This is a genomic window from Pseudomonas sp. UBA6315, from assembly GCF_002438125.1.
GTDB lineage: Bacteria > Pseudomonadota > Gammaproteobacteria > Pseudomonadales > Pseudomonadaceae > Aquipseudomonas > Aquipseudomonas faucium.
In genome coordinates, this window is the sequence record NZ_DJTF01000065.1 from 1 (window position 1) to 47,602 (window position 47,602).

Annotated in this window: 51 protein-coding genes, 1 tRNA gene and 1 pseudogene; 25 read left to right on the forward strand and 28 right to left on the reverse strand. The window is 65.2% G+C overall.

The annotated features are described in order from the left end of the window. Positions 1 to 141: 141 nt before the first annotated feature. Positions 142 to 1,143: an NADP-dependent oxidoreductase gene (locus B3E94_RS08050; RefSeq protein ID WP_236236135.1), complete on the reverse strand. Its 1,002-nt coding sequence runs from the start codon at positions 1,141 to 1,143 to the stop codon at positions 142 to 144. 305 nt (positions 1,144 to 1,448) lie between these two features. Here B3E94_RS08050 and B3E94_RS08055 point away from each other — a divergent pair, with 305 nt between their 5' ends. Continuing rightward, entirely contained in the window at positions 1,449 to 2,210 is a 762-nt protein-coding gene (locus B3E94_RS08055) for an SDR family oxidoreductase (protein ID WP_286913018.1), read from the forward strand. Here the strand turns inward: B3E94_RS08055 and B3E94_RS08060 are convergent. Further along, positions 2,197 to 3,360: an MFS transporter gene (locus B3E94_RS08060; protein WP_286913019.1), complete on the reverse strand. Its 1,164-nt coding sequence runs from the start codon at positions 3,358 to 3,360 to the stop codon at positions 2,197 to 2,199. The genes B3E94_RS08055 and B3E94_RS08060 overlap by 14 nt on opposite strands. Before the next feature lie 226 nt (positions 3,361 to 3,586). On the opposite strand from B3E94_RS08060, the gene B3E94_RS08065 reads away from it, so the two are divergent. The 3 genes and pseudogenes from B3E94_RS08065 to B3E94_RS25520 all read left to right on the forward strand — a co-directional run bounded on the left by B3E94_RS08065 (position 3,587) and on the right by B3E94_RS25520 (position 7,041). Further along, positions 3,587 to 4,984 carry a PLP-dependent aminotransferase family protein gene (locus B3E94_RS08065; protein ID WP_286913020.1) on the forward strand — a complete coding sequence of 466 codons (1,398 nt, stop codon included), beginning with the start codon at positions 3,587 to 3,589 and terminating at the stop codon, positions 4,982 to 4,984. A gap of 971 nt (positions 4,985 to 5,955) precedes the next feature. Further along, positions 5,956 to 6,132, forward strand: a pseudogene (locus B3E94_RS25515) (hypothetical protein); the annotation flags it as partial. A 204-nt stretch (positions 6,133 to 6,336) separates the two neighbouring features. Beyond that, positions 6,337 to 7,041 carry a methyl-accepting chemotaxis protein gene (locus tag B3E94_RS25520; protein ID WP_414708139.1) on the forward strand — a complete coding sequence of 235 codons (705 nt, stop codon included), beginning with the start codon at positions 6,337 to 6,339 and terminating at the stop codon, positions 7,039 to 7,041. A 105-nt stretch (positions 7,042 to 7,146) separates the two neighbouring features. On the opposite strand, the gene B3E94_RS08075 is transcribed toward B3E94_RS25520, so the two are convergent. Then, on the reverse strand, positions 7,147 to 8,337 hold the full coding sequence (locus B3E94_RS08075; RefSeq protein ID WP_176518171.1) for a benzoate/H(+) symporter BenE family transporter: 1,191 nt from the start codon (positions 8,335 to 8,337) through the stop codon (positions 7,147 to 7,149). A 145-nt stretch (positions 8,338 to 8,482) separates the two neighbouring features. Between B3E94_RS08075 and B3E94_RS08080 the strand changes: the two genes are divergently transcribed. Next, the gene (locus B3E94_RS08080; RefSeq protein WP_236236141.1) at positions 8,483 to 9,085 is read left to right on the forward strand and encodes a glutathione S-transferase family protein; all 603 of its coding nucleotides are present in this window, start codon (positions 8,483 to 8,485) and stop codon (positions 9,083 to 9,085) included. Between the two features lie 118 nt (positions 9,086 to 9,203). On the opposite strand, the gene B3E94_RS08085 is transcribed toward B3E94_RS08080, so the two are convergent. The 5 genes from B3E94_RS08085 to B3E94_RS08105 form a co-directional block, all read right to left on the reverse strand. After that, entirely contained in the window at positions 9,204 to 9,569 is a 366-nt protein-coding gene (locus B3E94_RS08085; protein ID WP_286913023.1) for a glutaredoxin, read from the reverse strand. 59 nt (positions 9,570 to 9,628) lie between these two features. Next, positions 9,629 to 10,174 (reverse strand): GTP cyclohydrolase I FolE, encoded by a 546-nt coding sequence (gene folE, locus B3E94_RS08090; protein ID WP_008093613.1) that lies wholly within the window; start codon positions 10,172 to 10,174, stop codon positions 9,629 to 9,631. 70 nt (positions 10,175 to 10,244) lie between these two features. After that, positions 10,245 to 10,805: a Smr/MutS family protein gene (locus B3E94_RS08095; RefSeq protein ID WP_176512013.1), complete on the reverse strand. Its 561-nt coding sequence runs from the start codon at positions 10,803 to 10,805 to the stop codon at positions 10,245 to 10,247. 142 nt (positions 10,806 to 10,947) lie between these two features. Next, positions 10,948 to 11,268, reverse strand: coding sequence for a hypothetical protein (locus B3E94_RS08100; RefSeq protein WP_176512014.1), 321 nt, complete (start codon positions 11,266 to 11,268; stop codon positions 10,948 to 10,950). A gap of 72 nt (positions 11,269 to 11,340) precedes the next feature. Then, positions 11,341 to 11,931 (reverse strand): cysteine hydrolase family protein, encoded by a 591-nt coding sequence (locus B3E94_RS08105; protein WP_176512015.1) that lies wholly within the window; start codon positions 11,929 to 11,931, stop codon positions 11,341 to 11,343. A 179-nt stretch (positions 11,932 to 12,110) separates the two neighbouring features. Here B3E94_RS08105 and prmB point away from each other — a divergent pair, with 179 nt between their 5' ends. Then, a complete protein-coding gene (gene prmB / locus B3E94_RS08110) occupies positions 12,111 to 13,019 on the forward strand; it encodes a 50S ribosomal protein L3 N(5)-glutamine methyltransferase (protein WP_176512016.1) in 909 nt (302 codons plus the stop codon). A gap of 115 nt (positions 13,020 to 13,134) precedes the next feature. On the opposite strand, the gene B3E94_RS08115 is transcribed toward prmB, so the two are convergent. Next, complete coding sequence (locus B3E94_RS08115; protein WP_286913025.1) at positions 13,135 to 13,923, reverse strand: hypothetical protein; 789 nt, start codon at positions 13,921 to 13,923, stop codon at positions 13,135 to 13,137. Positions 13,924 to 14,004: 81 nt separating this feature from the next. Next, a complete protein-coding gene (locus B3E94_RS08120) occupies positions 14,005 to 14,967 on the reverse strand; it encodes an alpha/beta hydrolase (RefSeq protein ID WP_286913026.1) in 963 nt (320 codons plus the stop codon). Positions 14,968 to 15,100: 133 nt separating this feature from the next. Between B3E94_RS08120 and aroC the strand changes: the two genes are divergently transcribed. The 3 genes from aroC (at position 15,101) to B3E94_RS08135 (ending at position 18,015) form a co-directional block, all read left to right on the forward strand. Next, complete coding sequence (gene aroC, locus B3E94_RS08125) at positions 15,101 to 16,192, forward strand: chorismate synthase (RefSeq protein WP_176512019.1); 1,092 nt, start codon at positions 15,101 to 15,103, stop codon at positions 16,190 to 16,192. Positions 16,193 to 16,324: 132 nt separating this feature from the next. After that, positions 16,325 to 17,479: an MFS transporter gene (locus B3E94_RS08130; RefSeq protein WP_286913027.1), complete on the forward strand. Its 1,155-nt coding sequence runs from the start codon at positions 16,325 to 16,327 to the stop codon at positions 17,477 to 17,479. Continuing rightward, positions 17,479 to 18,015 (forward strand): oxidase, encoded by a 537-nt coding sequence (locus B3E94_RS08135; protein ID WP_286913029.1) that lies wholly within the window; start codon positions 17,479 to 17,481, stop codon positions 18,013 to 18,015. The genes B3E94_RS08130 and B3E94_RS08135 overlap by 1 nt, the downstream gene beginning before the upstream one ends. A 126-nt stretch (positions 18,016 to 18,141) precedes the next feature. Here B3E94_RS08135 and B3E94_RS08140 read toward each other — a convergent pair whose 3' ends face one another. Next, positions 18,142 to 18,414 (reverse strand): DUF3509 domain-containing protein, encoded by a 273-nt coding sequence (locus B3E94_RS08140; RefSeq protein WP_176512022.1) that lies wholly within the window; start codon positions 18,412 to 18,414, stop codon positions 18,142 to 18,144. Positions 18,415 to 18,681: 267 nt separating this feature from the next. On the opposite strand from B3E94_RS08140, the gene B3E94_RS08145 reads away from it, so the two are divergent. Both B3E94_RS08145 and B3E94_RS08150 read left to right on the forward strand, forming a co-directional pair. Continuing rightward, positions 18,682 to 19,206, forward strand: coding sequence for an ankyrin repeat domain-containing protein (locus tag B3E94_RS08145; RefSeq protein WP_286913030.1), 525 nt, complete (start codon positions 18,682 to 18,684; stop codon positions 19,204 to 19,206). 60 nt (positions 19,207 to 19,266) lie between these two features. After that, positions 19,267 to 19,797: a hypothetical protein gene (locus tag B3E94_RS08150; protein ID WP_286913031.1), complete on the forward strand. Its 531-nt coding sequence runs from the start codon at positions 19,267 to 19,269 to the stop codon at positions 19,795 to 19,797. 120 nt (positions 19,798 to 19,917) lie between these two features. Here the strand turns inward: B3E94_RS08150 and B3E94_RS08155 are convergent, their stop codons facing one another. Continuing rightward, on the reverse strand, positions 19,918 to 20,856 hold the full coding sequence (locus B3E94_RS08155) for a ZIP family metal transporter (RefSeq protein ID WP_286913033.1): 939 nt from the start codon (positions 20,854 to 20,856) through the stop codon (positions 19,918 to 19,920). A 127-nt stretch (positions 20,857 to 20,983) separates the two neighbouring features. Here B3E94_RS08155 and B3E94_RS08160 point away from each other — a divergent pair, with 127 nt between their 5' ends. The 4 genes from B3E94_RS08160 (at position 20,984) to B3E94_RS08175 (ending at position 24,246) form a co-directional block, all read left to right on the forward strand. Beyond that, complete coding sequence (locus tag B3E94_RS08160; protein WP_176512026.1) at positions 20,984 to 21,175, forward strand: PLDc N-terminal domain-containing protein; 192 nt, start codon at positions 20,984 to 20,986, stop codon at positions 21,173 to 21,175. Positions 21,176 to 21,336: 161 nt separating this feature from the next. Next, on the forward strand, positions 21,337 to 23,391 hold the full coding sequence (locus tag B3E94_RS08165; protein ID WP_286913034.1) for an LTA synthase family protein: 2,055 nt from the start codon (positions 21,337 to 21,339) through the stop codon (positions 23,389 to 23,391). A 108-nt stretch (positions 23,392 to 23,499) separates the two neighbouring features. After that, complete coding sequence (locus B3E94_RS08170) at positions 23,500 to 23,736, forward strand: hypothetical protein (RefSeq protein WP_176512028.1); 237 nt, start codon at positions 23,500 to 23,502, stop codon at positions 23,734 to 23,736. Between the two features lie 174 nt (positions 23,737 to 23,910). Further along, positions 23,911 to 24,246: a ribonuclease E inhibitor RraB gene (locus tag B3E94_RS08175; protein WP_176512029.1), complete on the forward strand. Its 336-nt coding sequence runs from the start codon at positions 23,911 to 23,913 to the stop codon at positions 24,244 to 24,246. A gap of 115 nt (positions 24,247 to 24,361) precedes the next feature. On the opposite strand, the gene B3E94_RS08180 is transcribed toward B3E94_RS08175, so the two are convergent. After that, positions 24,362 to 25,162, reverse strand: coding sequence for a cytochrome c (locus B3E94_RS08180; RefSeq protein ID WP_286913035.1), 801 nt, complete (start codon positions 25,160 to 25,162; stop codon positions 24,362 to 24,364). 66 nt (positions 25,163 to 25,228) lie between these two features. Next, entirely contained in the window at positions 25,229 to 25,408 is a 180-nt protein-coding gene (locus tag B3E94_RS08185; RefSeq protein WP_286913053.1) for a hypothetical protein, read from the reverse strand. Positions 25,409 to 25,688: 280 nt separating this feature from the next. Here B3E94_RS08185 and B3E94_RS08190 point away from each other — a divergent pair, with 280 nt between their 5' ends. Continuing rightward, a complete protein-coding gene (locus tag B3E94_RS08190) occupies positions 25,689 to 26,423 on the forward strand; it encodes an amidotransferase (RefSeq protein WP_176512031.1) in 735 nt (244 codons plus the stop codon). A 63-nt stretch (positions 26,424 to 26,486) separates the two neighbouring features. Here the strand turns inward: B3E94_RS08190 and B3E94_RS08195 are convergent, their stop codons facing one another. From B3E94_RS08195 to B3E94_RS08205, 3 genes are all read right to left on the reverse strand, one after another. Beyond that, positions 26,487 to 27,458, reverse strand: a complete 972-nt coding sequence (locus B3E94_RS08195) for a magnesium and cobalt transport protein CorA (protein WP_176512032.1) — start codon at positions 27,456 to 27,458, stop codon at positions 26,487 to 26,489. Positions 27,459 to 27,521: 63 nt separating this feature from the next. Further along, positions 27,522 to 28,241: a lysophospholipid acyltransferase family protein gene (locus B3E94_RS08200; protein ID WP_176512033.1), complete on the reverse strand. Its 720-nt coding sequence runs from the start codon at positions 28,239 to 28,241 to the stop codon at positions 27,522 to 27,524. Positions 28,242 to 28,408: 167 nt separating this feature from the next. Continuing rightward, positions 28,409 to 29,098: a crotonase/enoyl-CoA hydratase family protein gene (locus B3E94_RS08205; RefSeq protein ID WP_286913037.1), complete on the reverse strand. Its 690-nt coding sequence runs from the start codon at positions 29,096 to 29,098 to the stop codon at positions 28,409 to 28,411. Positions 29,099 to 29,387: 289 nt separating this feature from the next. Between B3E94_RS08205 and B3E94_RS08210 the strand changes: the two genes are divergently transcribed. Continuing rightward, positions 29,388 to 29,477 (forward strand) — tRNA-Ser (locus B3E94_RS08210). 197 nt (positions 29,478 to 29,674) lie between these two features. Here the strand turns inward: B3E94_RS08210 and B3E94_RS08215 are convergent. The 3 genes from B3E94_RS08215 to B3E94_RS08225 form a co-directional block, all read right to left on the reverse strand. Further along, positions 29,675 to 31,819 carry a TonB-dependent siderophore receptor gene (locus tag B3E94_RS08215; RefSeq protein ID WP_286913038.1) on the reverse strand — a complete coding sequence of 715 codons (2,145 nt, stop codon included), beginning with the start codon at positions 31,817 to 31,819 and terminating at the stop codon, positions 29,675 to 29,677. Positions 31,820 to 31,906: 87 nt separating this feature from the next. Then, positions 31,907 to 32,287: a hypothetical protein gene (locus tag B3E94_RS08220; RefSeq protein ID WP_176512042.1), complete on the reverse strand. Its 381-nt coding sequence runs from the start codon at positions 32,285 to 32,287 to the stop codon at positions 31,907 to 31,909. Positions 32,288 to 32,383: 96 nt separating this feature from the next. Then, entirely contained in the window at positions 32,384 to 33,577 is a 1,194-nt protein-coding gene (locus B3E94_RS08225; RefSeq protein ID WP_236236159.1) for an MFS transporter, read from the reverse strand. A 107-nt stretch (positions 33,578 to 33,684) separates the two neighbouring features. Here B3E94_RS08225 and B3E94_RS08230 point away from each other — a divergent pair, with 107 nt between their 5' ends. Next, entirely contained in the window at positions 33,685 to 34,563 is an 879-nt protein-coding gene (locus tag B3E94_RS08230; protein WP_286913039.1) for a LysR family transcriptional regulator, read from the forward strand. 40 nt (positions 34,564 to 34,603) lie between these two features. On the opposite strand, the gene B3E94_RS08235 is transcribed toward B3E94_RS08230, so the two are convergent. Further along, entirely contained in the window at positions 34,604 to 35,353 is a 750-nt protein-coding gene (locus tag B3E94_RS08235; RefSeq protein ID WP_286913040.1) for a 3-oxoacyl-ACP reductase family protein, read from the reverse strand. Between the two features lie 117 nt (positions 35,354 to 35,470). Here B3E94_RS08235 and B3E94_RS08240 point away from each other — a divergent pair, with 117 nt between their 5' ends. Next, the gene (locus tag B3E94_RS08240; protein WP_286913042.1) at positions 35,471 to 36,409 is read left to right on the forward strand and encodes a LysR family transcriptional regulator; all 939 of its coding nucleotides are present in this window, start codon (positions 35,471 to 35,473) and stop codon (positions 36,407 to 36,409) included. Between the two features lie 107 nt (positions 36,410 to 36,516). On the opposite strand, the gene B3E94_RS08245 is transcribed toward B3E94_RS08240, so the two are convergent. Together B3E94_RS08245 and B3E94_RS08250 are read right to left on the reverse strand one after the other, a co-directional pair. Next, complete coding sequence (locus B3E94_RS08245; protein WP_176512047.1) at positions 36,517 to 36,987, reverse strand: GreA/GreB family elongation factor; 471 nt, start codon at positions 36,985 to 36,987, stop codon at positions 36,517 to 36,519. 2 nt (positions 36,988 to 36,989) lie between these two features. Continuing rightward, on the reverse strand, positions 36,990 to 37,382 hold the full coding sequence (locus B3E94_RS08250) for a hypothetical protein (RefSeq protein WP_286913043.1): 393 nt from the start codon (positions 37,380 to 37,382) through the stop codon (positions 36,990 to 36,992). Positions 37,383 to 37,515: 133 nt separating this feature from the next. Between B3E94_RS08250 and earP the strand changes: the two genes are divergently transcribed. Beyond that, entirely contained in the window at positions 37,516 to 38,649 is a 1,134-nt protein-coding gene (gene earP, locus B3E94_RS08255; protein ID WP_286913044.1) for an elongation factor P maturation arginine rhamnosyltransferase EarP, read from the forward strand. 48 nt (positions 38,650 to 38,697) lie between these two features. After that, positions 38,698 to 39,267 carry an elongation factor P gene (gene efp / locus B3E94_RS08260; RefSeq protein WP_011532839.1) on the forward strand — a complete coding sequence of 190 codons (570 nt, stop codon included), beginning with the start codon at positions 38,698 to 38,700 and terminating at the stop codon, positions 39,265 to 39,267. Positions 39,268 to 39,326: 59 nt separating this feature from the next. Here efp and B3E94_RS08265 read toward each other — a convergent pair whose 3' ends face one another. The 3 genes from B3E94_RS08265 to B3E94_RS08275 form a co-directional block, all read right to left on the reverse strand. After that, the gene (locus B3E94_RS08265) at positions 39,327 to 39,755 is read right to left on the reverse strand and encodes an organic hydroperoxide resistance protein (RefSeq protein ID WP_176512050.1); all 429 of its coding nucleotides are present in this window, start codon (positions 39,753 to 39,755) and stop codon (positions 39,327 to 39,329) included. Positions 39,756 to 39,896: 141 nt separating this feature from the next. Continuing rightward, a complete protein-coding gene (locus B3E94_RS08270) occupies positions 39,897 to 40,352 on the reverse strand; it encodes a MarR family winged helix-turn-helix transcriptional regulator (RefSeq protein WP_176512051.1) in 456 nt (151 codons plus the stop codon). A 55-nt stretch (positions 40,353 to 40,407) separates the two neighbouring features. Further along, positions 40,408 to 41,364 carry a LysR family transcriptional regulator gene (locus B3E94_RS08275; protein ID WP_286913046.1) on the reverse strand — a complete coding sequence of 319 codons (957 nt, stop codon included), beginning with the start codon at positions 41,362 to 41,364 and terminating at the stop codon, positions 40,408 to 40,410. A 114-nt stretch (positions 41,365 to 41,478) separates the two neighbouring features. Between B3E94_RS08275 and B3E94_RS08280 the strand changes: the two genes are divergently transcribed. Beyond that, positions 41,479 to 42,228, forward strand: a complete 750-nt coding sequence (locus B3E94_RS08280; RefSeq protein WP_286913047.1) for a sulfite exporter TauE/SafE family protein — start codon at positions 41,479 to 41,481, stop codon at positions 42,226 to 42,228. Positions 42,229 to 42,310: 82 nt separating this feature from the next. Here B3E94_RS08280 and B3E94_RS08285 read toward each other — a convergent pair whose 3' ends face one another. Continuing rightward, complete coding sequence (locus B3E94_RS08285) at positions 42,311 to 43,162, reverse strand: LysR substrate-binding domain-containing protein (protein ID WP_176512054.1); 852 nt, start codon at positions 43,160 to 43,162, stop codon at positions 42,311 to 42,313. A 96-nt stretch (positions 43,163 to 43,258) separates the two neighbouring features. Here B3E94_RS08285 and B3E94_RS08290 point away from each other — a divergent pair, with 96 nt between their 5' ends. Next, positions 43,259 to 43,477, forward strand: coding sequence for a DUF1127 domain-containing protein (locus tag B3E94_RS08290; RefSeq protein WP_286913049.1), 219 nt, complete (start codon positions 43,259 to 43,261; stop codon positions 43,475 to 43,477). Positions 43,478 to 43,622: 145 nt separating this feature from the next. Then, positions 43,623 to 44,843 (forward strand): winged helix-turn-helix domain-containing protein, encoded by a 1,221-nt coding sequence (locus tag B3E94_RS08295; RefSeq protein ID WP_286913050.1) that lies wholly within the window; start codon positions 43,623 to 43,625, stop codon positions 44,841 to 44,843. On the opposite strand, the gene B3E94_RS08300 is transcribed toward B3E94_RS08295, so the two are convergent. Beyond that, complete coding sequence (locus tag B3E94_RS08300) at positions 44,824 to 46,170, reverse strand: class II 3-deoxy-7-phosphoheptulonate synthase (RefSeq protein ID WP_286913051.1); 1,347 nt, start codon at positions 46,168 to 46,170, stop codon at positions 44,824 to 44,826. The two genes, B3E94_RS08295 and B3E94_RS08300, sit on opposite strands and share 20 nt — an antisense overlap. A gap of 117 nt (positions 46,171 to 46,287) precedes the next feature. Here B3E94_RS08300 and B3E94_RS08305 point away from each other — a divergent pair, with 117 nt between their 5' ends. Continuing rightward, the gene (locus tag B3E94_RS08305; RefSeq protein ID WP_236236170.1) at positions 46,288 to 47,043 is read left to right on the forward strand and encodes a spermidine synthase; all 756 of its coding nucleotides are present in this window, start codon (positions 46,288 to 46,290) and stop codon (positions 47,041 to 47,043) included. The last annotated feature ends 559 nt before the right edge of the window (positions 47,044 to 47,602 follow it).

The following is a 47,602-nucleotide window of genomic DNA, read 5'->3' on the forward strand; positions in this document are numbered from 1 at the left end:
TTGGAGCACTCGATGGTTGGGGTGATCTTGATCATGTTGTTTCTCTGCAAATCCCAGGCACTGGTTTCAGTGGCGATGGGGGATCTTACAAGATCTGGGTGAGCCTTGCCTGCGAAAGGGCGGGCAAGGCGTGCCTGAAACTCAGACCTTCAGCACCAGCTTGCCGAAATTCTCCCCGCTGAACAGCTTGAGCAGCGTCTCCGGGAACGTCTCCAGCCCCTCCACCACATCTTCCTTGCTCTTGACCTTGCCACTGGCCAGCCACCCGGCCATCTCCTGCGCCGCCTTGCCGTACTCCTTGGCATGGTCGGTGACCACGAAGCCTTCCATGCGCGCGCGGTTCACCAGCAGCGCCAGGTAGTTGGCCGGGCCTTTGACCGCTTCCTTGTTGTTGTACTGGCTGATCGCCCCGCAGATGACGATGCGGGCCTTGAAGTTGATGCGGGTGAGCACCGCGTCGAGGATCTCGCCTCCGACGTTGTCGAAATACACGTCCACGCCCTTGGGGCATTCGCGCTTGAGGCCGGCGAGCACGTCCTCGGCCTTGTAGTCGATGACGCCGTCGAAGCCCAGCTCATCCTTGAGGTACTGGCACTTCTGCGCGCCACCGGCGATGCCGACCACGTGGCAGCCCTTGAGCTTGGCGATCTGGCCAACGATGCTGCCCACCGCGCCGGCTGCACCGGAGATGACCACGGTATCGCCGGCCTTGGGCTGGCCAACTTCGAGCAGGGCGAAGTAGGCGGTCATGCCGGTCATGCCCAGGGCCGAGAGGTAGCGCGGCAGCGGGGCAAGCCTGGGGTCGATCTTGTACAGGCCCTGGGGTTGGCCGGTGAAGTAGTCCTGCACGCCGAGGGCGCCGCTGACGTGGTCGCCGGGCTTGTAGTCGGGGTGGTTGGAGGCCACCACTTCGCCCACGCCCAGGGCGCGCATCACCTCGCCGAGGGCCACGGGTGGGATGTACGACTTGCCTTCGTTCATCCAGCCGCGCATGGCCGGGTCCAGCGACAGGTACAGGTTGCGCACCTGGATCTGCCCCGCGCCCGGCGCCTGGGCGGGCACCGTCTCGAAGGTGAAGTCGTCGCGGCGCACGGCGCCGACCGGGCGTTTGGCTAGCAGGAAGCGGCGGTTGCTCTGGCTCATGGCGGGGTCCTTGTGGGCAGGGGTACAAGAAGGCAATTTAACCGGGTGATGCTCATTGGTCTGCAAAATCACTGGTAAGCATGGTAGCCCAACCGTTGCCCTGATGATGCTGCCCAGCCAGGCGGTGGGCTGACTAGACTCTGCCCGCTACGGCGCTATCTCTTGTAGGAGCGGCCTTGTGTCGCGAAAGGGGCGCGAAGCGGCCCCAGCTTCTTGATTCGCTGCAAAACCGCTGGTGCTGCTGCGCAGCCCTTTCGCGACACAAGGCCGCTCCTACAAAAACCGCATATCTACAGGAGCAGACGATGAGCATGACCTTTTCCGGCCAGGTAGCCCTGGTCACCGGCGGCGCGGCCGGTATCGGCCGCGCCACGGCACTGGCCTTTGCCCGCGAGGGGCTGAAGGTGGTGGTGGCCGACCTGGACCCTGTGGGCGGTGAGGCCACGGTGGCGCAGATTCGCGAGGCTGGCGGCCAGGCGTTGTTCGTGGCCTGTGATGTGACCAAGGACGCCGAAGTGCGCCACTTGCATGAGCAGGCCATTCAGGCCTACGGCCGCCTGGACTACGCCTACAACAACGCCGGCATCGAGATCGAGCAGAGCCGCCTGGCCGAGGGCAGCGAAGCCGAGTTCGACGCCATCATGGGGGTCAACGTCAAGGGCGTGTGGCTGTGCATGAAGTACCAGCTGCCGCTGCTGCTGGCCCAAGGCGGCGGCGCAATCGTCAACACCGCCTCGGTGGCCGGGCTGGGTGCGGCGCCGAAGATGAGCATCTACAGCGCCTCCAAGCATGCGGTGATCGGCCTGACCAAGTCGGCGGCCATCGAGTATGCCAAGAAGGGCATCCGGGTGAATACCGTGTGCCCGGCGGTGATCGATACCGACATGTTCCGCCGCGCCTACGAGGCCGACCCGCGCAAGGCCGAGTTCGCCGCCGCCATGCACCCGGTCGGGCGCATCGGCAAGGTCGAGGAAATTGCCAGCGCGGTGCTGTACCTGTGCAGCGATGGGGCGGCGTTCACCACCGGCCACAGCCTGACCGTGGACGGCGGCGCTACTGCAATCTGAGTGGCTCGGCGCGGGCGCTGTCGCGGGCACTCCACAGCAAGGCGACAGCAACGGCGGCGCACCCCAGCACCAGCACCGCGCCAAACACCAGCAGGGCCACCCGCGACCCCAGCCGGTCACTCAGCACCCCGGTGAAGATCACCGGCAAGCTGAAGCCCAGGTAGGCCAGCAGGAAGAACCCGGCACTGGCCCGGGTCTTCTCGCGGCCGGCCAGCTGGTTCACCGCTGCCAGCCCGCCCAGGTAGATGAACCCGTAGCACGCGCTGCTCGCTGCCACCGCGCCCAACAGCACGGCGCTCAGTTGCCCGCGGTCTGCGCCCCAGGCCAGCAGCGCGTAGCTGCACGGCAGGATGGCCAGGCCCAGCAGGGTGGCCTTGGCATTGGCCAGGCGCCGCGCCAGCGGCTGGAACAGCAGGCCGCAGCTGATCACGCAGAAGGTCGAAAAGCCCGACCAGTGACTCAGGCCGTGCTGGCGCAGGATGCCTGGAAGCAGGGCGATGACCAGGCCCACGCACGCCCAGGCCAGCAGGATGGCCAGGCCATATACCACGCTGCCGGCCGGGTAGAGGGGCAGGCGCAGCATGGCGCTGCGTTGCTTGGGGCTGGGATCGGGCAGGCGCCAGACCAGCACCAGGGCAATGGCCGCGAGCATGATTTGCAGGTGGAAGCTGCCGGGCGTGAGGCTCGGGCCGCGCAGCAGAAACAGGCTGGTCAGCGCCGCGCCAAGGCCAAAGCCCAGCGAGGTGCTGGCGGTGACCCAGTTGGCAGCGCGGGCGCTGCTATCGGCACCCATCAGCTCGCCCATGTAAGCGGTGGCGGTGGCCGAGGCCAGGCCAGTACCGAGCCCCAGGCACAGGCGCGCCAGGCCCAGGGTCTGCAGGCTGGGGGCGAGCAGCATGAGCAGGGTGGCGAGCATCGACAGCAGCAGGGCCGCCAGCACCAGTGGCCGGCGCCCGACCCGGTCGGCCAGGCCCCCCAGGGCCAGCAGCACGGGCAGCACGCCCAGCACATAGCCGGAGAAGGCCACGGCGGTGGCGCCGGCGCCTTGGCCAGAGAGGTCGGCGTAGGTGATGTAGAGCGGGGCCTGCAGGTTCACTGCCAGGGTGATCAGGCAGAGGGCGAAGGCCAGCAGGGCAGGGTTGGAGGGCATGGGGCTGATCCTGGTTTGGGGTTGTCTTTGCCGGCCCTTTCGCGGGGCAAGCCCGCTCCCACAGGTACTGCACAGCTTTTCAATCCTGTGGTGTACCTGTGGGAGCGGGCTTGCCCGCGATAGGGCCGGTACTGACACCTTGCTATCCGGCCACCCCCCCCAGCAAGGCACACACATCCCCCATTTATGTTTAACTGTTCGCTCAAAACAGCCGAACACTCAAGCCATGCACTTGCCCCTCGACCGCCAAAGCCAAACCCCCCTGGTGCAGCAACTCACTGACCACCTGCAAACCTGGATCGAGCAGCAGCGCTTGCGCCCCGGCACCCGTCTGCCGTCGATTCGCACCCTGGCCCGCACCCAGGCCGTGAGCGCCTCCTGCGTGATCGAAGCCTACGATCGCCTGGTCGCCGGCGGCTGGCTGGAGGCGCGCCACGGCACGGGTTTTTTCGTCGCCGAGCGCAAGCTGGGGCAGGCCCTGGAGGACCTGCCGGTCTGGGGTGAAGCCGGGGACGGCAGCTGGCGCCAGTTCCGTGAGGGCCACGAGCAACTGCTCAAGCTCGGCTGCGGCTGGCTGCCCACCGCCTGGCGCGCGGACGCCGAGCTGGCCCAGGCGATCCGCCAGGTAAGCCGCGGCAACGCCCAGGAGCTGTTCGACTATTGCCCGCCGCTGGGCCTGGCCAACCTGCGCCTGCAACTGCACAAGCGCCTGGCGCGCCTGGACATCAACGCAGGGCCTGAACGCATCCTCACCACCCAGGGCGCAAGCCATGCCCTGGACCTGCTGGTGCGCACCCTGCTGCGCCCCGGCGACACGGTGCTGGTGGAAAACCCCGGCTACTACAACCTCTACAACCTGTTGCGCCAGCACCAGGTGCACATGCTGCCGGTGCCGCGCACGGCGGTCGGCCCGGACCTGGCAGTGCTCGAACGGCTGCTGGCCGAACACCGCCCGCGCTGCCTGTTCATCAACAGCCTGTACCAGAACCCGACCGGCACCAGCCTCACGCCCAAGGTGGCCTACCGACTGCTGGAGCTGGCGCGCGAGCACGACCTGCGCATCGTCGAGGACGATATCTATGCCGACTTCCAGGAAGGCCCGGCCACTCGCCTGGCCACCTTGGACAGTGAACAGCGGGTGATCTACATGGGCAGTTTTTCCAAGACCTTGAGCAGTTCGCTGCGCGTCGGCTACCTGGTGGCCGACCCGCCACTGCTGGCGCGCCTGGCCGAGCTGAAGATGGTCACCGGCATCGGCACTTCGCGCTTCGCCGAGCAGGTGGTGGGGCAGATGCTGGCCACGGGCAGCTACCGCAAGAGCGTGCAGCGTCTGCGCCTGCGCCTGGGGCAGCACATGGCCAAGCTGCTGGGGCAACTGGAGCAATACGGCTGGGAGGTGTTCTGCGAGCCATTGGGCGGCATGTTCGTCTGGGCGCGGGTGCCTGGGCGCGATTTCGCCAGCCTGGAGCGGCTGGCGGGCGAACAGGCAGTGCTGCTCACCCCCGGCAGCGCCTTCGATTACCACGGCCAGCCCAGCGACTGGCTGCGGATCAATGTCGCCTATGGGCAGGACTCGCGCGCCCAAGCCTTCCTTCAGCACGCAGGGCGACCTCCAGCACGCTGAAAACGACACGCACATAGCCATTTGACACTATTGTGACCTCAAGCGCTTGTGCGTGGGCTGGCAAGGTTGCCACGCTTGGCCCTCGGGAAAACCTGACAAAGTGAAGGGGATCGGCGATGGCGGCGAGCAGGCACGGTGTTCTGGCCAACCTGGGCATGGCCCGCAAGATGGGCCTGGGCTTTGCCCTGGTGTTGCTGCTGACCCTGGCGGTGGCGGGTATCGGCATCGCGGCCTTGCACAGTGTCGGCCAGCGCTTCGACAGCCTGCGCGAGCTGGGCCAGTTCAACACCGACCTGCTGCGCCTGCGCCAGCACGAGCAGGCTTTTGCCCTGCGCTCCGACAGCGAGCAGGCCGAGGCCTTGCGCAGCGGCTTGCGCAACCTGAGCGAACGCGCCCGCGGTTTGCCGGCGCTGGCGGCCGCCGAAGCGGACCTTGCGGCCTATGGCCAGGCGTTCGACGCCTTCGTCGAGGTGGTGCAGGCCAAGGAGCTGGCGCTGGACATGGCCAGCTGGTCGGTGTCCAGCGTGGCCAACAACCTCGATGTGATGCAGGCGGGGTTGGCCGACGATGGCGCTTACACCCTCAAGCAGTCCCAGGGCCAGCAAGGCAGTGAATTCCTCGAGCAATCGGCGCAGGTGTCGCAGGTGCCGCGGCTGATGCTGCAGGCCATGGACCAGGCCCGGGTGCGCCTGGAGCAGAGCCGCAAGGGCGATGCGGACGCCAGCCAAGGGCGTATCGCCCAGACGCTCGAGGCAGCGGCGTTGGTCGAGCAGCTCAAGGCGGCGGTGGCCGATGCCGGTTACCAGGGCGTGCTGGGCGAAGTGGCCGGCCACATCGCCAGCTTCTCCGACAAGCTCAACGAGTACACCGACCTGCTGGGCAAGGAGCAGGGCCTGAAGGTGCAGTTGCAGGCCAGCGCCGAGCAGGTGACCGGGCGGGTCGAGCAGGCCTATGTGGGCGAAGAACAGGCGATGCAGGGTGAGCTGGCGCGCAATGCCGTGGCCATTGCGGCAGCCACCGGCCTGGCGCTGCTGGTGGGCGTGCTGGCCGCCTGGTTGATCACCCGCGCGGTGGTCGGCCCGCTCAAGCGGGTGATCGCCCGCGCCCAGCGCATTGCCGCCGGTGAGCTGGGCCTGGAGCCGGAAGCGCCGCGCAACGATGAAGTCGGCCAGCTGCTGCAAGCCATGCAGCATATGGCCGCTGGGTTGTCGGGCATTGTCAGTGGCTTGCAGCAGGGCATCGAGCAATTGGCCGGCAGCGCCCAGGCGCTTTCGGCCGTCACCGAACAGACCAACCGCGAAGTGGGCAGCCAGAAGGAAGAAACCGAGCAGGTGGCCACCGCCATGCAGCAGATGACCGCCACCGTGCACGATGTGGCGCGCAATGCCGAAGAGGCGGCGCTGGCCGCCCAGGCTGCCGATGCCAAGGTCGATTCCGGGCAGCAGGTGGTGCGCCAGAGTATGCAGCGCATCGAGCAGCTGGCAGCGGCGGCGGAAACCGCCAGTGTCGGCATCGACAGCCTGAGCGCCGAGATCCATACCATTGGCGATGTGCTGGCAGTGATCAAGAGCGTGGCCGAGCAGACCAACCTGCTGGCGCTCAATGCCGCGATCGAGGCGGCGCGGGCGGGCGAGCAGGGGCGCGGCTTCGCGGTGGTGGCCGATGAGGTGCGCGCCTTGGCCCGGCGTACCCGGCAATCGACCGAGGAGATCGAGCGCCTGGTCGCCAGCCTGCGCGGCAACGCCCAGCAGTCGGTGGCGCAGATCCGCGGCAGTACCGAGCTGGTGCGCCTGGCCGTGGCCGATGCGCTGCATACGGAAAGTGCGTTGGGCAGCATCGCCGGGGCGGTGTCGTTGATCCAGCAGATGAACCAGCAGATTGCGGCGGCGGCCGAGCAGCAGAGTTCGGTGGCCGAGGAGATCAGCCGCAGCGTCACGCAGATTCGCGAGAGTGCCGATCAGGCGGCGCTGGCGATGCAGGGCAATGCCCAGTCCAGTGTCGAGTTGGCGCAGCTGGGCAGTGACTTGAAGGGGATGGTGGGGCATTTCCGTTTGTGAATGCCTGGCCCTATCGCCGGCAAGCCGGCTCCCACAGGTAACGCGCAATGCTCAATGTGGGAGCCGGCTTGCCGGCGATAGGGCCGGTACAGGCGATACAAACCTTCAGCCCTTGCGCGGGCTCAGGATCAGCAAGGTCAGCACCCCGGCAACGATCCCCCAGAACGCCGAGCCGATCGAGAACAAGGTGAACCCCGACGCCGTCACCATGAAGGTAATCAGCGCCGCCTCACGTTCGCGCGCCTCGCCCATGGCCACGGTCAGCCCGTTCATGATCGAGCCGAACAACGCCAGTGCCGCGATCGACAGCACCAGCTCCTTGGGCAGCGCCGCGAACAACGCCGCCAGCGTGGCGCCGAACACCCCGGCAATGCCGTAGAAGATCCCGCACCACACCGCCGCGGTGTAGCGCTTGCTCGGGTCTTCATGGGCATGTGGCCCGGTGCAGATGGCCGCACTGATCGCCGCCAGGTTGACCCCATGCGAGCCGAACGGTGCCAGCAGCAGCGAGGCAAAGCCGGTGGCCGAAATCAGCGGCGAGGCCGGCACCTGGTAGCCATCGGCGCGCAGCACGGCCACGCCGGGCATGTTCTGTGAGGTCATGGCCACCACGAACAGCGGAATGCCGATGCTGATGGTGGCGGCCAGCGAGAAGCTCGGCGTGGTCCACACCGGGGTGGCCACCTCCAGCTTGAAACCGCTGAAGTCCAGCAGGCCCAGGGCACCGGACAACGCAGTGCCGACCAGCAACGCGGCCAGCACGCAGTAACGGGGCGACAGGCGCTTGACCAGCAGGTAGCTGAAGAACATACCCAGCACCAGCAGCGTGCGGTGTTGCGCGGCGACGAAGATCTCGCTGCCGATCTTGAACAGGATGCCGGCGAGCAAGGCTGACGCCAGCGAGGCGGGGATGCGTTTGACCAGGCGCTCGAAGCTGCCGGTCAGGCCGCAGATGAGCACCAGCACCGCACAGGTGATGTAGGCGCCGATCGCTTCGGGGTAGCTGACCCCGCCCAGGCTGGTGATCAGCAGCGCCGCGCCCGGTGTCGACCAGGCGATGGTGATGGGCGTGCGGTAGCGCAGCGACAGGCCGATGCTGCACACCGCCATGCCGATCGACAGGGCCCAGATCCAGGAGGAGATTTGCGCGCTGGTCAGGCCCGCCGCCTGGCCGGCCTGGAACATCAGCACCAGCGAGCTGGTGTAGCCGGTGAGCATGGCGATGAAGCCGGCGACCACCGCCGACGGGGAGCTGTCTGCCAGGGGCCGCAGGCGTGCGGAGGTGGCATCGGTCATGGGAGAGGTCCTTGTCCATGTGTAAGCAGTTTTTTCAGACTAACGCGGGCCTGCTTGACCCTTGTCATACAGCGGGCATTGCTTTTAGCCGTACAGTCGCGAACTATTGGGCCCTGACGCGCAACTGCATGGGAGGGGAGGGGCGATGTACAAGGTCTATGGCGACTACCAGTCGGGCAACTGCTACAAGGTCAAGCTGATGCTGAGCCTGCTCGATCGGCCGTATCAGTGGCACCCGGTGGATATCCTCAAGGGCGAGACCGAAACGCCCGAATTCCTGGCCATGAACCCCAACGGCAAGGTGCCGGTGCTGCAGCTCGAGGATGGCACCTGCCTGTGGGAGTCCAACGCGATTCTCAACTTCCTGGCCGACGGCAGCGAGTTCCTGCCCAGCGAGCCGCGCTTGCGCACCCAGGTGCTGCAGTGGCAGTTCTTCGAGCAGTACAGCCATGAGCCGTACATTGCCGTGGCGCGGTTCATCCAGTTCTACCTGGGCCTGCCGGACGAGCGTGTGGAGGAATACCGCAAGCTGCACAAGGGTGGCTACAAGGCGCTGCGGGTGATGGAGCGGCAGTTGCAGATGACGCCGTACCTGGTCGGTGACCAGTACTCGATTGCCGACGTGGCGCTGTATGCGTACACCCATGTGGCCCATCAGGGTGGCTTCGAGCTGGCCGATTACCCGGCGGTGCGAGCCTGGCTGGAGCGGGTGGCCGCGCATCCTCGGCATGTGCCGATGGTCGACTGAGGCTTTACTGGCCCTATCGCCGGCAAGCCGGCTCCCACCGGTAGCCCACAATGCTCGAACTTTGTGGGCTGCCTGTGGGAGCCGGCTTGCCGGCGATAGGGCCTACGCGCTTTATCGATCAGGCGAAGCGCTCGTCCAGGTAGGCAATGATGGCCTTGGACTCGTACATCCAGGTCACCTGGCCTGCCTCCTCGATACGCAGGCAAGGCACTTTCACCCGTCCACCGCCTTCGAGCAGCGCCTGGCGGTGCACTTCATCGTTCTTCGCATCGCGCAGCGCCACCGGCACGTTCAGCCGGTGCAGCGTGCGGCGGGTCTTGACGCAGAACGGGCAGGCATGGAACTGGTACAGCGCAAGGCCCTTGGCCTGCTGCTCGACCTGCGCCTGGGCCGCGGCATCGCGCTTGCGCTTGGCCGGGCGGCTGATCCAGTCGCCGAACACGATGAGCTGGCCGAGGCCGACCCGCAAGGCTTTGACGATCATGTAGCAACTCCTGAAATGAAAAAGCCGACCCCACAGGGCCGGCTCGGGTCACGCGCCGATCACTTGATCAGGCTGAGGAACTCGCTGCGGGTGGCGGCATTTTCGCGGAACTCGCCGAGCATCACCGAGGTGAGCATGGTCGAATTCTGCTTCTCGACACCGCGCATCATCATGCACATGTGCTTGGCTTCGATGACCACGGCCACGCCGGCGGCGCCGGTGACCTGCTGTACCGCCTCGGCGATCTGGCGGCTGAGGTTTTCCTGGATCTGCAGGCGGCGGGCGTACATGTCGACGATCCGCGCGACCTTGGACAGGCCCAGCACCTTGCCCTTGGGCAGGTAGGCCACGTGGGCCTTGCCGATGAAGGGCAGCATGTGGTGTTCGCACATCGAGTACAGCTCGATGTCCCGGACCAGCACCATCTCGCTGTTATCGGAGGTGAACAGGGCGCCGTTGGTGACTTCTTCCAGCGTCTGCTCATAACCGCGGCAAAGGTACTTCATGGCCTTTGCAGCCCGCTTGGGCGTGTCGAGCAGGCCCTCACGGGAGACGTCCTCGCCGATTTGGCTGAGGATCTCGGTATAGTTCTGTTCCAGGGACATGGATCTACCTGTGGGAAAAAATCGCAAAAACGAAGGTTACGGCGGCAAAGCCTACGCTGCAAGCGTGGCGTTACTCGTCGCGGCCTTCCATCATGGTTCGCTTGAGCATTACATACACCGCCCCGGTGCCGCCGTGGCGGGCCTGGCAGGAGGTGAAGCCGAGCACTTGCGGGTGCTGGCGCAGCCAGGTGTTGACGTGGCTCTTGATCATTGGCCGCTTGCCGTCCAGGCGCGCCGCCTTGCCGTGGGTCACGCGCACGCAGCGCACTTCCAGCTTGGTGGCTTCGGCGATGAAGTCCCACAGGGTTTCGCGGGCTTTTTCCACGCTCATGCCGTGCAGGTCGAGGCTGCCTTCGAAGGCGATCTGGCCCAGCTTGAGCTTGCGGATCTGGGTTTCCTGCACGCCGTCGCGGCGCCACATCAGCTCGTCTTCGGCGCCGACGTCGATGACGAACTGGTCGGACAGCCCGTCGATCACCAGCGGCTGGTCACTGCGCACGGTCGCGGCCTGGCGCAGGCCGGCCAGCTGCTTGCGGTCGGCCTTGGGTTTGCCGATATCGGCGCGGTCGTGCTTGATCGGCTTGACGCCGCGCACCTCGGCGCTGAACAGGGAAAAATCGTCGTCTTGCATGCTGCCTCCACGTGGGCGGCGTAGTTTACGCCATCAGCCTGGTGGCGTCAGTAGCGGCCCTATCGCCGGCAAGCCGGCTCCCACAGGCTTGGCCACACACCTGTGGGAGCCGGCTTGCCGGCGATAGGGCCTGAGAAACTGTTCAGTCGTGCTTTTTCATCAGGTGCGGCGACAGGTTCAGCTCCCGCCCCCGACGCAAGCGAATACGGCTGCGCCGCCAGAACCGCACGCCGAGATACAGCAACAGCAACCCGGCCACGGTGATCACCGCGGCCAGCGGCCGGTTGGCATTGAGTTCGGCCAGCGCCGAGTAGTTGCCAAGCAGCCCGGCGAAGCCGGCCATGGCCAGCAGTACGCCGAGCGTGGCAAGCAGGGCCGACAAGCCAGCCGCCAGGCGCGCACCCCAGTTACGCGGTTGCCGTGGGCGCAGGCGCTTGGCGTCGAAACTGCCTTTTAGCTTCATTCCGATTTCCTCTGTGGACATCCGGAATTGGACCGGTCGCCTGCGTTCGGGTTCCGCCTGGCTGCCGGGCGGTCAGATCAGGCTGGCGGTAGGCGCGACACAGGCAAAGTTGTCGGCCATCACGGCCATTTCACATTCGTGGATCTGCGCAGCCGGAATCACGCGGTCCTTGAGCGCCAGGTCGCGGGTGGCCGAGGCATCTTCCACCAGGGTGCAACGATAACCATAGTCCTTGGCTCGGCGCACGGTGGTGCTGACGCTGGAATGGCTCATGAAACCGCAGACGATCAGGTCCAGGTGCCCCAGGGCCTGCAGGGTCTCGTGCAGCTTGGTGTTCTTGAAAGCGTTGGGCATGCGTTTTTCGATGACGATTTCACCCTCGCGCGGCTCGAGGCCCGGGATGAACTCGCCGGCCGGGCCTTGCGGGTCGAAACGCCCGCCTACGGTACCGAGGTGGCGTACATGGATGATCGGGCGGCCAGCCTTGCGGGCGGCGTCGAGCAACCTGGCGATGTTGGCCACGGCCTCGTCCATGCCCGACAGCGCGAGAGGGCCACTGAGGTACTCTTTTTGCGCATCGATGATGATCAGGCTGGCTTGGCTCAGCTTGGCCGGCGGGTAGTCGCGGCCAGTGAGGCGGAACATCGTGGTTGGAACGGACATCAAGGGCTCCTTGGGTAGGGCTTTTGTATACCTATTCTCCCTTGCCTTGGCGTCAATGGGAATGGTTGACATCGCAAGCGGCGTGGTTACTGGCCTGTGGCTAGCTGCGGGGCGATCCGCGGCAACAAATGTGCGGGTAGGGCTGTTAGACTTTTGTCCGGTCTGAATAGGAGTACCCCGTGATCACATCTCGTCTGCGCACGTTGCGCGACCATATCCGCTGGGCGGTCAGCCGCTTCCATGAGCACGAGCTGTTTTTCGGCCACGGTGCCGACAATGCCTGGGACGAAGCGCGCCTGCTGGTGCTCGGTGCCGTGCACCTGCCGTGGGAGGTGGCCGACGCCTACCTCGATTGCCAGCTCGAGGACGATGAGCGGGTACGCCTGCAGCACCTGCTCAAGCGCCGCATCGAAGAGCGCGTGCCCACCGCCTACCTGCTGGGTGAGGCGTGGTTCTGCGGTATGTCGTTCATCGTCGACGAGCGCGTGCTGGTGCCCCGTTCGCCGATCGGCGAGCTGATCGAGAAGCGCTTCGAGCCGTGGCTGGCCGCCGAGCCTGCGCGCATCCTCGACCTGTGCACCGGCTCCGGCTGCATCGGCATCGTTGCTGCAGAAGTGTTCCCCGAGGCTGAAGTGGTGCTGGCCGACCTGTCCTTCGAAGCGCTCGAAGTGGCCAACCAGAACATCGAGCGCCATGGCCTGGAAGCGCGCGTGTACACCGTGCAGGGCGATGGCTTCGACGGCCTGCCGGGGCAACGTTTCGACCTGATCCTGTCGAACCCGCCCTACGTGGATGCCGAGGACTTCGGCGACATGCCGGCGGAGTATCACCACGAGCCGGAGATGGGCCTGGCCTGCGGCAACGACGGCCTGGACCTGGTGCGGCGGATGCTCGCCGAGGCCGCCGAGCACCTGAGCGAGAAGGGTTTGCTGATCGTCGAGGTGGGCAACAGCCAGGTGCACGTCGAGGCGCTGTACCCCGAAGTGGACTTTGCCTGGCTGGAATTCGAGCGGGGCGGGCATGGGGTGTTCATGCTCACTGCCGAGCAGTGCAGGCAGCATCAGGAGCTGTTCAAGGCTCGGGTCTGATCGGTTGGGGCTGCTTTGCAGCCCTTTCGCGACACAAGGCCGCTCCTACACATGAACGCCGTCCCTGTAGGAGCGGCCTTGTGTCGCGAAAGGGCCGCAGAGCGGCCCCCAAGTCCTAACGCGTAGCAATCCAGATCAACAACCCCGCCTGAAACACCGCGAACGCCACCAGGCAGGTGATGGTAAAGCGCAGCCCACTGTCCTCGCGCCGGTACTTGGTCACCCGCTCATCGCGCTCGCGCAGCTGCGCTTCCTTCTCCAGCAACTGCTGCTCGGCCTGCTGCAGCATCCCGGCGGCTTCCAGCATGTCCACGCGCTGCACCTTCTCGGTATTCCAGCCATTCTTCAACTGGCTGACGGTAGCCTCCACCGTGCGGCCCTTGAGGTGCTGCGGGTCGGCGTATTCCACCTCGATACCGGTGGCGCCGAGGAAGCGGTCGCGGCGCAGGCGGGTGTCTTCGTTCAGCGCATCCTTGTTCGGCAGCGCCATCCCTTCGACCTGGTAGTTCGGCCACCGGCGCTGCAGCCATTGCACCGCCTGGCCCATCATGAAACGCCCAAGGCCACGGTTCAGCGGCTCCAGTTGCAGGCCGCTGTCGCTGCCGATGCGCACCAGCCGCTCGGCATGGTCGACGCGCACATCCAGCTGGTTCTGCTCCTTGCGCACCTTCTGCCCGGGCAGGCGGATCTCCATGCGCAGCAGGCTGTGGGCCTTGTCGTGGCGCTCGGCGTGGCCGAACTCGACGAAACGCAGCGGCCGCGCGCCGCTGTTGCGGTCGGTGGGCAGCGGCGCCAGGCGCAGCAGCTGGAAGTGTTCGACGGCAAGGTCGGCCCAGGGCAGCGGGGCGCTTTCCGGGGCTTGCGGCTCTTCGGCCGGCTCTACGGCAGCGGGGGCATCGGTCATCAGGGTGTTCTCGGATACAGGCCAATACCGAGCTTATCGGCCGTATCGCCCAGGACCTGAGGCCATTGTGCGGCGATCTCCTCAGGCCGATGGCAGCTGATGAATGAATGTCACCACGCGCTCACCGAGCTCGCGCGCCAGGGGCAGTTCCGGGTTGAGGTAGCTGTCGCGCTGCAGGCGCATTTCCTTGGGGCTGATGCGCAGCATGTGGTTCATGCCGTCGATCAGCACCAGCTGGGCGTCCGGCTTGGCCGCCTTGAGGCGTTCGGCGTCGAGCACGTCCACCTGCACATCGTTGCGGCCCTGCACGATCAGGGCGGGCATGGGCAGGCGAGCGAAGGCTTGCGCCGGGTCCTGGCGGAACAGGGTGATCAGGTAGGGCTGCACGCTGGGGCGGAACACCTGGCGCAGGGGCGCGGGCACGTCCAGGCTGGTCTGCCCGGCCTGCAGGCGGTCGAGCAGGGCGCTGCTGCGGGCCAGTTGCGCCGGCGGCAGGCGCCGCGCCAACTGCTCGCGCACCACATCGGCCATCGGCCGGCCGCTGCCGGCCAGGGTGATCACCGCGCTGGCGCCGGCCTGTTCGGCGGCCAGGCTCGCAATCAGCGCACCTTCGCTGTGGCCCAGCAGGATCAGCTGGCCGAAGCGTGGGTCGGCCTTGAGCTTGTGGCTCCAGGCGACCACATCGGCAACGTAGCGCTCGACGCTGAGGTCGCGCTCGTCGGGCGTGGCCGGCTGGCTGGCGGCCACGCCGCGCTTGTCGAAGCGCACGCTGGCGATGTGTTCGTTGGCCAGCAGCAGGGCCAGGCGCTTGAGGTTGTCGATGCGCCCCGAGGCCGGGTTGTTGCCATCGCGGTCGGTGGGGCCGGAGCCGGCGATGATCAGCACCACCGGCGGCGGCGTGGCCTGTTGCGGCAGCAGCAGGCTGCCGTGCAGCACGCCCTGGCCGGTGTCCAGGTCGATCGGCCGTTGCAGCACGGTGGGGGAGGCGGCCTGGGCAAGGCTTGCGCAGAACACGAAGAACAGGGCAACGAGGCGCGACATCATGGGGTACTACATGAGGAGATGGCAGTTTGACCCCGTCTTTGCGGGAAGGTTCGCCAGCCGGGATGCCACGGACGGCCCATCCATCTGTATACTGCCGCTCTCGTTCACATTCAGGCAGATTCGCGGAGCGTCCATGTCCGGCAATACCTACGGCAAGCTGTTCACTGTCACCACCGCAGGCGAAAGCCATGGCCCGGCGTTGGTCGCCATTGTCGATGGCTGCCCCCCGGGCCTGGAGATTTCCCTCGCCGACCTGCAACACGACCTCGACCGGCGCAAGCCCGGCACCAGCCGGCACACCACCCAGCGCCAGGAAGCCGACGAAGTGGAGATCCTTTCCGGGGTGTTCGAAGGCCGTACCACCGGCTGCTCGATCGGCCTGCTGATCCGCAACACCGACCAGAAGTCCAAGGACTACTCGGCGATCAAGGACCTGTTCCGCCCGGCCCACGCCGACTACACCTACCACCACAAGTACGGCACCCGCGACTACCGCGGCGGTGGCCGCAGTTCGGCGCGCGAAACCGCCATGCGCGTGGCCGCCGGCGCCATCGCCAAGAAGTACCTGGCCACCCAGGGCATCCAGGTGCGCGGCTACATGAGCCAGCTGGGCCCGATCGAAATCCCGTTCAAGGGCTGGGAATCGGTGGAAAACAACGCCTTCTTCTGCCCCGACCCGGACAAGGTGCCGGAGCTGGAGGCCTACATGGACCAGCTGCGCCGTGACCAGGACTCGGTCGGGGCGAAGATCACCGTGGTCGCCGAAGGCGTGATGCCGGGCCTGGGCGAGCCGATCTTCGATCGCCTCGACGCCGAGCTTGCCCATGCGCTGATGAGCATCAACGCGGTCAAGGGCGTGGAAATCGGCGCCGGCTTCGCCAGCGTTGCCCAGCGCGGCACCGAGCACCGTGACGAGATGACCCCGCAGGGCTTTCTCAGCAACAACGCCGGCGGCATTCTCGGCGGGATCAGCTCCGGCCAGCCGATCGTCGCCCACCTGGCGCTGAAGCCGACTTCCAGCATCACCGTGCCGGGGCGCTCCATCGATGTCGACGGCAACCCGGTCGAGGTGATCACCAAAGGCCGCCATGACCCGTGCGTGGGCATCCGCGCCACGCCGATCGCCGAGGCGATGATGGCCATCGTGCTGATGGATCACCTGCTGCGTCACCGCGGGCAGAATGCCGAGGTGAAGGTCGCTACTCCGGTATTGGGCCAGCTCTGATTCGCTTTTGCCGGCCCTGTCGTCGGCAAGCCGGCTCCCACAGCATCCCCTGAAATCCATGGGATACCCTGTGGGAGCCGGCTCGCCGGCGATAGGGCCGGTACAGGCAACAACCCTTCACACTGAGTTCCGATGACTCCAATCCCCTACTGGCGCCTGTCCAGCTTCTACCTTTTCTACTTCGCCCTGCTGGGCTCGACGGCCCCATTCCTGGCCCTGTACTTCGACCACTTAGGCTTCTCCCCGGCACGCATCGGCGAGCTGGTGGCGATCCCCATGCTGATGCGCTGCATCGCCCCCAACCTCTGGGGCTGGCTGGGCGATCGCACGGGCCAGCGCCTGCTGATCGTGCGCCTGGGCGCGTTGTCGACCCTGGCCACCTTCTCGCTGATCTTCTTCGGCAAGAGCTACGCCTGGCTGGCGCTGGTGATGGCCCTGCATGCGTTCTTCTGGCACGCGGTGCTGCCGCAGTTCGAAGTCATCACCCTGGCCCACCTGCATGGCCAGACCTCGCGCTACAGCCAGGTGCGGCTGTGGGGCTCGATCGGTTTCATCCTCACCGTGGTGGGCCTGGGGCGGTTGTTCGAATGGCTGAGCCTGGACATCTACCCGGTCGCCCTGGTGACGATCATGGCCGGCATCGTCGCCGCCAGCCTGTGGGTGCCCAACGCCCGGCCGGCGGAGCAGGGCGAGCGCCCGGGGGCGGGCGGCTTCCTGGCCCAACTGATGGCGCCTGGGGTGGTCGCCTTCTATGCCTGCGTAGCGCTGATGCAGCTCAGCCACGGGCCTTACTACACCTTCCTCACCCTGCACCTGGAACACCTGGGCTACAGCCGCGGCGCCATCGGCCTGCTGTGGGCGCTGGGGGTGGTGGCCGAAGTGCTGATGTTCATGGCCATGAGCCGGATCTTCGCGCGCTTCAGCATCCAGCAGGTGTTGCTGGTGAGCTTCCTGCTGGCGGCCTTGCGCTGGCTGCTTTTGGGCAACCTGGCGGCTGAGCCTGCAGTGCTGATTTTTGCCCAGGTGTTGCATGCGGCGACCTTCGGCTGCTTCCACGCGGCCTCGATCGCCTTCGTGCAGGCCAGTTTCGGCCCGCGCCAGCAAGGCCAGGGCCAGGCCCTGTACGCCGCGCTGTCGGGCACCGGCGGTGCGTTGGGCGCGCTGTATTCGGGCTATAGCTGGAAATGGCTGGGGCCGACCTTCACCTTTGGTATGGCCAGCGCCGCAGCACTGGCGGCAGCCGTTATCATTGCCACTCGTTTGAACTCGACCAGGACACGCCGCTGATGAGCATCCTCTGTGTATTCCACCCCTCTAGCCCAGACTTGCCGAACAAGGTGCTGACCCACCACGACGACATCGCCGCGACGCTGGCCGAACAGGGCGTGCGTTTTGCCCACCAGCCACTGGCGCTGCGCGTGCGCCCGGGCGCCGGTGAGCAGGCGGTGCTGGGCGAGTGCCGCGAGTTGCTCGACCAGCTGATGACCGCGCACGGCAGCATGGCCTACCGCGTGCTGGATCGCGATGGCGCGCAGCCGGCGCAGGCCGACCTTCGTGATGAACATGTGCATGACGCCGAGGAGGTGTTCGCGGTGGTGAGCGGCCGTGCCCAGGTCGGCATGCGCCTGGGTGACAACGTGTATGCGGTGCTGTGCGAGAAGGGCGACCAGCTGGTGGTGCCGGCCAAGACCCGGCGCTGGGTGGAGTTGGGGGATAACCCGTTCTGCGTGGCGCTGCGGCTGTTTGCCAGCGAGCAGGGTGGGGAGCCGCGGTTTACCGGGGATGAAACGGCGCGGGCGTTTCTTGGGATCGATGAGCTGTAGTGTCTGACCCGGCCTCGTCGCGGATCAATCCGCTCCTGCAACAACGGTGCCCCGCCATCCCTATGGGCAATGCAGCAACCGTGTGCAGGCGCGGATTCAGCCGCGAGAGACCGGTACAGACAAACCTTATCGATAAGTCGGCAGAGCAAACCGCTGCTGACTCTGCAGCATCGAAATGACGGGCAGTTCGCTGGCCTGTTCAGCCAGGTCGCGGCGAATGGCGCTGATGGCCCAGGACAGCTGCTCGGCACTGTGCATTTGCGCGTAGGTCAGCACACGGCGGGTCACTTTGCCGTCAGCGGCGCGAAGGGTCAGCAGGATGCCACCATCGGGGCGAGGCTGGGTGGCGACCTGGTAGGCCGAGAACACCGAGACGAACTTTTCCTGGATGAGGTCCATATCAACTCCTGACTGTTAGATGGGCAGACGTGAGCTGATTGTTGCAGTGACCGTGCCAGAAAAGTCTCTTTGAAAAATTCCTTTAAATTCAGTGGCTTAAGGCGTTTTTTCTAGGGCGACATCGTGCAGGCTGCATGGTCGTGCATTTTGCACAGTGCATTTTGCACGAGCCCGGCCATCCCTATCGGCCCCATAGATTCTGAACCTTTGACCCCTTGGCCTTGCCTGACAAACACTTGGGCAATCTTTTCTGCCAGGAGGTTCCAGATGTCCGATCAACTCGCCCCCGCCGTCATGACCGATGACGAAACCGCAGCCTTTGCCGAGCAGGTGTTCGAACGCGCCCGCCAGGGCGATGCCGCGATGCTCGAGCGGCTGTTGGCCAGCGGCCTGCCAGCCAACCTGCGCAACCACAAGGGTGACACGCTGCTGATGCTGGCCAGCTATCACGGCCATCATGACGCGGTGCAGGTATTGCTGGCCCATGGCGCCGATCCGCTGATCGCCAACGACAATGGCCAGCTGCCGATTGCCGGCGCTGCGTTCAAAGGTGACCTGGCGATGATCCGCGTGCTGCTCGAGCACGGCGTGCCGGTGGACGCCGCCGCCCAGGACGGGCGCACGGCGCTGATGCTGGCGGCCATGTTCAACCGCGGCGACATCCTCGAGTACCTGCTGGCCCAAGGCGCCGACCCGGCGCACCAGGATGCCCGTGGCGTCACCGCGCTGATGGCGGCGCAGACCATGGGCGCGGTGGAGGCTGCGGCGCGCTTGCAAGCGCTGGCCGACTAACCGTTCGGGGGCGTTTGCGGCTATCCTTGGCGACTTTTCACCCGTCGCAGGCCCCCGTTCATGAAAAACCAGTTGCTCGAATTCATCCAACTCATCGCTGCCGGCTGCATGCGCGATGAAGACATCGAGCGCATCGCCGACGAGGCCGCCCAGGCCTACGCCGACCCGGCCGCCTTCCTGGCTGCCAACCCCGACATCAATTACGACGACAGCTTCCCGATCCCGCTGGGCGAATGGGTGGTGCTCGGCAGCCTGCCGGATACCGTGGTGTTCCAGGCCGACAGCTACCAGGAGCTGTTCCAGCACATCAGCGACTCGTTCGACAAGAGCGTGCCGTTCACCCTCAAGCCCAAGCAGCTGGCGCGTACCGAGCCGCTGACCGCGCTCAACCGCATCCAGGTGCAGATGGGGGCGCTGAACAAGGAGGCGGGCGGCTATGTGCTGCTCAACTTCAGCCAGTTGCTCGATGACGAGCTGCAGATGGTGATGGTGGGCCAGCACGACCTGGCGCGGGTGCTGGAGTTGGGCGCTGCGGTGGGAATCAAGGTGGAGCCGGCCTTGGAGGCGTTGAAGGTTGCCGTTCACGTTTGAGTGGATGGGGTGATTGCACTGGCCCTATCGCCGGCAAGCCGGCTCCCACAGGAAACAGCTGTGCAGTACCTGTGGGAGCCGGCTTGCCGGCGATAGGGCCGCAATGCCCAACCCAGAACCTCAACCCAGCGCGGTATCCAGAAACATCATCACCGCAAACCCGCCCATCAATCCCAGAGTCGCCGAGGTCTGGTGCCCATTGCGATGGGTTTCGGGAATCACCTCGTGGGACACCACGAAGATCATCGCCCCCGCCGCCAGCCCCATGCTGATCGGGTAGGCCAGGGCAAAGCCGGTGGAGATGCCCAGGCCGATCACCGCCCCCAGCGGCTCCATCAGCCCCGAACCAATCGCCACCAGCGCCGCCTTGAAGTTCGACAGCCCCGTAGCGCGCAAAGCCAGGGCCACGGCCAGGCCCTCGGGGATGTCCTGGATGGCGATGGCGCTGGTCAACGGCAGGCCGATGTTCATGTCGCCATTGGCGAAGCTCACGCCAATCGCCATGCCCTCGGGCAGGTTGTGCAAGGTGATCGCCAGCACGAACAGCCACACCCGGCTGATGCGCTCCGCCTCGGGGCCGCAGGGGCCGGTGCTCTCGTGTTCATGGGGGGTGAAGCGGTCCAGGCCGAGCATCAGCAGCACGCCAAGGCCCATGCCCAGCACCACGGTAAAGGCAGCCGCCGGGCCGTTGCCGGTGATTTCACGGGCGGCATCCAGGCCCGGCAGAATCAACGAGAAAGAGCTGGCTGCCAGCATCATGCCGGCGGCAAAGCCGAGCATCACATCCTGGCTGCGGGTGCTGACGTCGCGCAGCACCACCGCCAGCACCGCGCCCAGCGCCGTGGCGCCGAACCCGGAAAGGCCCCCCAGCAGCGCCAGGTGCAGGTTGTCGGCATGGTCGCCATTGATCGCATTCCAGAAGCTGGCCGCCAGCAGCACGATCACCGCCAGCAGGCTCACGCCCAGGCCAGCGCTGAGCCAGGGGGTGTTGATCACCTGTTGCCGCCAGGCACTGAACAATGAGGCAGGGGCGGCGCTTTGGGTGTGGGCAGGGGGCATGGGCACCTCGAACTGATGGATACAAGCAGTCTATCCAGTGACCGGCGCAGGCGGCCAAGGATTCCCTTCTATCGCCCTGATAGCTGACTATGCTCAGCCTCGTGAACGTTCAAAGGGAGTGACCGACATGGGTTCGACATTCAATGGCCTGGTTGGCCTGATCATCCTGGCCCTGGATATCTGGGCAATTCTCAATGTGATCAAGAGTAACCGCGAGATAGGCGTCAAGGTGCTGTGGATTCTGCTGATCGCCTTGCTGCCGGTGATCGGGCTAGTGATCTGGGCGATTGCCGGGCCCAGGGGCGATGTGCGCATCTGAGCACAGCGGCGTGCCCGTGACAGGGCCGCCGCAGACAAAAACAGCAACAGAGCCGTGACAAAATTTTCACATTGGTTTAAACAGAATCCGCACCCGCACAATGCTGCGTTGGTATAGCCAGCGCCATCTCCGCAACCCGCAATCCTAGGACTTCCACATTCATGGCTAACACGGATGCCTTGAAGCAACAGGGCGCGCGATCTTTCACGCCGACCTTGAAATCGCACCTGGCCTACACGCTGCTCAGCGGCCTGGTAATCATGGTGATGCTCAGCCTGGTACGCCTGGCGCTGCTGGTCTACAACAGCGACATGATTGGCGACACCCCCTACTCGACAGTCGCCGAAGGCTTCTTCAACGGCCTGCGCTTCGACCTGCGTGTGGTGGTGTACCTGAGCATCCCGCTGTTGCTGGCGATGCTCAGCCCCTGGGCGATGGCCCAGCGTGGCCTGTTCCGCTTCTGGCTGACGCTCTCCTCGAGCGTGGTGATGTTCCTCGGCCTGATGGAGATGGACTTCTACCGCGAGTTCCACCAGCGCCTCAACGGCCTGGTCTTCCAGTACATCAAGGAAGACCCGAAAACCGTGCTGAGCATGCTCTGGTACGGCTTCCCGGTGGTTCGCTACATCCTAGCCTGGCTGTTCGGCACCTGGCTGCTGAGCCTGCTGTTCAAGGGCATCGACCGCCTGACCCGGGGCAATGGCCAGCAGCGCGTGGCGCCCTGGTACAACCGCCTGGCGGTGTTCATGGTGATTTTGCTGGTGGCCGTGGTCGCCGCCCGTGGCACCCTGCGCCAGGGCCCGCCCATGCGCTGGGGTGATGCCTTCACCACCGACTCCAACTTCGTCAACCAGCTGGGCCTGAACGGCACCCTGACCCTGATCGACGCCGCCAAGAGCCGCTTCGGCGAAGACCGCGCCAATATCTGGAAGCCGGTGCTGGAGCAGAAACTGGCTACCCAGACCGTGCGCGAGCACTTGCTGACCCCTTACGACACCCTGGTCGATGCCGACGAGGCTGCAGTGCGCCGTGACTTCGTGCCGCCGGCCGAGCGCACCCTGCCGATCAAGAACGTCGTGGTGATCTTGATGGAAAGCTTCGCCGGCCATTCGGTCGGTGCCCTGGGCAGCCCGAACAACATCACCCCGTACTTCGACAAGCTGGCGAAGGAGGGTCTGCTGTTCGACCGCTTCTTCTCCAACGGCACCCATACCCACCAGGGCATGTTCGCCACCATGGCCTGCTTCCCCAACTTGCCAGGCTTCGAATACCTGATGCAGACCCCGGAGGGTGGCCACAAGCTGTCTGGCCTGCCGGCCCTGCTCAGCGCCCGTGACTACGACGATGTGTACGTCTACAACGGCGACTTCGCCTGGGACAACCAGTCCGGTTTCTTCGGCAACCAGGGCATGACCACCTTCATCGGCCGTAACGACTTCGTCAACCCGGTGTTCTCCGACCCGACCTGGGGCGTGTCCGACCAGGACATGTTCGACCGCGGCAACGAGGAGCTGGCCAAGCACGACGGTAAAAAGCCGATCTACGCGCTGCTGCAGACGCTGTCCAACCACACCCCGTATGCGCTGCCAAAAGACCTGCCGGTGGAGCCGGTGACCGGCCAGGGCCGCCTGGACGAGCACCTGACCGCCATGCGCTACTCCGACTGGGCGCTGGGCCAGTTCTTCGAGAAGGCGCGCAAGGAGCCGTACTTCAAGGACACCCTGTTCGTCATCGTCGGCGACCACGGCTTCGGCAACCAGCAGCAGGTCACCGAGCTGGACCTGGGCCGCTTCAACGTGCCGCTGTTGCTGATCGCTCCGGGCATCCAGGAGAAGTTCGGCGCGGTCAACCACACCGTCGGTACCCAGGTCGACATCGTGCCGACCATCATGGGCCGCCTCGGTGGCGAGACGCGCCAACAGTGCTGGGGCCGCGACCTGCTCAACCTGCCTGAGGGCGACCAGGGCGTGGGCATGATCAAACCGTCGGGCAGCGAGCAGATCGTCGGCCTGGTGCAGGGTGACCGCATCCTCATCGAGTCCAAGGACATGAGCCCGCGCATGTACCGCTACCAGCTGGGCCGCGAGTTCAAGGCCGAACTGATCGAGAGCCCGGACCAGCCGGAAATGCTCAAGAAGCTCGAAGCGTACATCCAGACCGCGACCAAGAGCTTGCTGGACAACACCGCCGGTGTCGTTCACGGCACGCCAAAGTAACAGCGATTTCATCTGTGCCAGGGCCGAGTGGACTGAACAAATCCCCTCGGCCCACGGTCAAGCAATTACAGGCATCAACTCCGATGTTCTCTGCTTGAGGGCTATTCGATGAAAGAGTGGGAAGTCATCTTTGCCGACCAGAAAGGCGAGCCGACCACGTTGGTGATGCACGGGGAACTGTGCCCCAGCGAGGAAGAGGCGGCCCGCGCCATTCGTTCGCATCTGTTTCCGGTCATGGATGAGCTGGACCTCAACGACTTCCAGGACCGCGCCCCATCCCCCACGGCACGCTGGCTCAAGGAGCAGAACGGCGTGATCATCACCAGTATCAAAGCAGCATCCTGACCCGCAGGTTGGCGTGGTGCCGTGCCAGGCACTACGCTGGTGGGAGGTGTAGGCCTTTTCTGCGGGGCCACACCTATTCAGTTCGCGTCTTGCATCAGCTCGATCTGCCGGCCGTTTCGGCAGGTGCGTAGTGCACGGAAAGTCTATCCATCGCTTTATTCGGGAGGACGATTCATGAGCAGCAGCCAGAACGACGATATCAGCAGCAATGTCCTGCGCCAGATGAAAGCTGGCGGTTTCGATTTCACCCGCATCCATCCCATCGAGTTCTACGCGGTATTTCCCGACGAGGCCAACGCGCGCCGGGCGGCTGGGCAGTTTCGTGGCGAGTCGCTCAATGCCCAGGTGCATGAGCGCGACGACGGCGCGTGGCACCTGGAACTGAGCAAGGTCATGTATGCCACCTATGGCGGCATCGGTGACTTCGAGGAGCGCTTCGAGCAGGTCGTTTCACCCTACGGCGGCGAGGTCGAAGGGTGGGGTGTCAAGCACGAACGGCCGATTGCCTGAGTTTTGCGGTGGCTTCTTCGCGGGACAAGCCCGCTCCCACAGACATCTCACTGAATCTGAAAACACTGGGGTACCTGTGGGAGCGGGCTTGTCCCGCGAAGAAGCCACCGCAAGCTCAAGGCTTGCGCTTGGCCATATGCCCCAGGTAAGCCAGCAAGGCATCCAGTTCCTGTTCACTCAGCACACTTTCGGCAAACCCCGGCATCCGTGCCTGGGGCCACTGCCGCAAGCTTTGCGGGTCGCGAATGTACTGGCGCAGGAACCCCGGCTGGAAGTACTCGGTCGGGTTGTGCGGCACATTCAGGTCCGGCCCGAACTGCGCATCACCGGCCCCGTTGAGCCGATGGCAGGCCAGGCAGTTCTGCTGGAACAGGGCAAAGCCCTTGCGCACCGGATCATCGGCCGGCAGTTTCGAGTCTGGCAGCAGTGCCGGGAAGCGTTGCTCGACAGGCGCCAGGCGGCGGATCGTGGCGATCTGAAACGGCCATTGCTCCGGGCGGATGCCGCTTGCCTGTGGGTTGGTCCACACCAGGTAGAACGGCCCGGCACTCGGCTTGCCTTTGCTCAAGGCAGGCCAGGGCTTGCCTGGGTCTTCGACCGCCAGCCAGGCCCGTGCCGGCCCGTCCTGCAGCAGCGGGGCGGCGGGCATTTCAGCGGCGAAACCATCGAGCGCCACAGCCTGCAGATGGTCATCGGCAGCGATGCCTGGCAACAGCGTGGCCAGCGGCACCGCGCGATAGCGCATGGGCCGCTTATAGGAAACGTCTTGTTCGATGCTGATATCGCGGGCCTGGGGCAGGCTCAGCAGCTCGGCGCTGTCCAGCTGGCGCGGCGTACCGCCCAGTTCCAGGTGCAGCTGCGCCGCCGACAGCGGCAGGCTGCAGAGCAGGGCGAGCAGGGCAAAGCAACGGCGCATGGGCATTCTCCGACCATCAAGGCCGGCAGGTTACCTGTGCATGACCGGTGAACGCCACAGCCACCATCAGCCGAACAAGCGCGTGAGGTTCGGCAGGATCAGCAGCAGCGTGGTGGCGAACAGAATGAGCCCAGCTTGGCGAAGTTTCGATTGTCTGAACATGGCGGACCGCCTTCTTGTTGTTATTCCTGAATACCCGTTGGCTTCCTTGTCGCGCGTCGGGTCGATCACAGTGGCGTGGAGCACGCCGGTACTGCTTGCCTCTTTGAAATCGATATACAACCAACAGTAGGGGCTGCGTCATCCCTGTTTCAGAACCCTTTGTTCTATTGGCCCAATCCGAAATCGCGATGTGCTATGAGGCCAAAGGCCATTTCGCTGGCATGTCCTGACTAGACGGCCGCGAATCTGCCATCGCCAGTCCGGCAAAATGTGACCGTTCGTCAGTGCAGCCTACTTGCTTGTACGTGCCTTTCGCGTCAGTCTTTACAACAGATTCCCACCCATGTCGTTCAGGACTATCCCTATGTCGTTACGCATCTGCATCCTTGAAACCGATGTCCTGCGACCGGAGTTGACCGCGCAGTACCAGGGCTACGGAAGGATGTTCGAGCAGCTCTTCTCGCGGCAGCCGATCGCAGCCGAGTTTTGTGTGTACAACGTGATGAACGGCGACTATCCCCCCGATGGCGAACGCTTCGACGCCTACCTGGTGACCGGCAGCAAGGCTGACTCGTTCGGCAACGATCCATGGATCCAGACGCTCAAGGCCTACCTGTTGAAGCTGTACGAGCGTGGCGAGAAGTTGCTGGGCGTGTGTTTCGGCCATCAACTGCTGGCGCTGACCCTCGGTGGCAAGGCCGAGCGCGCCGACAAGGGTTGGGGGGTGGGCGTCCACCGTTATTCACTGGCTGCGCACGCGCCGTGGATGGACCCGCAGGTGTCCGAGCTGAGCCTGCTGATCAGCCACCAGGACCAGGTGACCGAGCTGCCGGAGGGCGCCACGGTGATTGCCTCGAGCGATTTCTGCCCGAATGCGGCGTATCACATCCGTGACCAGGTGCTGTGCTTCCAGGGCCATCCGGAGTTCGTCCACGACTACTCGCGGGCGCTGCTCGATGCGCGCCAGGACTACCTGGGCGATGAGGTGTATCACAAGGCGGTGGCGAGCCTGGCTACCGAACACCAGGGCGACCTGGTGGGGGAGTGGATGATGCGTTTCGTCCAGCAGTCGGGCAAGGCAGGCGATAGCGCTGCCTGATCGACGAGCCAGCCCCCACAGGCTCGACAGCCTGTGGGGGCTGGCTTGCCAGCGATGAGGCCCTCACAGCCAGCCGGATTTCTTGAAGCTGGCATATAGCCCGGCACAACCCAACCCGATCACCCCCAGCACCGCAAAATACCCGTATTGCCAGTTCAGCTCGGGCATGTTCTGGAAGTTCATCCCGTAGATCCCGGCAATCGCCGTCGGGAAGGCCAGGATCGCCGCCCACGCTGCGAACTTGCGCTGCACGATGCTTTGCCGTGACGACTCCAGCAGCATGCCGATCTCGATGGTCTGGCTGGCGATGTCGCGGATCCCGGCCAAATCCTCCATCTGCCGCGTGACGTGAATCTGCACGTCGCGAAAATACGGGCGCATGTTCTTGTCGATGAACGGGAAGCTCAGCCGCTGCAGCTCCTCGCTCACCTCCACCATCGGTGCCACGTAGCGGCGCAGCCTGAGGATGTCGCGACGTAGGCTGTGCAGGCGGCGTATGTCTTCTTCCTGCAGCGAGCCGCCGAGCACGCTTTGCTCCAGCTCCTCGATCTCGCCATGGATCGCCTCGCTGACCGGCTGGTAGTTCTCGGTGACGAAGTCGAGCAGGGCATACAGCACGAAATCTTCGCCATGCTCCAGCAGCAGCGGCCGCGCTTCGCAGCGCTGGCGCACCAGGGCGTAGGATTTGGAGTGGCCGTTGCGGCAGGTGATGATGTAGCCGTTGCCGGCAAAGATGTGAGTTTCGATGAACTCCAGCTTGCCTTCATGGCGCACGGGCGAATAAGTGACGATGAACAGCGCATCGCCGAAGGTTTCCAGCTTGGGCCGGCTGTGTTTTTCCAGCGCGTCCTCGATGGACAGCTCGTGCAGGTTGAACTGGCGCTGCAGATTGGCCAGTTCCTCGGCGTTGGGCTCTTCCAATCCGATCCAGACGAAATGCCCAGGCTTGCGCGCCCATTCGCTGCCTTCGTCGATATTGATGTTGGTGACCTTCCTGCCGGCGGCGTACACCGCCGATGCCACGACTCGACCCATGGTGATCCACTTGTTCGGTTGCACACGGGTTACAGCTTGGTCGTTAGCGGCCTCAAGAGCAACCTAGGGGTTGCTCAGTTCACCTTCCATGCGGTCGATGCACTGCTGCATCTGCGTGCGGCACTGGGCGATCAGCGCCGGCAGGTCTTGCTGGCTGAGCCCGGCGGTGGCGATTGGCGGCAGCGAGCGCACGATCACCGTGCGCTTGCGCCAGCTATTGAGGCTCAGGCGCCGGGTGTAGCGGCTGACGCACACCGGCACGATCGGCACGCCGGCCTCGATGGCCATGTGGAAGGCGCCTTTCTTGAATGCCAGCAGCTGCTCTTGGGGGTTGCGCGTGCCTTCCGGGAAGATCCAGATCGAGGTGTCGTCACGCAGGATGCGCGTGGTCACCTGCATGGCCTTGCGCGCCTGGTAGGCGTTGCTGCGGTCGATCAGCACGTTGCCGCCAAGCCAGAACAGTTGGCCGAACAGCGGAATCCAGCCCAGGCTCTTCTTGCCGATGGCGACGGTGCGCTGCGGCACCACGTGGCCGAGGATGAACAGGTCGAAGTTCGATTGGTGATTGGCCACGATCACGCAGCCGGGCGGCTGGTCCCATAAAGGGCCGACCTCGGCCTTGACCTGGATGCGCATCAGCCAGGTCGCCGGGATGCTGTAGAGGCGGGCGAACACGCGGCTGTTGTCGCGGTTGAAGGGGCGCAGCAGGCCGATCAGCAGACCGATGCAACCCACCAGCAGAAAGTGCAGCGCCAACAGGAGCATGCGAAGGGAGTAGAGCATTGTACGACTCACACCAGACAGTCGCGGCGCAGTGTACGGCTGTGCACTGGCTGGGGCAAACCTTGGTGTGTGTCAGTACTGGCCTCTTCGCGGGCAAGCCCCCTCCCACCGGGCCTGCACTGCATCTACCTGTGGGAGCGGGCTTGCCCGCGAAGAGGCCACAAGGGTCAGCCCATATGGCCTTGATCCAGCAGGATCGCTTCATCCAGCAGATCCAGCAGCCCCTTGCGCACCTTCAACTTGGTGTTCTTGTGCGCCAGCATGTTCAGCTTCTTCAGCTCACGGGCCGCTGCCAGCGCGGTTTCCTGCAACTGCTCGGCCGGCACTACCTTGTCCAGGAAGCCTGCATCCAGCGCGTCCTTGGGGTCGAACATCTCGGCATTGATCACCGAGCGGTGGAAGGCCGAGCGGCGCAGGCGGTCGCGGGCCAGTTCGATGCCGGCGTGGTGCATGGTCATGCCGATCTGCACCTCGTTCAGGCCGATCTTGTACGGGCCTTCGACGCCGATGCGGTAGTCGCCCGACAGCAGCAGGAAGGCGCCCTTGGCCACGGCATGGCCCGGGCAGGCCACGATCACCGGGAACGGGTGCGACAGCAGGCGCCGGGCCAGGGTGGAGCCGGCGGTGACCAGGCTGACCGCCTGCTGCGGGCCGGAGGTCATCACCTTGAGGTCATAACCACCCGAGAGAATGCCCGGCTGGCCGGTGATGATCACCACGGCGCGCTCCTGGGTGGCGCGGTCGAGGGCGGCATTGAAGGCCGTGATGACATCCGGGGAGATCGCGTTGACCTTGCCGTTGTTCAGGGTCAGGGTGGCGATGCCGTCTTCGGCGTGGTAGGTAATCAGCTCGCTCATGACAGAGTCCTTTAGGTGGCGTGGCGACGACGTTACCCAGCGGCGCGGGCCAGGTAAAGCAGCAAGGCTGACCGGCCAGTCAGTGGGCGGGCGCCACGCCTTGGTGCAGCGGGGTAGAGCGTTGCCAGGCCGTAAAAGCGCAGGCGAGATTGGCAGCATTGCCCTGGCGCCCTCGGTTTTTCGGTGGGTTGGCTTAAATGCATGAAAAATTTGAAAAAAATACTTGCCAAAGAAAAGCTCTTCCACTAAATTAGCGCGCCTCGACAGGGTGAAAGCCTTGAAGAGAAACGGTGAAGTGTCCGAGTGGTCGAAGGAGCACGCCTGGAAAGTGTGTATACGAGAAATCGTATCAAGGGTTCAAATCCCTTCTTCACCGCCACATTCTGCGAAGAGCCCCCGAGCTGAAAAGTTCGGGGGCTTTTTGCATTCTGGGTCAACCAAACTGTCCAACCTCTTGTGGGCAGTCCAGTCTGTGGGAGCGGGCTTGCCCCGCGAACCAGGGCGAAGCCCTGGCCAAACACCTCGATTGCCGCGGCCGGCCTCTTCGCGGGGCAAGCCCGCTCCCACAGTAGAAGGTCAGAAGCTGACCGAAGCCGACAAGCGCGCCGTGCGCGGCGCCCCCTGGAACAGGTAGTTGTCGCCCAGGTAATCGCCCACGTCCCGCCAGTAGCGCTTGTCGAACAGGTTATCCACGGTCAACCGCAGCACCGTGTCATACCCCCCGATGCGCGTGCGATACCGGCTCCCGACATCGAACACGGTATACCCGCCAACCGCCACATTCCCCGCCTGGCTCGCATACTTGCTGGCGCTGTAGCGCGCCCCGCCGAGCAACGCCAGGCCCGGCAGCGGCAGGCTGTACTCGGCGTGCAAGGCCGCGCGCAGGTTCGGCACGTTGATCGCCTGGTGGCCTTCGTAGGCATTGGTGCCGCTCTTCTTCACCCGCGCGCGAATCGCCGCGGCGCTGGCCTGCAGCTGCAGGTTGGAGGTCACCCAGCCGCTGGCGCCCAGCTCCAGGCCGATGTTCTTCTGCTGGCCCTGCTGCACATAGGTGAAGCTGCCATCGCCTTCCGGCCGTGCGTACTGGTACCCCTGGCGAATCTGGAACAGCGCGGCGCTCAAGCTCATGCCCTGCCAATCGCGCTTGATGCCGAGCTCCAGCTGATGGGAGAGGGTAGGGGCGAGAATCTCTGCGGCGTTGCTGGCAAACCAGGGCGCCGTGCCGCCGGCCGACAAACCCTTGGCGTAGCTGGCATACAGCGTGGTATCGGGGCGCGGCTTGTATATCAGCGCGGCATTGGGCAGCAGCTGGTATTGCTGGGTATGGCGCCCGGCTGCGCCATTTTCGTCCCAGGTCTTTTCGTCCAGGCGCACTTCGCGGGCGCCGAGCACGGTCTGCCAGTGTTCGTCGAAGGTGATGCGGTCACTGATGAACACCCCGTACTGGCGGCTGTCCAGGCGCCGCTCGCTGGCGCCTATTGGTCTGTCCGACGGCGGCACCGCAGGCGCGCCGGTGTAGATGTTGCCACTGCCGCCGATTGTCGGTTCATTGTAGTTAGGGCGCTGGTCGAGGGTGCGGCGTTGCGCGCTGCTGCCCAGGGTCAGCTCGTGGCCGACACCCAATGCATCGAAGCGGCCGTTGAGCAGGGCCTGGGCTTCATCGATGCGGCGGGTGTCGTCGGGGCTGCGAAAGTCATAGATGTCGTAGTCGCCTTCGGGGCTGAAATGCGACTGCATGCCGCCGCCGCTGCCCCAGGCAAAGGCGCTGTAGTCATCGATCACCACCTTGCTGCGCGAGGCGCTCAAGGTGCCGCTCCAGGCCTCGTTGAAACGGTATTCGAAGCGCCCGCCCAGGTTCAGCGCATCGTTTTGCACGGGTTTGGCCCAGTGCTGGTAGGCCAGGCGGTCATCCGGGTCGATGCCGTGGGGCAGGGCGCTGCCGCCAAGCAGTTGGTAGCCGGGCACCGAGCGCTGTTCGCGGTGCTGGTACTCGGCATCGAGTTGCAGCGTGGCATCCGGGTTGATCTGCCAGTCGAAGGCCAGCGAGGCGAAGTCGCGCTTGCCGTCGGCATGCTCGACGTAGGAGCGGATGTCCTCGTGGGCAAGGTTGGCGCGCAGGCCGAACTGGCGCTCGCTGCCGAACCAGCCGCCAAGGTCGGTGGCCAGGTAGCGCTCGCCCTGCTCGTTGGTCGAGACCGTCACGCTGCGCACGTCCGCGGCGCGCTTGGTCACGTAGTTGATCAGCCCGCCGGGCTCCGACACGCCGCTTTGCAACCCCGACAAGCCCTTGAGCAATTCGACCTGCTGCTTGTTCTCCAGCGCCACGTTCTGCTCGCCGGCAATGGTCTGGCCATTGATGCGGTAGCTGCTGGCCGCGTTGAGCTCGAAGCCGCGCACGTTGAAGTTTTCGTAATAGCCGATGGGCGCGTAGCTTTCGCCGACCGAGGCATCGCTCTGCAGCACCTGGCTGAGCAGGCGCACCTGGCGGTCTTCGATCAGTTGCTGGTTGAACACGCTGACCGCCGCCGGCGTGTCGAGCAACGGCGCGGCCTGGAACCCGCCCACCGAGGCTTCCCGCGCCTGGTAGCCGTCGTCGCCGTAGGTGTCGGAAACCTGCACCGGGGCCAGCACGACGCTGTCTGCGGCCGTGGCATGCGGGCAGTGCAAGGCCAGGCCCAGGCTGAGCAGGCTCAGGGGCAGGCGGGGGTGAGGCAGAGGCATTACCGGAGTCCTTAGCTGGCGCAGACCGCACGGCGCCCGGGTGCAGGCGCGGTGCGGTCAAAAAGCCGCCATGTTACCCGAAGACCCTCAGTCTGCGTTGGCGGGCCGCCGGTGCTGGCGCCAGCTGTCGTCGATCTTCGACCAGGTCTTGCCGTCGGTGACCGCCATCAGCTTGCGGCCATCCTTGAAGGTGGCCAGGAAGGTGGCTTCCTGCTCCTTGCCGCCGAGCCAGAGCCCGGCCAGCAAGCCCACTGGGCCTGCTACCAGGGCGCCGGCCACGCCCCAGCCGATGGCGGTACCGAGGCTGCGGTTGGATTCGAGGCTGGCCAGGCGCAGGTCGCTGATGCGTGCCAGAGAAATCCGCTCGCCAGGCGAAGGGCTGCGCGGGGTCTTGAGTGTGAGCGATCCATTGCGAAACTCGCCTTCACCTTGCAAGAAATCGCCGGATTGCACCGTGAGTCTTGTCATTGTGTCGTCCTGTCAGTGGAAGGGCTTTTGACCTGGGCTTTAATGAGCGCCGCGGCGCCAGGCAAGTCAACGATCAGGCGACAGAGGGTAGCGGCGCTATGTCGCGGGAGCCTGCATGGCCCGCTGGCGCTTGCGTTCGGCGCCAACCCAGACCAGCAGTGCCAACGTCCCGATGGCCAACCCGGCGACCACGATGCCCATCCAGCCCTGATGCTGGAACAATTGCGTGCCCAGCAACGAGCCTAGCGCGCCGCCGATGAAATAACAGGTGATGTAGCCGGCATTGAGCCGCGTGCGTGCCTCTGGCCGCAGGGCGATCACCGCATTCTGGTTGCTCACGTGCACCAGCTGCACTGCCAGGTCCAGCACCAGCACGCCTACTAGCAACGCGGCCAGCGAGTGCTGGGCGAAGCCCAGCGGCACCCATGCCAGCAGCAAAGCGACCAGGCCCACGGTAGTACCCAGCGAGCCCTTGCCGCGGTCTGCCAGGCGCCCGGCCCAGTTGGCCGACAGCGCACCCGCCGCACCGGCCAGGCCGAACAGGCCGATCACCGCGTCGGAATAATGGTAGGGCTCGTTGGCCAGCAGAAACGCCAGGGGCGTCCAGAACAGAGCGAACAGGCTGAACGCCAGCAGGCCCAGCAACGAACGCAGGCGCAGCACCGGCTCCTCGACGAACAGGCGGAACACCGAGCCGATCAAGGCCGGGTATTTCAGCCCCGCATGGCTGTCGTGTTGCGGCAGGCTGCGGTACAGGGCGACGGCGGTGATGGCCATGAGCACGGCGGCCAGCACATAGATGCTGCGCCAGCCCCCCAGTTCGGCCATGAAGCCTGCCGCCGTGCGCGCCAGCAGGATGCCCAGCAGCAGGCCGCTCATCAAGGTGCCCACCACCCGGCCGCGCTGCTCGGGTGCGCTCAAGGTTGCGCCCAGTGGCACGAGAATTTGCGCCACCACCGAGAACAGGCCCGTGAGCACGGTACCCAGCAGCAACCAGGGCAGGCTCGGGGCGCAGGCGCTGATGACCAGGCCCAGGGTGGCGATCGCGGTCATCACCACGATCAGCCGGCGCTGCTCGAACAGGTCACCCAGCGGCGCCAGCAGCAACAGCCCGGCGCCATAGCTGAGCTGGGCGGCGATGACGATGCTGCCGGCGCTGGCGGTGCTCAGGCCGAACTGCTCGGCGATGCTGTGCAACAACGGTTGGGCGTAGTAGTTGCTGGCCACGGCCAGGCCGGTGGCGGTGGCCATCAGCAGGATCAGGGCACGGCTCAAGGTGGGGGCGTTCATGGCAATCTCGGTGCGGGCAGTGGTGAGTGGCAATTAGTATCTGGAGTTGTCTGGCATGACGCCAATGTATAGTTATCAGCTTATCCATCTCAAAAGCAGATAGATCGATGAACCTCAAGCAGCTTGAATATGCCTTGGCCGTGGCCGACACCGGCAGCTTCACCCGCGCCGCCGAGCGCTGCCATGTGGTGCAGTCGGCGCTCAGCCATCAGGTGGCGCGCCTGGAGGCGCAACTGGGCGTCAGCCTGTTCGAGCGTAGTTCGCGGCGGGTGCGCCTGACGCCTGCGGGCGAAGCCTTCGTGCTCAGCGCCCGCCCGGCCGTGGAGGCTGCGGGGCGGATTGCCGATGACGTGGCCGCGGCCTGTGGCCAGGTGCGTGGGCGGCTGTCGATTGGCGAGATCAGTTCGCTGACCGCGCTGGACCTGGTTGAACTGCTGGCGCAATTTCATGGCCGCTACCCGGATGTGGACGTGCGCTGGCTCACGGCCAAGAGCGAATGGCTGATAGCGGACGTGTGCGAGCGGCGCCTGGATGTGGGGTTCATCGGCCTGTGGCAGGGCGAAGTGGTGCAGGGTGTTCAGCATCGTCTGCTGGCGCGTGAGGAACTGGTGGCCTTGTTGCCATTGGGCCATCGCCTGGCCGGCCGCCCCCAACTGACGCTCGCCGATCTGGCTGGCGAGGTGCTGGTGGATTTCCCTGAAGGTACCGGCGCGCGGCGCCAGACCGATGAAGCCTTCCAGGCGGCGGGGCTGGTGCGGCGGGTGCAGTTCGAGATCGGCCATATTCGTCTGGTGGAGAAATTCGTGCAGCGGGGCATGGCGGTCGGGCTGGTGCCCGAGCGCAGTGCCCAAGGTATCCCGGGCGTGGCGGTCGCGCGGCTGGCCGATGCGCCCGTGCGGCATTTGTATGCGGTGTGGTCGAACAGCCCCACGCCTGCAGCGCGGGCGTTTCTGGGCATGCTCGATCAGCAGCTGATGCCGGGCTGAAAGCGGTTGCCGGTACGCACGGGCACCGGCAACCGTTCGATCAGGCTGCGAAGCCGCCGTCGGCGGTCAGGCTGGCCCCGGTGATGTAGCCGGCTTCCGGACCCGCCAGGTAGGCGACGAAGCTGGCGATCTCGTCGGCTTGGCCGTAACGCCCGATCGCCATCAACGGGATCAGGCTCTCGGCGAACTCGCCGCTGGCCGGGTTCATGTCGGTGTCCACCGGCCCCGGTTGCACGTTGTTCACGGTGATGCCCTGCGGCCCCAGGTCACGCGCCATGCCTTTGGTCAGGCCCACCAGCGCCGACTTGCTCATGGCATACGGTGCCCCGCCGGCAAACGGCATGCGCTCGGCGTTGGTGCTGCCGATGTTGATGATGCGCCCGCCCTGGCCCATGTAGCGGGCGGCGGCTTGGCTTGCGACGAACACGCTGCGCACGTTGACGGCCAGGGTGCGGTCGAAGTCCGCCAGGTCGAAGTCGGCCAGTGGCGCAACCGCCAGCACGCCGGCGTTGTTGACCAGGATGTCGAGGCGGCCGAAGGCTTTCACGGTGTCGTCCACCGCCAGTTGCACGGCAGCGGCGTCGGCGCTGTCGGCGCGCAGGGCCAGGGCCTGGCCGCCGGCGGCCTGCACTTCTTCGCCCAGGGCCTGGGCCGGGCCTTCGGAGCTGACATAGGTGAAGGCCACCTGGGCACCTTCGCGGGCCAGGCGGCGCACGATGGCGGCGCCGATGCCGCGCGAACCGCCCTGGACCAGGGCCACTTTGCCTTCGAGGTTAAATTGCTTGGACATGCTGATCTCCTGCTGGAAGCAAGGCCGAATGCCTTGGATGGGCGCAGTATCGACCGTTGATTACCTACTGATAAGATGGCAATCACTATCAGCAGAGTGAACCTTTGGTTGGCAATCATGGCCACGGAATCCTTTAGCGCCCTCGAATGTTTCATCCGCAGCGCCGAGGTCGGCAGTTTCGCCGAGGCAGCCAGGCGCCTGAGCCTGACCCCGGCGGCAGTGGGCAAGCACGTCGCCCAGTTGGAAGCGCGCCTTGGCGTGCGGCTGTTCCAGCGTAGTACGCGCAAGCTGACCCTGACCGAGGCAGGGCAGCGATTTCTCGGGGAGGTGAGCGACAGCTTTCGCACCATCCAGTACGCCGTGGCCAACCTGGCAAGCGCCGAAGGCCAGCCGGCGGGGCTGTTGCGGGTAAGCATGGGTACGGTGTTCGGCCGGCTTTATGTGTTGCCGCTGCTGGGCGAATTCTTGCGGCGCTACCCGGCGATCACCCCGGACTGGCATTTCGACAACCGCCAGGTCGACCTGATCGGCCAGGGCTTCGATGCCGCCATTGGCGGTGGCTTCGAACTGCCGCCCGGGGTGGTGGCGCGCAAGCTGACGGTGGCGCATCGGGTGTTGGTGGCGTCACCTGGCTACCTGCAACAGCATGCGCCGATCGAACACCCCGAAGTGCTGCAGCGCCACGTTGGGATATTGATCCGCTCACCGCAAACCGGGCGTGTGCGCAGTTGGCCGCTGACCAGCCGCGCGCAGGAGCAGCAGCCTTTGCTGCTGCGCCAGGCGATGACCATGAGTGATTCCGATGCCGCTTGCGCGGTGGCCGTGCAGGGGTTGGGGATAGCCTTGGTGAGCCTGCCGTTTGCCGTGCCTTACCTGGACGCCGGGGCGCTTTTGCGGGTGTTGCCGGATTGGTATGTGGACGATGGGCATATCAGCCTGTACTACGCCGGGCACAAGCTGTTGCCGGGCAAGACCCGGGCGTTCATCGATTTTGTGGTGGAGCAGTTTGCCGAGCGGGGGTTGGCGGGGCGCTTCGATGCGTTGGCTCAAGGGTAAGACGGTGTTGGCCCTATCGCCGGCAAGCCGGCTCCCACAGGTACTCCACTGCTCTCAGATTCAGCACAAGAACTTGTGGGAGCCGGCTTGCCGGCGATAGGGCCGGCTCAGGCAACCGCGATAACGAAGAACACCTGCGCCCCCAGGCTCACCTCATCGTCGATCTTCCTGCCAACCAGCAACTGCCCCAGGGGCGAGCGCGGGGTAATCACGGTCACCAACCCATCCCCCTCGCCAATCTTCAACCCCGCTGCCTCTGGCCCCAGAAACAGCAGCCGCTGCCCGCCATCCTCATCCTCCAGCGTCACCAGGTTGCTCACCTGCACGCCCCGCGCCGGGTCGTAGTCACGCAGCAGCAACTGCTGGTAGGTCAGCAACGCCTGGCGAATTTCGGCCGTGCGCCGGGCCTGGCCGGTGGCCAGGTACGAAGCCTCCAGGCCCAGGGTGTCATACTTGTTTTCGGCGATGTTCTCTTCGGCGGTGGCGGTTTCGTAGGCGGTCTGCGCCGCGCGGCGCAGCACCTCCATGTCCGCTTCCAAGGCGGCGATGATGCCGCTGAGCAGGGTGGCCTTGTCCATGATCAGTAACAGAACTCCAGCACGTTGGCCTGGCTCTTGTCGGTTGGCGCAGTGCGGTTCTGCGACAGCCAGAACTGGCACTTGGGGCTGTTGAGGTTGCGCGGGTTGCCCTGGGCGGCCTCGGCGGCCTGCTGCAGCTCCTGCTTGTGCAGGATGGCCTTGTAGCGCTCGAACATCTCGCCTTGCGCATCGGCAGGTGCTGCGGGCGCTGGCGCTTTGCGGGCAACGGCCGGGGCGAGTACCTGGGCCACCGGCTGCACCTGCTCTGGCCACAGACGCAGGGCCAGCCACAGGCTCAGGGCGATGGCCACGGCGCCGAGCCACAGGCCAAAGGCCACGCAAACGATGAGCTGCAGGGGCTTGAGGGTGATCTTCAGTTCACGGTGGCGGGGCATGGCGGCCTCCTGGCAGGGCGGGTCGAGGCGCCATTGTCGCATGGCCTCGGGCGAAATTTCAGCGCCGGCGCTTTTGTCGGCGACAATTTAGCCGCAGAATTCGCGGTTTTTGCGCAGGGCGAGCGGAGGGCACATGAAGGTCACCTGGGACATTTTCTGCACCGTCGTCGACAACTATGGCGACATCGGCGTGACCTGGCGCCTGGCTCGGCAGCTGGTGGCCGAGCACGGCCTGGCGGTGCGCCTGTGGGTGGACGACCTGAACGCCTTCGTGCCCATGTGCCCGGGCGCTGATGCCAGTGCCGCGCAGCAATGGCAGCAGGGCGTGGAGGTGCGTGCCTGGCCCGCCCAGTGGCAGCCAGTGGAGCCTGCGGACGTGGTCATCGGTGCCTTTGCCTGCCAGCTGCCGGCGCCGTACATCGAGGCGATGCGTGCCCGCGTTACGCCGCCGTTGTGGCTGAACCTGGATTACCTCAGCGCCGAAGACTGGGTCGAGGGTTGCCACGGCCTGCCGTCGCCGCAAGCCAATGGCCTGCGCAAGGTGTTCTTCTTCCCGGGGTTCACCGACAAGACCGGTGGGTTGCTGCGCGAGGCGCCATTGCTGGCGCAGCGTGATGCCTTGCAGCAGTCGCCCGAGGCGCGCACGGCGTTCTTGCAGGGGCTGGGTGTTCAGCCGGCGAAGGGTGCACAGCTGATTTCGCTGTTCGCCTACGAAAACCCGCAACTGGGCGCTTGGCTCGATGCGCTGGCCGCAGACAGCTGTGCCACTCACCTGGTAGTGCCCAGTGGGCGCATCCTGGGGGACCTGGCCAACAGGCTGGGCGAACCCGCGCTTGCAGTGGGCGACCTGCACCGGCGCGGCGCGCTGACCGTGCAGGTGCTGCCGTTCGTCAGCCAGGACGACTACGACCGCCTGCTCTGGTGCTGCGACTTCAATGCCGTGCGCGGTGAGGATTCGTTCGTGCGCGCGCAGTGGGCCGGGCGCCCCATGCTCTGGCACATCTACGTGCAGGAAGAAAACGCCCATTGGGAAAAGCTCGAAGCGTTCCTTGGGCATTATCGGCAAGGCTTGTCGGACGATGCCGCACAGGCGCTGATGGCATTATGGCGTGCCTGGAACATGGACCACGACATGCGCCAGGCCTGGCAAGCGGCCCGCAAACATTGGCCGCAACTGCAGCAGCATGCCCGCGATTGGGCGGCCCGGCAGGCCGCTCGGCCGGACCTTGCCAAGGCGCTAGTACAGTTTTACCGAAATTCGCTATGATACGCGGCCTCGATTTTTATAAATCCATCCAGATTCGGATACTTCGTAATGAAAACTGGTAAAGAACTGAAACCCGGTACCGTACTGCGGATCGACAACGACCCGTGGCTGGTACAGAAAGCCGAATTCACCAAGTCGGGTCGCAACAGCGCGATCATGAAGACCAAGCTGAAGAACCTGCTGACCGGCTACAAGACCGAAACCGTCTACGGTGCCGACGACAAGCTGGACGACGTGATCCTGGATCGCAAAGAAGCGACCCTGTCGTTCATCAGCGGTGACTCGTACACCTTCATGGACACCACCGACTACACCATGTACGAACTGAACGCCGAAGACATCGACGCCGTTCTGCCGTACATCGAAGAAGGCATGGAAGACATCTGCGAAGCCGTGTTCTTCGAAGGCCGCCTGGTATCGGTTGAACTGCCGACCACCATCAGCCGTCAGGTTACCTACACCGAGAACGCTGCCCGTGGCGACACCTCCGGCAAGGTCATGAAGCCTGCCAAGCTGAAGAACGGTACCGAGATTCAGGTTGCCGACTTCATCCAGATCGACGAGTGGATCGACATCGACACTCGCGACAACAGCTTCAAGGGCCGTTCCAAGAAGTAATTCTTCTTGTGATGAGCACGAAAAACCCGGCCTTGGCCGGGTTTTTTTGTGCCTGCGATCTACACCGTCACGTGCAACCGCACATCGACATTGCCGCGGGTGGCGTTGGAGTACGGGCAGACCTTGTGCGCCTTTTCCACCAGCCCTTCAGCGTCGGCCTGGGCCAGGCCCGGCAGGTTGACGTGCAGGTCGATATCCAGGCCGAAACCGCCAGGAATCTGGCCGATGCCGACCTTGGCAGTGATCGAGGCGTCGGCGGGCAGTTGTTTCTTCTCCTGGCCGGCAACGAACTTCAGCGCTCCGATGAAGCAGGCCGAATAGCCGGCGGCGAACATCTGCTCGGGGTTGGTGCCGTCACCGCCCGCACCGCCCAGTTCCTTGGGAGTGCTCAGCTTGACTTGCAGCTTGCCGTCGCTGGAGCGGGATTGGCCGTCGCGACCGCCGGTGGAAGTGGCTTCTGCGATGTACAGGGGAGTGACCTTTTGCATGATGAGCCTCGCGAATGTGCTGTGCGCCCTGGTCAAGGCAGGTGCGCCGGGTGGGTACGGGATTTAAATTAGCGCGCAATTAGTTTGCGCGCAAGATAAATACTCACCGTCCATCGGAACGGGCATCACACAGCTTAGCCCTCAGAGGTGCTCTTGCAGGTTGTTGCGCAGGTCGAGCAAGTCCGCTTGCAGTTGCTTGAGGCGTTCCAGGCTGCGGCCGCTGGCCTTGAGGATACATGGCGGCACCGCCTTGGCTTGCTCTTGCAGGGCTCGCCCTTTGTCGGTCAGGTGCACCAGCACCACCCGTTCATCCTCGCGGCTGCGGTTGCGCTCGAGCAGGCCTTCGCTTTCCAGGCGCTTGAGCAGGGGCGTGAGCGAGCCGGGGTCGGTCAACAGGTGCTGGCTGATTTCGCCCACCGTGCGCCCGTCCTGCTCCCACAGCACGAGCATGGCCAGGTACTGCGGGTAGGTCAGGCCCAGTGCCTGGAGCAGGGGCTTGTAGACCTTGGTCATCAGCAACGAGGTGGAGTGCAGGGCGAAACAGACCTGGTTGTCCAGCAGCAGCTCGTCACAGGAGGCGTGGGTGTCGGCGTTCATGCAGGTCCTTGAATGTCATCGATAGAGAAATCTAGCACGCTGATGATTAGTGCGCTCATTGCCAGCGCAATTCGCTGCGCAGCGCCAGGTCCCACGGCGGGATCGGGCTGAAGCGGCTCTTGAGGAATTCGAGCAGCAAGCGACTGCGAGAGTTCGTTTCATGTTCCAGGCGGAGCGCATAAATGCCGCTGGACTCCGCCGCCGGCAGGCCGCTGTGGCAGAACAGCGGCACCAGTTCGCCGCGCAGCAGGTAGTCGCTGATCAGCCAGGTTGGCAAGTGGGCGATGCCAAGGCCGGCCAGGGCGCCGAACAGCAGGGTTTCGGCGTTGTTGGCGGTCATGCGCATGCGCGAGGGGCGGAACTGGCGCGCCTGGCCTTGCACCGTGAAGCGCCAGGCGAAGGGCGGTGCCAGGCCGTCCCAGTCCAGGCCGTCGTGTTCGGGCAGCTGGCTGGGGCAATCGGGCAGGCCGCGGCTGGCAAGGTAGGCGGGGCTGGCGCAGGCGATGCGCACCATGTACGCCAGCGGCGTGGCCACCAGGCGCGTGTCGGCCAAGGGGCCTGCGCGCAGCACCAGGTCGACTTCGCCCAGGTGGCTGCCGTGCAGGTCGACGAAGCTGTCGATCAGCCGCAGTTGCACGTCCAGGCCTGGGTACGCCACCAGGAAGTCGGCGATGGCCGGGGCCAGGTGGCGGCGGCCGAAGGCGGCAGGGGCATCGATGCGGATCAGGCCTTCCGGGGCATTGCTCAGCGACACCGCTTCGGCGCGGGCCAGGCGCAGTTCCTCGATGATGCGCCGGGCGCGTTCGGCAAAGGCCTTGCCGGCCGGGGTGGCGCGCACGGCGTGGGTGCTGCGGGTGAACAGGCGGCTGCCGACTGCGCTTTCCAGGTTGTCGATGCGCCGGGCTACGGCAGAGGGGGTCAGCGGGTGGCGGCGCGCGGCGGCGGAAAAGCTCCCGGCCTCCAGCACATCGAGGAACAGGCTCAGTTGGTCGGTCAGGGCATCTGGGCTCATGGGGCACCTTGCTTATGCATGAAGCGCACAGCCATTGTGCGTTGCTGTGCGTTTCCGTGCCAGAGTGCACTGGTTAGCATGCGTGGATAACTTACGCAGGCGGACGAGGCCCTGATGATCGAGTGGTTGTTGTATATCGCCCTGGGCGCGGCCTTGGGCACCATGGGCGGCTTGTTCGGGATTGGTGGAGGGCTGATTGCCATCCCGGCGCTTGGGGTGTTGTTCGGCCTGGACCAGCAGTTGGCGCAAGGCACGGCGCTGGTGATGGTGGTGCCCAACGTGCTGCTGGCGCTGTGGCGCTACCACCAGCGCAACCGCATCGAACTGCGCCATGCACTGCCACTGTCGCTGTGCAGTTTTCTGTTTGCCTGGCTGGGCTCGATCTGGGCGGTGGGCATCGATGCGCATTCCATGCGCTTGGGGTTCGTCGGGTTTCTGGTGGCGCTGGCGGTGTGGAACGTGGCGCGGCTGTTCCTCAAGGTGGCACCGGCCAGCAACGCGCTGCGTTATCCCTGGCCGTGGCTGGGCGTGCTGGGCAGCTTTGCCGGCACCATGGGCGGTTTGTTCGGGGTCGGCGGCGCGGTGGTGGCCACGCCCATTCTGACCAGCGTGTTCGGCACCACCCAGGTGGTGGCGCAGGGGCTGTCGCTGGCGCTGGCGGCGCCGAGTACCACGGTGACCCTGCTGACCTATGGCGTGCACCAGAGTGTCGACTGGAGCGTGGGCATTCCTTTGGCGGTGGGCGGGCTGCTGAGTATCAGCTGGGGCGTGCGCTTGGCCCATGCGCTGCCGGAGAAGGTGTTGCGCGGGATGTTCTGCGTGTTTCTGGTGGTGTGTGCGGTGATGCTCGGGTTCGAGCTTTAGGGGCAGCTACGCAGCCCAATCGCCGGCAAGCCGGCTCCCACAGGCTGCACCTGTGGGGTTGGGGCGTAAAGCGGCCTCTCGTTCACTGGAACCCTTCGACGATGTAGTCGGCCATGCAGTCGGTAATCGGCGACTGGGTCTGGGTATTGCGTAGCAGCATCACATTGGCCACCGGCAACTGCGGCAGCCCATCCTGCTCCCCGAGAATGCGGATGTTGCCGGCAATCAGGCTCTGCAGCTGCGCCGTCACCGCCAGCCCTGCGGTGACGATGGCAAAGATCGCCGCCAGGCTGGGGCTGGTGTAGGCGATGCGGTAGTCGATGCCCTGGGCCTCCAGGGCATTGCAGGTCCAGCCGCGGCAGAAGCAGTCGGTATTGAACAGGGCCAGTGGAATCGGCCGTTGCTCCTGTGGGCAAAAGCCTTCGGCAGCGGCCCACACCAGGCGTTCCTGGCGCAGCAGTTGGCCCACTTCATTGCCTGGCTCGCGGGTGACGATGGTCAGGTCCAGGTCCTGGCGCAGCATCAGTTGCTTGGACGAGTCGCAATGCACCTCCACCTGCACCAAGGGGTAGGCCTGGGCAAAGCTGGAAAGGATCGTCGGCAGAAAACGCATGGCGTAATCATCCGGGGTGCCAATGCGCACCAGCCCGACCATGTGCGGCATGCGCAGGGTGTTGAACACTTCGCCATGCAACTTGAGGATGCGCCGGGCATAGCCCAGCAGTACCTGGCCCTCGGCAGTCAGGCGTACCTGGCGGCCGTCGCGCTCGAAAAGCTGGCGCTGCAGGATGTCTTCCTCCAGGCGTTTCATCTGCATGCTCACGGCCGACTGGGTGCGGTTGACCACTTCCCCGGCGCGGGTGAAGCCGCCTTGCTCGGCGATGGCGACGAAGGTGCGCAGCACGTCGGCATCGAGGCTCTGGTACTGGGACATTGCATCAATCTCCGAGATGCATGGCATCAGAAACATTCGTTGGATTGATCTTATGCCTGGCCTGAGACTGGAGCCATCAACACGGAGGGCTTCACGATGAAAGGTCATGTCAGCACCATCCAGCAACCTGCCTTCTCCCTGAACCACCTGTGGCACGTGGCTGCCGACCGGCCGCTGCGCTGGTACGAGCTGTATTGCCAGCGCCGCGAGCTGGCCCGCCTCAGCGATGCCACCTTGCACGACCTGGGGTTGAGTAGGGCGGATATCCAGCAAGAGGCCGAGCGGCACTTCTGGGATGACCCGCTGCGCAAGTAGGCTAAGTTTGTCGGTGTACTTGCCGGCCCCTTCGCGGGGCAAGCCCGCTTCCACGGGTGCTCCACTGTTCTCAAGGCAGTGGGGTAGCTGTGGAAGCGGGCTTGCCCCGCGAAGCAGTCGAGCAGCCACCCACAGGAGGCCTGAAGTGTTGCTCAAGCTGTCAATCAATCAGGCCCGGCGCCTGGCCTTGTCTGCCCAGGGCTTCGCCAAGCCGCCTCAAGCCTGCCCGACGCTGCCTGCGATCAAGCGCATGCTGCAGCGCCTGGGCGTCGTGCAGATCGATTCGGTCAATGCCCTGGTCCGCTCCCATTACCTGCCGTTGTTCTCCCGCCTGGGCGACTACGCTCCCGCGATGCTCGACCAGCTCGCCTGGGGCCGTGGCCGGCAGCGCCAGCTGTTCGAGTACTGGGGCCACGAGGCCTCGTTGCTGCCCTTGAGCCTCTACCCACTGCTGCGCTGGCGCATGGCCCATGCCGCCGACGGCCGCGGCATTTACCGGCAGCTGGCGCAGTTTGGCCGCGAGCGCCAGGACGTGATCGCCCGGGTGCTGCGAGCCGTGCGCGAACAAGGCGCGCTGGGCGCCGGCAGCCTGTCCACGCGCCAGGAGCGCGCCGGCCCCTGGTGGGACTGGAGTGAAGAAAAGCACGCACTGGAATGGCTGTTCGCCGCAGGCGAGGTGACCGTGGCTGGAAGGCGCGGCTTCGAGCGGCTCTACGATGTGCCGGACAAGGTACTGCCACGAGCGATCCTCGACATGCCCCAGCCGCGCGAGGCCGATGCCCACCAGGGCCTGATGCTGCACGCCGCGCAAGCCTTGGGCGTGGCGACCGAGCGTGACCTGCGCGACTACTTCCGCCTGGAGCCTGGGCAGGCAAAGGCGGCGCTGGCCGAGCTGCTTGCCGATGGCCGCTTGCAAGCGGTGCAGGTGCAAGGCTGGAAGCAACCTGCCTACTGCGCCGGTACGCCGCGCATTCCCCGGCAAGTCGCAACCAGCGCCTTGCTCTCGCCATTCGACTCACTGGTCTGGGAGCGCGAGCGTACTGAGCGGCTGTTCGATTTCCGCTACCGCCTGGAGATCTACACCCCGGCCCATAAGCGGGTCTACGGCTATTACGTGCTGCCCTTCCTGTTCGATGGGCGCATCGCCGCGCGCGTGGACCTGCGCGCCGAGCGGGCGCAGGGGCAATTGGCGGTGCATGCCGTGCATGCCGAGGCAGCGGGCTTGGGCGAGGCGGGTTATCAGGCGCTGGCGGCGCAGCTGCTGCACCTGGCCCGGTGGCTGGGCCTTGAGCGGGTGCAACTGAACTGCCCGCGCGAGGAGGGCAGCCAGTTGCGTCGGGCGCTGCTCAGCGGCGCACTTGCTTGAGGGTTTCTGCGATCAGGAAGGCCAGCTCCAGCGACTGGTCGGCGTTCATGCGCGGGTCGCAGTGGGTGTGGTAGCGGTCTGACAGCGCATCTTCGGTGATCGGGCGGGCGCCGCCGATGCATTCGGTGACGTTCTGCCCGGTCATTTCGATATGGATGCCGCCGGCGTGGCTGCCCTCGGCCTGGTGCACCTGGAAGAACTGCTTCACTTCATCGAGGATCTGCGCGAAGTCGCGGGTCTTGTAGCCGCTGCTGGCCTTGATGGTGTTGCCGTGCATCGGGTCGGAGCTCCACAGCACCTTGCGCCCCTCGCGCTCGACGGTGCGGATCAGCCCCGGCAGGTGCTCGCCGACCTTGCCGGCCCCCATGCGCACGATCAGGTTGAGCCGGCCCGGGTCGTTGCTCGGGTTGAGCGTGTCGATCAGGCGGATCAGCTCTTCAGGGTTCATGCTCGGGCCGACCTTGACCCCGATCGGGTTGTGCACCCCGCGCAAAAACTCCACATGCGCGCCATCGAGCTGGCGGGTGCGGTCGCCGATCCACAGCATGTGCGCCGAGCAGTCGTAGTAGTCGCCGGTCAGGCTGTCCTGGCGCACGAAGGCTTCTTCGTAGTTCAGCAGCAGCGCCTCGTGGGCGGTGAAGAAGCTGGTTTCACGCAGTTGCGGGGCGTTGTCCAGGCCGCAGGCGCGCATGAAGGCGAGGGTTTCGTCGATGCGGCTGGCCAGCTGGTGGTACTTGTCGGCCAGCGCCGAGTTGGCGATGAAGTCCAGGTTCCACTTGTGCACCTGGTGCAGGTCGGCGAAGCCGCCCTGGGCGAAGGCGCGCAGCAGGTTGAGGCTGGCAGTGGCCTGGTGGTAGGCCTGCAGCAGGCGGTCCGGGTCCGGCACGCGGCTTTTTTCGTCGAAGCCGATGCCGTTGACGATGTCGCCACGGTAGGCGGGCAGGGTGACGTTGCCGATGGTTTCGTCGCCCGAGGAGCGCGGCTTGGCGAACTGGCCGGCCATGCGCCCGACCTTGACCATCGGGCAGCCGGCGGCAAAGGTCATGACGATGGCCATTTGCAGCAGCACCTTGAAGGTGTCGCGGATCTTCGCCGCCGAGAACTCGGCGAAGCTCTCTGCGCAGTCGCCGCCCTGCAGCAGGAAGGCGCGCCCCTCGGTGACCTCGGCGAACTGCCGGCGCAGCTCGCGGGCTTCGCCGGCGAACACCAGCGGCGGGTAGCTGGCCAGGGTCTGCTCGACCTTGAGCAGGTGCGCGGCATCGGGGTAGGTCGGTTGCTGCTGGATCGGCAGGGCACGCCAGCTGTCAGGGCTCCACGGTCGGTTCATCACAGGCTCGGTCTGGTCGGTTTGGGCATGCCTGCCATGGTAACAGTTGCCGCCGCGCTTGTTGCATCGGGGGCGTTGGCGGACAATGCGCGTTTTGCGCGGGCAGGTGGCAGGTAGATGGCAACGGAGCGGGAAGAGCGGCTGTTGGCCCGGGTCGAGGATGCCTTTGGCGTGATCAGCGTGTACGAGGTGGACGACTACCGCTTCCTCGAGTTCGGCGATGCCATCGAGCAGAGCTGCGTGTTCACCGCCGACCCCAGTTGGCTGGAGTACGACTACACCCGCGCCATGCTGGTCGGTGCGCTGTGCCATGAGCAGCCAGAAAGCGCGCTGTTCCTCGGCCTTGGCGCCGGCACCCTGACCCAGGCGTGCATGAAGTTCTTGCCGCTGGAGGATATCGAAGCCATCGAACTGCGCGCCGACGTGCCGCGCCTGGCCATGGAGTACATGGGCCTGGACGACGACCCGCGGCTGTACGTGCGCATTGGCGACGCCCTGGAGCTGCTGCCCACGGCGGAGAAGACCGACTTGTTGTTCGTCGACCTGTACACCGACCATGGGCCGGGTGTCGGGCACCTGGCCTGGAACTTCCTTGGAAACTGCCAGAAACAGCTCAACCCGGGCGGCTGGCTGGTGATCAACCAGTGGGCCAGTGACGACGGCAGGCCACTGGGCGCGGCGCTGCTGCGCGGGTTGTACCACCGGCATTACTGGGAGCTGCCGGTGAAGGAGGGCAACGTGATCCTGCTGGTGCCGGCCGACCTTGACCAGCAATTGGACCTGGACGGTGTGCGGGCGCGGGCCGAGGCGCTGGCGCCGCGGCTGGGGTATGGCCTTGAAGGATTGATACGGGAGATTCGGCCGGCCAGCTGAAGATCTGCTGGGTGGCTTGTGGCCCTATCGCCGGCAAGCCGGCTCCCACACCGATCAGCGCTGTTCTTGTGGGAGCTGGCTCCCTCACCGATCGGTGCTGTTCTTGTGGGAGCCGGCTTGCCGGCGATGGGGCCAGTGATTTCAACCAAGAAGTAACGTTTCAGCCAGCCATCGCTGATGGCCCCATACTGGCCTTGAACCCCGAAAATTTTCCTCACTTCCTTCTGTTAATTCGGGTATAGTACGCGCCGGTCTTTTAGCGGACCTCAAAATCAGGTGGTGCAAATCCTCCGAGTCCAGCTTCGGCTGCACGTCCGCTAGGCGGACCTTCCCAAGTTTTCTTTTTCAATCGTTTTCGCAAATCCCCGCCGCCAAAGCTGCCTGGGTGACCTTTTGGTCTTTCAAGGCATGTGCAGCTTTGGAGCATGGGTCTTTGCGGATGCACCTAGAGGCAGACCCATGACCCAGGAAACCGGCGGCTTCGCCGCTCTCGATCTCAATCCGAATATTGTTGCTGCCGTTCTGGCGACCGGCTACGAAGAGCCGTCCGCCATTCAGC

Bases quoted from the DNA above. Each gene is read 5' to 3' on its own strand.
- B3E94_RS08140 (WP_176512022.1), bottom strand. From the start codon at position 18,414: ATGGACCTCATCCAGGAAAAGTTCGTCTCGGTGTTCTCGGCCTACCAG.
- B3E94_RS08160 (WP_176512026.1), top strand. From the start codon at position 20,984: ATGGGTTCGACATTCAATGGCCTGGTTGGCCTGATCATCCTGGCCCTG.
- B3E94_RS08220 (WP_176512042.1), bottom strand. From the start codon at position 32,287: ATGACAAGACTCACGGTGCAATCCGGCGATTTCTTGCAAGGTGAAGGC.
- B3E94_RS08115 (WP_286913025.1), bottom strand. From the start codon at position 13,923: ATGACCGATGCCCCCGCTGCCGTAGAGCCGGCCGAAGAGCCGCAAGCC.
- folE (WP_008093613.1), bottom strand. From the start codon at position 10,174: ATGTCCCTGGAACAGAACTATACCGAGATCCTCAGCCAAATCGGCGAG.
- B3E94_RS08215 (WP_286913038.1), bottom strand. From the start codon at position 31,819: ATGCCTCTGCCTCACCCCCGCCTGCCCCTGAGCCTGCTCAGCCTGGGC.
- aroC (WP_176512019.1), top strand. From the start codon at position 15,101: ATGTCCGGCAATACCTACGGCAAGCTGTTCACTGTCACCACCGCAGGC.
- B3E94_RS08165 (WP_286913034.1), top strand. From the start codon at position 21,337: ATGGCTAACACGGATGCCTTGAAGCAACAGGGCGCGCGATCTTTCACG.
- B3E94_RS08240 (WP_286913042.1), top strand. From the start codon at position 35,471: ATGGCCACGGAATCCTTTAGCGCCCTCGAATGTTTCATCCGCAGCGCC.
- B3E94_RS08105 (WP_176512015.1), bottom strand. From the start codon at position 11,931: ATGTCCGTTCCAACCACGATGTTCCGCCTCACTGGCCGCGACTACCCG.
- B3E94_RS08100 (WP_176512014.1), bottom strand. From the start codon at position 11,268: ATGAAGCTAAAAGGCAGTTTCGACGCCAAGCGCCTGCGCCCACGGCAA.
- B3E94_RS08275 (WP_286913046.1), bottom strand. From the start codon at position 41,364: ATGAGCCCAGATGCCCTGACCGACCAACTGAGCCTGTTCCTCGATGTG.
- B3E94_RS08290 (WP_286913049.1), top strand. From the start codon at position 43,259: ATGAAAGGTCATGTCAGCACCATCCAGCAACCTGCCTTCTCCCTGAAC.
- B3E94_RS08155 (WP_286913033.1), bottom strand. From the start codon at position 20,856: ATGCCCCCTGCCCACACCCAAAGCGCCGCCCCTGCCTCATTGTTCAGT.
- B3E94_RS08230 (WP_286913039.1), top strand. From the start codon at position 33,685: ATGAACCTCAAGCAGCTTGAATATGCCTTGGCCGTGGCCGACACCGGC.
- B3E94_RS08200 (WP_176512033.1), bottom strand. From the start codon at position 28,241: ATGCTCTACTCCCTTCGCATGCTCCTGTTGGCGCTGCACTTTCTGCTG.
- earP (WP_286913044.1), top strand. From the start codon at position 37,516: ATGAAGGTCACCTGGGACATTTTCTGCACCGTCGTCGACAACTATGGC.
- B3E94_RS08225 (WP_236236159.1), bottom strand. From the start codon at position 33,577: ATGAACGCCCCCACCTTGAGCCGTGCCCTGATCCTGCTGATGGCCACC.
- B3E94_RS08180 (WP_286913035.1), bottom strand. From the start codon at position 25,162: ATGCGCCGTTGCTTTGCCCTGCTCGCCCTGCTCTGCAGCCTGCCGCTG.
- B3E94_RS08055 (WP_286913018.1), top strand. From the start codon at position 1,449: ATGAGCATGACCTTTTCCGGCCAGGTAGCCCTGGTCACCGGCGGCGCG.
- B3E94_RS08245 (WP_176512047.1), bottom strand. From the start codon at position 36,987: ATGGACAAGGCCACCCTGCTCAGCGGCATCATCGCCGCCTTGGAAGCG.
- B3E94_RS08135 (WP_286913029.1), top strand. From the start codon at position 17,479: ATGAGCATCCTCTGTGTATTCCACCCCTCTAGCCCAGACTTGCCGAAC.
- B3E94_RS25520 (WP_414708139.1), top strand. From the start codon at position 6,337: ATGACCGCCACCGTGCACGATGTGGCGCGCAATGCCGAAGAGGCGGCG.
- B3E94_RS08150 (WP_286913031.1), top strand. From the start codon at position 19,267: ATGAAAAACCAGTTGCTCGAATTCATCCAACTCATCGCTGCCGGCTGC.
- B3E94_RS08080 (WP_236236141.1), top strand. From the start codon at position 8,483: ATGTACAAGGTCTATGGCGACTACCAGTCGGGCAACTGCTACAAGGTC.
- efp (WP_011532839.1), top strand. From the start codon at position 38,698: ATGAAAACTGGTAAAGAACTGAAACCCGGTACCGTACTGCGGATCGAC.
- B3E94_RS08195 (WP_176512032.1), bottom strand. From the start codon at position 27,458: ATGGGTCGAGTCGTGGCATCGGCGGTGTACGCCGCCGGCAGGAAGGTC.
- B3E94_RS08095 (WP_176512013.1), bottom strand. From the start codon at position 10,805: ATGCAAGACGACGATTTTTCCCTGTTCAGCGCCGAGGTGCGCGGCGTC.
- B3E94_RS08170 (WP_176512028.1), top strand. From the start codon at position 23,500: ATGAAAGAGTGGGAAGTCATCTTTGCCGACCAGAAAGGCGAGCCGACC.
- B3E94_RS08190 (WP_176512031.1), top strand. From the start codon at position 25,689: ATGTCGTTACGCATCTGCATCCTTGAAACCGATGTCCTGCGACCGGAG.
- B3E94_RS08300 (WP_286913051.1), bottom strand. From the start codon at position 46,170: ATGAACCGACCGTGGAGCCCTGACAGCTGGCGTGCCCTGCCGATCCAG.
- B3E94_RS08175 (WP_176512029.1), top strand. From the start codon at position 23,911: ATGAGCAGCAGCCAGAACGACGATATCAGCAGCAATGTCCTGCGCCAG.
- B3E94_RS08085 (WP_286913023.1), bottom strand. From the start codon at position 9,569: ATGATCGTCAAAGCCTTGCGGGTCGGCCTCGGCCAGCTCATCGTGTTC.
- B3E94_RS08305 (WP_236236170.1), top strand. From the start codon at position 46,288: ATGGCAACGGAGCGGGAAGAGCGGCTGTTGGCCCGGGTCGAGGATGCC.
- B3E94_RS08060 (WP_286913019.1), bottom strand. From the start codon at position 3,360: ATGCCCTCCAACCCTGCCCTGCTGGCCTTCGCCCTCTGCCTGATCACC.
- B3E94_RS08050 (WP_236236135.1), bottom strand. From the start codon at position 1,143: ATGAGCCAGAGCAACCGCCGCTTCCTGCTAGCCAAACGCCCGGTCGGC.
- B3E94_RS08120 (WP_286913026.1), bottom strand. From the start codon at position 14,967: ATGATGTCGCGCCTCGTTGCCCTGTTCTTCGTGTTCTGCGCAAGCCTT.
- B3E94_RS08280 (WP_286913047.1), top strand. From the start codon at position 41,479: ATGATCGAGTGGTTGTTGTATATCGCCCTGGGCGCGGCCTTGGGCACC.
- B3E94_RS08065 (WP_286913020.1), top strand. From the start codon at position 3,587: ATGCACTTGCCCCTCGACCGCCAAAGCCAAACCCCCCTGGTGCAGCAA.
- B3E94_RS08205 (WP_286913037.1), bottom strand. From the start codon at position 29,098: ATGAGCGAGCTGATTACCTACCACGCCGAAGACGGCATCGCCACCCTG.
- B3E94_RS08235 (WP_286913040.1), bottom strand. From the start codon at position 35,353: ATGTCCAAGCAATTTAACCTCGAAGGCAAAGTGGCCCTGGTCCAGGGC.
- B3E94_RS08285 (WP_176512054.1), bottom strand. From the start codon at position 43,162: ATGTCCCAGTACCAGAGCCTCGATGCCGACGTGCTGCGCACCTTCGTC.
- B3E94_RS08270 (WP_176512051.1), bottom strand. From the start codon at position 40,352: ATGAACGCCGACACCCACGCCTCCTGTGACGAGCTGCTGCTGGACAAC.
- B3E94_RS08145 (WP_286913030.1), top strand. From the start codon at position 18,682: ATGTCCGATCAACTCGCCCCCGCCGTCATGACCGATGACGAAACCGCA.
- B3E94_RS08075 (WP_176518171.1), bottom strand. From the start codon at position 8,337: ATGACCGATGCCACCTCCGCACGCCTGCGGCCCCTGGCAGACAGCTCC.
- B3E94_RS08130 (WP_286913027.1), top strand. From the start codon at position 16,325: ATGACTCCAATCCCCTACTGGCGCCTGTCCAGCTTCTACCTTTTCTAC.
- B3E94_RS08265 (WP_176512050.1), bottom strand. From the start codon at position 39,755: ATGCAAAAGGTCACTCCCCTGTACATCGCAGAAGCCACTTCCACCGGC.
- B3E94_RS08250 (WP_286913043.1), bottom strand. From the start codon at position 37,382: ATGCCCCGCCACCGTGAACTGAAGATCACCCTCAAGCCCCTGCAGCTC.